50 protein-coding genes (2 of these 50 running past the window's edge) are annotated in these 57,671 nt (G+C 61.7%); 22 read left to right on the top strand and 28 right to left on the bottom strand.

The annotated features are described in order from the left end of the window. The 11 genes in view from KSS91_RS02695 to KSS91_RS02645 are tightly spaced (each overlapping or abutting the next) and all read left to right on the top strand, a layout consistent with a single transcriptional unit that may run on beyond the window. On the top strand, positions 1-20 hold the 3' portion of the coding sequence (locus KSS91_RS02695; protein ID WP_015093159.1) for an acyl-CoA thioesterase. The gene continues 406 nt to the left of window position 1, outside the view; only the last 20 of its 426 coding nucleotides appear in the window; its start codon lies off the left edge, out of view; its stop codon occupies positions 18-20. Continuing rightward, a complete protein-coding gene (locus KSS91_RS02690; RefSeq protein ID WP_217836983.1) occupies positions 17-721 on the top strand; it encodes an outer membrane lipoprotein carrier protein LolA in 705 nt (234 codons plus the stop codon). Before KSS91_RS02695 ends, KSS91_RS02690 begins: the two co-directional genes overlap by 4 nt. Then, complete coding sequence (locus KSS91_RS02685; RefSeq protein WP_217836982.1) at positions 705-3,044, top strand: MMPL family transporter; 2,340 nt, start codon at positions 705-707, stop codon at positions 3,042-3,044. Before KSS91_RS02690 ends, KSS91_RS02685 begins: the two co-directional genes overlap by 17 nt. Continuing rightward, a complete protein-coding gene (locus KSS91_RS02680) occupies positions 3,044-4,201 on the top strand; it encodes a sodium:proton antiporter (protein WP_217838354.1) in 1,158 nt (385 codons plus the stop codon). The genes KSS91_RS02685 and KSS91_RS02680 overlap by 1 nt, the downstream gene beginning before the upstream one ends. Beyond that, entirely contained in the window at positions 4,188-5,435 is a 1,248-nt protein-coding gene (locus KSS91_RS02675) for an NAD(P)/FAD-dependent oxidoreductase (protein WP_217836981.1), read from the top strand. Before KSS91_RS02680 ends, KSS91_RS02675 begins: the two co-directional genes overlap by 14 nt. Beyond that, entirely contained in the window at positions 5,432-6,157 is a 726-nt protein-coding gene (locus tag KSS91_RS02670) for a class I SAM-dependent methyltransferase (protein ID WP_217836980.1), read from the top strand. Before KSS91_RS02675 ends, KSS91_RS02670 begins: the two co-directional genes overlap by 4 nt. Further along, a complete protein-coding gene (locus tag KSS91_RS02665) occupies positions 6,157-6,774 on the top strand; it encodes a hypothetical protein (protein WP_217836979.1) in 618 nt (205 codons plus the stop codon). The genes KSS91_RS02670 and KSS91_RS02665 overlap by 1 nt, the downstream gene beginning before the upstream one ends. After that, positions 6,771-7,967, top strand: a complete 1,197-nt coding sequence (locus KSS91_RS02660; RefSeq protein WP_217836978.1) for a beta-ketoacyl-[acyl-carrier-protein] synthase family protein — start codon at positions 6,771-6,773, stop codon at positions 7,965-7,967. Before KSS91_RS02665 ends, KSS91_RS02660 begins: the two co-directional genes overlap by 4 nt. Next, entirely contained in the window at positions 7,964-8,425 is a 462-nt protein-coding gene (locus tag KSS91_RS02655) for a hotdog family protein (protein ID WP_217836977.1), read from the top strand. The genes KSS91_RS02660 and KSS91_RS02655 overlap by 4 nt, the downstream gene beginning before the upstream one ends. Beyond that, a complete protein-coding gene (gene fabG / locus KSS91_RS02650) occupies positions 8,422-9,150 on the top strand; it encodes a 3-oxoacyl-ACP reductase FabG (protein WP_217836976.1) in 729 nt (242 codons plus the stop codon). The genes KSS91_RS02655 and fabG overlap by 4 nt, the downstream gene beginning before the upstream one ends. Beyond that, positions 9,150-10,376 carry a beta-ketoacyl-ACP synthase gene (locus KSS91_RS02645; RefSeq protein WP_015093149.1) on the top strand — a complete coding sequence of 409 codons (1,227 nt, stop codon included), beginning with the start codon at positions 9,150-9,152 and terminating at the stop codon, positions 10,374-10,376. The genes fabG and KSS91_RS02645 overlap by 1 nt, the downstream gene beginning before the upstream one ends. Before the next feature lie 211 nt (positions 10,377-10,587). Here KSS91_RS02645 and KSS91_RS02640 read toward each other — a convergent pair whose 3' ends face one another. Together KSS91_RS02640 and KSS91_RS02635 are read right to left on the bottom strand one after the other, a co-directional pair. Then, on the bottom strand, positions 10,588-10,803 hold the full coding sequence (locus KSS91_RS02640; RefSeq protein WP_217836975.1) for a DUF6124 family protein: 216 nt from the start codon (positions 10,801-10,803) through the stop codon (positions 10,588-10,590). Positions 10,804-11,303: 500 nt separating this feature from the next. Continuing rightward, positions 11,304-12,206, bottom strand: coding sequence for a LysR family transcriptional regulator (locus KSS91_RS02635; RefSeq protein WP_217836974.1), 903 nt, complete (start codon positions 12,204-12,206; stop codon positions 11,304-11,306). A gap of 118 nt (positions 12,207-12,324) precedes the next feature. Here KSS91_RS02635 and KSS91_RS02630 point away from each other — a divergent pair, with 118 nt between their 5' ends. Next, entirely contained in the window at positions 12,325-13,605 is a 1,281-nt protein-coding gene (locus KSS91_RS02630) for an MFS transporter (RefSeq protein WP_217836973.1), read from the top strand. Here KSS91_RS02630 and KSS91_RS02625 read toward each other — a convergent pair. The 23 genes from KSS91_RS02625 to KSS91_RS02515 form a co-directional block, all read right to left on the bottom strand. After that, the gene (locus tag KSS91_RS02625) at positions 13,598-14,029 is read right to left on the bottom strand and encodes a type II secretion system protein M (RefSeq protein ID WP_217836972.1); all 432 of its coding nucleotides are present in this window, start codon (positions 14,027-14,029) and stop codon (positions 13,598-13,600) included. The two genes, KSS91_RS02630 and KSS91_RS02625, sit on opposite strands and share 8 nt — an antisense overlap. After that, positions 14,026-15,129 (bottom strand): type II secretion system protein GspL, encoded by a 1,104-nt coding sequence (gspL, locus tag KSS91_RS02620; protein WP_217836971.1) that lies wholly within the window; start codon positions 15,127-15,129, stop codon positions 14,026-14,028. The genes KSS91_RS02625 and gspL overlap by 4 nt, the downstream gene beginning before the upstream one ends. Continuing rightward, positions 15,126-15,977, bottom strand: coding sequence for a type II secretion system protein GspK (locus KSS91_RS02615; RefSeq protein WP_217836970.1), 852 nt, complete (start codon positions 15,975-15,977; stop codon positions 15,126-15,128). The genes gspL and KSS91_RS02615 overlap by 4 nt, the downstream gene beginning before the upstream one ends. Beyond that, complete coding sequence (locus KSS91_RS02610) at positions 15,974-16,516, bottom strand: type II secretion system protein GspJ (protein ID WP_217836969.1); 543 nt, start codon at positions 16,514-16,516, stop codon at positions 15,974-15,976. Before KSS91_RS02610 ends, KSS91_RS02615 begins: the two co-directional genes overlap by 4 nt. Next, positions 16,509-16,892, bottom strand: coding sequence for a type II secretion system minor pseudopilin GspI (gspI, locus tag KSS91_RS02605; protein ID WP_217836968.1), 384 nt, complete (start codon positions 16,890-16,892; stop codon positions 16,509-16,511). Before gspI ends, KSS91_RS02610 begins: the two co-directional genes overlap by 8 nt. Continuing rightward, on the bottom strand, positions 16,885-17,352 hold the full coding sequence (gspH, locus tag KSS91_RS02600; RefSeq protein WP_217836967.1) for a type II secretion system minor pseudopilin GspH: 468 nt from the start codon (positions 17,350-17,352) through the stop codon (positions 16,885-16,887). Before gspH ends, gspI begins: the two co-directional genes overlap by 8 nt. 3 nt (positions 17,353-17,355) lie before the next feature. Further along, positions 17,356-17,811 carry a type II secretion system major pseudopilin GspG gene (gene gspG / locus KSS91_RS02595; RefSeq protein ID WP_217836966.1) on the bottom strand — a complete coding sequence of 152 codons (456 nt, stop codon included), beginning with the start codon at positions 17,809-17,811 and terminating at the stop codon, positions 17,356-17,358. A gap of 3 nt (positions 17,812-17,814) precedes the next feature. Further along, entirely contained in the window at positions 17,815-19,023 is a 1,209-nt protein-coding gene (gspF, locus tag KSS91_RS02590) for a type II secretion system inner membrane protein GspF (protein WP_217836965.1), read from the bottom strand. Between the two features lie 2 nt (positions 19,024-19,025). Further along, a complete protein-coding gene (gene gspE, locus KSS91_RS02585) occupies positions 19,026-20,498 on the bottom strand; it encodes a type II secretion system ATPase GspE (RefSeq protein ID WP_217836964.1) in 1,473 nt (490 codons plus the stop codon). A 4-nt stretch (positions 20,499-20,502) separates the two neighbouring features. Then, positions 20,503-22,422, bottom strand: coding sequence for a type II secretion system secretin GspD (gene gspD / locus KSS91_RS02580; RefSeq protein WP_217836963.1), 1,920 nt, complete (start codon positions 22,420-22,422; stop codon positions 20,503-20,505). Between the two features lie 8 nt (positions 22,423-22,430). Further along, positions 22,431-22,967, bottom strand: coding sequence for a type II secretion system protein N (locus KSS91_RS02575; RefSeq protein WP_217836962.1), 537 nt, complete (start codon positions 22,965-22,967; stop codon positions 22,431-22,433). A 77-nt stretch (positions 22,968-23,044) separates the two neighbouring features. Next, positions 23,045-24,511: an N-acetylglucosamine-binding protein GbpA gene (gene gbpA, locus KSS91_RS02570; protein ID WP_217836961.1), complete on the bottom strand. Its 1,467-nt coding sequence runs from the start codon at positions 24,509-24,511 to the stop codon at positions 23,045-23,047. A gap of 286 nt (positions 24,512-24,797) precedes the next feature. Next, positions 24,798-25,865 (bottom strand): uroporphyrinogen decarboxylase, encoded by a 1,068-nt coding sequence (gene hemE, locus KSS91_RS02565; RefSeq protein ID WP_217836960.1) that lies wholly within the window; start codon positions 25,863-25,865, stop codon positions 24,798-24,800. A gap of 253 nt (positions 25,866-26,118) precedes the next feature. Beyond that, complete coding sequence (locus KSS91_RS02560; RefSeq protein WP_007975602.1) at positions 26,119-27,537, bottom strand: FAD-dependent oxidoreductase; 1,419 nt, start codon at positions 27,535-27,537, stop codon at positions 26,119-26,121. Between the two features lie 32 nt (positions 27,538-27,569). Continuing rightward, the gene (gene gltB, locus KSS91_RS02555; protein WP_007975601.1) at positions 27,570-32,015 is read right to left on the bottom strand and encodes a glutamate synthase large subunit; all 4,446 of its coding nucleotides are present in this window, start codon (positions 32,013-32,015) and stop codon (positions 27,570-27,572) included. Positions 32,016-32,364: 349 nt separating this feature from the next. Then, on the bottom strand, positions 32,365-33,966 hold the full coding sequence (locus tag KSS91_RS02550) for an AAA family ATPase (RefSeq protein ID WP_217836959.1): 1,602 nt from the start codon (positions 33,964-33,966) through the stop codon (positions 32,365-32,367). Positions 33,967-33,976: 10 nt separating this feature from the next. Continuing rightward, positions 33,977-35,077, bottom strand: coding sequence for a 3-dehydroquinate synthase (gene aroB, locus KSS91_RS02545; RefSeq protein WP_095964619.1), 1,101 nt, complete (start codon positions 35,075-35,077; stop codon positions 33,977-33,979). 150 nt (positions 35,078-35,227) lie between these two features. Next, positions 35,228-35,746, bottom strand: coding sequence for a shikimate kinase AroK (aroK, locus tag KSS91_RS02540; RefSeq protein WP_015093141.1), 519 nt, complete (start codon positions 35,744-35,746; stop codon positions 35,228-35,230). A gap of 4 nt (positions 35,747-35,750) precedes the next feature. Then, the gene (locus KSS91_RS02535) at positions 35,751-37,814 is read right to left on the bottom strand and encodes a type IV pilus secretin PilQ (protein ID WP_217836958.1); all 2,064 of its coding nucleotides are present in this window, start codon (positions 37,812-37,814) and stop codon (positions 35,751-35,753) included. Between the two features lie 13 nt (positions 37,815-37,827). Next, positions 37,828-38,355, bottom strand: a complete 528-nt coding sequence (locus KSS91_RS02530) for a pilus assembly protein PilP (protein ID WP_015093139.1) — start codon at positions 38,353-38,355, stop codon at positions 37,828-37,830. After that, entirely contained in the window at positions 38,352-38,975 is a 624-nt protein-coding gene (locus KSS91_RS02525) for a type IV pilus inner membrane component PilO (protein ID WP_217836957.1), read from the bottom strand. Before KSS91_RS02525 ends, KSS91_RS02530 begins: the two co-directional genes overlap by 4 nt. Then, positions 38,972-39,538: a PilN domain-containing protein gene (locus tag KSS91_RS02520; protein WP_126048784.1), complete on the bottom strand. Its 567-nt coding sequence runs from the start codon at positions 39,536-39,538 to the stop codon at positions 38,972-38,974. The genes KSS91_RS02525 and KSS91_RS02520 overlap by 4 nt, the downstream gene beginning before the upstream one ends. Beyond that, the gene (locus tag KSS91_RS02515) at positions 39,538-40,602 is read right to left on the bottom strand and encodes a pilus assembly protein PilM (RefSeq protein WP_217836956.1); all 1,065 of its coding nucleotides are present in this window, start codon (positions 40,600-40,602) and stop codon (positions 39,538-39,540) included. The genes KSS91_RS02520 and KSS91_RS02515 overlap by 1 nt, the downstream gene beginning before the upstream one ends. Positions 40,603-40,819: 217 nt before the next feature. Here KSS91_RS02515 and KSS91_RS02510 point away from each other — a divergent pair, with 217 nt between their 5' ends. Further along, the gene (locus KSS91_RS02510; RefSeq protein WP_437179746.1) at positions 40,820-43,258 is read left to right on the top strand and encodes a penicillin-binding protein 1A; all 2,439 of its coding nucleotides are present in this window, start codon (positions 40,820-40,822) and stop codon (positions 43,256-43,258) included. A 265-nt stretch (positions 43,259-43,523) separates the two neighbouring features. Here KSS91_RS02510 and KSS91_RS02505 read toward each other — a convergent pair whose 3' ends face one another. From KSS91_RS02505 to rpmE, 3 genes are all read right to left on the bottom strand, one after another. Next, a complete protein-coding gene (locus KSS91_RS02505; protein ID WP_008047852.1) occupies positions 43,524-44,792 on the bottom strand; it encodes a malic enzyme-like NAD(P)-binding protein in 1,269 nt (422 codons plus the stop codon). Positions 44,793-44,972: 180 nt separating this feature from the next. After that, positions 44,973-45,764 (bottom strand): thermonuclease family protein, encoded by a 792-nt coding sequence (locus KSS91_RS02500; RefSeq protein ID WP_217836954.1) that lies wholly within the window; start codon positions 45,762-45,764, stop codon positions 44,973-44,975. Positions 45,765-45,799: 35 nt separating this feature from the next. Next, positions 45,800-46,018 (bottom strand): 50S ribosomal protein L31, encoded by a 219-nt coding sequence (gene rpmE / locus KSS91_RS02495; RefSeq protein WP_007975586.1) that lies wholly within the window; start codon positions 46,016-46,018, stop codon positions 45,800-45,802. 290 nt (positions 46,019-46,308) lie between these two features. On the opposite strand from rpmE, the gene KSS91_RS02490 reads away from it, so the two are divergent. From KSS91_RS02490 to phaC (KSS91_RS02450), 9 genes are all read left to right on the top strand, one after another. Next, entirely contained in the window at positions 46,309-48,528 is a 2,220-nt protein-coding gene (locus KSS91_RS02490) for a primosomal protein N' (RefSeq protein ID WP_217836953.1), read from the top strand. Between the two features lie 236 nt (positions 48,529-48,764). After that, a complete protein-coding gene (argS, locus tag KSS91_RS02485; RefSeq protein ID WP_015093132.1) occupies positions 48,765-50,501 on the top strand; it encodes an arginine--tRNA ligase in 1,737 nt (578 codons plus the stop codon). Between the two features lies 1 nt (position 50,502). Next, the gene (locus KSS91_RS02480) at positions 50,503-51,210 is read left to right on the top strand and encodes an SPOR domain-containing protein (RefSeq protein ID WP_015093131.1); all 708 of its coding nucleotides are present in this window, start codon (positions 50,503-50,505) and stop codon (positions 51,208-51,210) included. Between the two features lie 247 nt (positions 51,211-51,457). Beyond that, positions 51,458-51,988: an ATP-dependent protease subunit HslV gene (gene hslV, locus KSS91_RS02475; protein WP_007975582.1), complete on the top strand. Its 531-nt coding sequence runs from the start codon at positions 51,458-51,460 to the stop codon at positions 51,986-51,988. A 54-nt stretch (positions 51,989-52,042) separates the two neighbouring features. Then, complete coding sequence (gene hslU, locus KSS91_RS02470) at positions 52,043-53,380, top strand: ATP-dependent protease ATPase subunit HslU (RefSeq protein WP_015093129.1); 1,338 nt, start codon at positions 52,043-52,045, stop codon at positions 53,378-53,380. Between the two features lie 155 nt (positions 53,381-53,535). Next, positions 53,536-53,913: a gamma-butyrobetaine hydroxylase family protein gene (locus tag KSS91_RS02465; protein ID WP_007999201.1), complete on the top strand. Its 378-nt coding sequence runs from the start codon at positions 53,536-53,538 to the stop codon at positions 53,911-53,913. Between the two features lie 258 nt (positions 53,914-54,171). Next, entirely contained in the window at positions 54,172-55,851 is a 1,680-nt protein-coding gene (phaC, locus tag KSS91_RS02460) for a class II poly(R)-hydroxyalkanoic acid synthase (RefSeq protein WP_015093128.1), read from the top strand. 155 nt (positions 55,852-56,006) lie between these two features. Continuing rightward, entirely contained in the window at positions 56,007-56,861 is an 855-nt protein-coding gene (gene phaZ, locus KSS91_RS02455) for a poly(3-hydroxyalkanoate) depolymerase (RefSeq protein WP_007975576.1), read from the top strand. Between the two features lie 115 nt (positions 56,862-56,976). After that, on the top strand, positions 56,977-57,671 hold the start of the coding sequence (gene phaC, locus KSS91_RS02450; RefSeq protein ID WP_217836952.1) for a class II poly(R)-hydroxyalkanoic acid synthase. The gene runs 988 nt beyond the window's last position; only the first 695 of its 1,683 coding nucleotides appear in the window; it begins with the start codon at positions 56,977-56,979; its stop codon lies beyond the right edge, outside the window.

Here is a 57,671-nt window from a genome sequence, read left to right as displayed (position 1 = left end):
TAGAGAGGGCCCTGCCATGATTTTCTGCCACCCATGTTCCCCTGTGGGAGCGGGCTTGCCCGCGATGGTCGTTAACGATGATGCTGGGAACCTGACACCCCGCGGTGCTCTCAGGCTTTTCGCGAGCAAGCTCGCTCCTACAGTGTTCTGCGTGCTACTGGGTATTCCTGGACTGGCCCATGCCTTCGACCTGCAACAACTCAGCGAGCAACTGGCCAAACCCGAGGTGATCCACGGCAACTTCATCCAGGAGAAACACCTGCGCGCCCTGCCCCAACCGCTGACCAGCAAGGGCTCGTTCGTGCTGGCAAAAAACCACGGCTTGTTGTGGCTGCTGAAAACACCGTTGCAACAGGACTATCGCATCACCACCAAAGGCATTGCCCGGCGAGACGGCATTGTTTGGCAAATGCTGCCGGGCAAAAGCGCCGGTGCCGAGCAGAACCGTTTGTTCCTCGCCGTGCTGCAAGGCGACAGCAGCGGACTGCAACGGGATTTCGAGCTGTCCCTGAGCGGCGATGCACAGAACTGGAAGCTCACGCTGGTGCCGCGCTCGATGCTGCTCAAGCAGGTGTTCAACCAGATCAACATTACCGGCGCAGCATTGGTGCAGAGCATCGAACTGCTCGAAACCCAGGGCGACAGTACGTTGTTGCGCATGCAGGACAGCACCAGCGCCCAACCGTTGAGCGACGCGGAGCAACATGACTTTGCCGAGTGAACGGTTACTGCCGCGGCTGTTTCTGATCCTGCTGCTGGCCGTACTGGCGCTCGCCGGTTGGCAATGGCGTGACGGCGCGCCACTGTCGGCGAACCTGATGGAACTGGTGCCCGGCACGGCGCCCGACGCCCTGGAACTGCGCGCCGAACAACGCATGCAAGAACCGCTGAACCGCGAAATGCTGGTGCTGGTGGGCCACACCGATCGCCAGCAAGCCGTCGCCATGGCGCAAACCCTCGGCGAGCAATGGCAGGCCAGCGGACTGTTCGAAAAGGTCCAGTGGACCCTGCAAGCCGACTTGCCGGCGCTGCGCACGCAATTGCTGCAAGGTCGCCTGGCGATGCTCTCGGCAGTGGACCGACAACTGCTGATCGAGCACCCCGAGACCTTTATCCAGCAACGCGTGCAAGCCTTGTTCGATCCGTTCAACGGTTACAGCCTGGTGCCGAGCCAGGATGACTGGCTGGGCCTGACCGGGCGTATCCAGAACAGCCAGCCGCAACGTGGTTCGGTGCAACTGGACATCGGCAGCGGCACCCTGGTCGCCGATGCCGATGGCAAAAGCTGGGTGCTGCTGCGTGCGCGCACCACCGGCAACGCCTTCGACATGAACCTGCCGCTGCAAGTGGCCGACCTGCTCGAGCACAGCCGCGAACAAGCTGCGCAGCACGACGTGCAACTGCTCGCCGCCAGCGGTCTGTTGTACGCAGCCAGCGGGCAACAACAGGCCGCCCGGGAGATGACCTGGGTCGGCGGCGGTGCCACCGTCGGGATATTGTTGCTGCTGCTGTTGGCCTTCCGGCGCTGGCGCGTGTTGCTGGCGTTCGTGCCGGTGCTGGTGGGCATGCTCTTCGGTGCGGTGGCCTGTGTGGCGTTGTTCGGCCATATGCATGTGATGACCCTGGTGCTGGGTTCGAGCCTGATCGGTGTGGCGGTCGACTACCCGCTGCACTACCTGTCCAAAAGCTGGAGCCTGAAACCCTGGCACAGCTGGCCTGCCCTGCGCCTGACCCTGCCAGGGTTGACCCTGAGCCTGATTACCAGCGGTATCGGCTACCTGGCCCTGGCCTGGACACCCTTCCCGGCGCTGACCCAGATTGCCGTGTTCTCTGCCGCCGGTTTGCTCGGCGCCTATTTGTCCGCCGTTTGCCTGCTACCGGCATTGCTCAAGGGCGTAGAGCTGCGTCCGGCGCAGTGGCCATTGCGTGTTTGCGAGTTTTTGCTGGGCTGTCGTGAAGCACTGCTCAAACAGCTGAAAACGCCAGTCCTGCTGGCGCTGCTGATCGCCTTTTGCGTGGGCGGGCTGTTGCAGCTGAGCAGCAAAAACGACATCCGCCAGTGGATCAGCGCACCGCAACAATTGACCGACGAAGCCCGGACCATTGCACAGATCACCGGCTATCAACCCACCAGCCAGTTTTTCCTGATACGCGCCGCCAACCAGCAGCAACTGCTTGAACGCCAGACCGCCCTGAGCGAACGACTGGATCAATTGATTGGCCTGGAAAAACTCCAGGGTTATCTGTCGCTCAATCAACTGGTCAGCCCGCCGAACCAACAGCAGCAGGTGCGCGAAGCGTTGAGCAAACTGCCGGCGTTCTGGCAACCGTTGCTCGACATCGGTGTACCGGCCGAGGCGTTGCAAGGCGAGCTGACGAAACTCCAGGCATTGCCGGCCGTGGACATCGACGCAGCGCTCAGCGGCCCGCTGGCAGAACCCTACCGGCCCCTGTGGCTGGGGCCTACCGAAGACGGCGTGGCGGCGATGGTCAGCCTGCAAGGCATCAACAACCCGGCCCTGCTACGGCTCCAGGGCGAGGACCTACCCGGCGTGACACTGGTGGATCGACTGGGTGAATTGAACACTGTCTTCGCCGCCACCCAAATCAGTGCCGCCGAACTGAAACTCGCCTCCTGCGTGCTGATCGTGCTGGTGCTGATCCTGCCGTTCGGCCTCGGCGGTGCGTTGCGCATCGTCTCCCTGCCGCTGCTGGCGGCGTTGTGCAGCCTGGCCAGCCTCGGTTGGCTGGGGCAGCCGTTGACCCTGTTCAGCCTGTTCGGCCTGCTGCTGGTGACGGCGATCAGCGTCGATTACGCGATCCTGATGCGCGAACAGGTCGGCGGTGCGGCCGTGAGCCTGCTGGGCACCCTGCTGGCGGCGTTGACCACCTGGTTGTCGTTCGGTCTGCTGGCGGTGTCGAGCACCCCGGCGGTGAGCAACTTCGGATTGTCGGTGAGCCTCGGCCTGGTCTTCAGCTTCCTGCTGGCACCCTGGGCCGGTCGACAGGTGCATGAGTCCCCGGCCGCGGAGCGTGCAGCGTGATGATCGTTGTGTTCTGGGCGATGGCCCTGGCGTTGTTCGCACTGGCGACCGGTGTCGGCCGGCATTTTGGCCTGATTCCCATCGTCAGCCAGTTGTTGCTGGCAACCCTCGGTTTGCCGCTGCTGATGTATTTCTGGATCGAGCCGCAATGGCAATTGAGCGGTGCGCAGCTGGTGTCGCCGGGCTGGCTGAAGCACCTCTACAGCCTGAGCTTTGCCCTGTTGCTGGGGTACATCCTCAGCGATGTGATCGACCTGCAACTGGATCGCCAGAGCCTGAAAATCGCCCTGCCGAGCTTTTGCATTCCGTTTGCCTGTGGCCTGGCCACGGCCGTCTGGCTGTTGCCGGCGCAACCCTGGATCAGCTCGCTGGCCGTCGGCCTGTTGTTCGCCATCACCGCGATTCCGGTGCTGTACCTGTACCTGCGGCACATCGATTACCCGCCCGCTGCCACCCGGCGTCTGGTGCAAACCGCGATCCTCATCGACCTCGCCTGCTGGACTTTGTTCGGCCTCGCCCAGGGCAGCCTGCACCTGAGCAGCCTGTTGCTGCCACTGGCCGGCGCCTGCCTGCCGGTGCTGCTGCGGCTGCTTGGTTTGCGCCAGACGTGGCTTTACAGCCTGGGTTTTTTCGCCCTGCTGGTCGTCGCCGAGCACTACAAGCTCAATGCGCTGATTTTCGGCATCGGCTATGTGCTGATCATGGCCGCGTTGAAAGCGCCCCTGGTGCTGCCGTTGCCGGCCATCTGGATGAGCCGTTTGCAGACGTACATCGCCATCCCCTTGATCCTCACGTTCGGCATCGTGCAGATCAACGTGCACAGCGCGATGGACAGCCTCGGCTGGGTGCAACTGGTGGCACTGCTGCTGTTGCCGATGCTGAGCAAACTGCTGGGCAACTGGCTCGGCCTCGGCTGGGCCGGGGCTTCGTTCAAGGGCGCCAGCCGCTGGCGGGAAAGTGTGCTGTTGAACATCCGCGGCTTGAGCGAGATCGTCTTTCTCAACCTGTTGCTGCAACAGCAACTCATCAGCCCGCCGCTGTACTTTGCGCTGATGCTGATGGGCCTGATCGCTACACTGCTGCCAGCCCTGACCGGTATGCACCGAATCCCCCTGAAAGCCGCTGTCCCGGCAAGGAGCCCTCATGCCAACCGTTGAAATGGAATGCCGCCAGGTCGTGGTCATCGGTGCCGGTCCTTCGGGTGCCATCGCCGCCGCGTTGCTCAAGCGCAAGGGACACGATGTGCTGGTGATCGAGCGTCAGCATTTTCCACGTTTTTCCATCGGTGAAAGCCTGTTGGCCCATTGCCTGGATTTCGTCGAAGAAGCGGGCATGCTCGACGCCGTCAACGCGGCCGGCTTCCAGGTGAAAACCGGCGCTGCCTTTGCGTGGGGTGAGCGTTACAGCGCGTTCGATTTCAGCGAGACGTTCAGCCACGGCAAATCAACGACATTTCAGGTCCAGCGCGCCGATTTCGACAAGCTGCTGGCCGATCAGGCCACGCTGCAAGGCGTGGAGATCCGCTATGGCGAAACCATCGTCAGCGTCGACATCGACCCGGAAAAACCGCAGCTCGGCGTGCGCCGCGAAGACGGCAGCGAGTACCGCATCGAGGCCGGCTTCCTGCTCGATGCCAGTGGCTACGGCCGTGTGCTGCCGCGCTTGCTCGACCTCGAGGCGCCATCGAACTTCCCGGTGCGCCAGGCCGTGTTCACCCACGTCGAAGACCGTATCGACCACCCGGCCTTCGACCGCAGCAAGATCCTCGTGACCACTCATCCGACCCAACGCGACGTTTGGTTCTGGACCATCCCGTTCAGCAACGGGCGCTGCTCGGTCGGCGTGGTCGCCGCCGAGGAACGTTTCGCCGGCCGCAGCGACAATCTGGACGAGTGCCTGCGCGGCTTTATCGGCGAGACGCCAAGCCTGGCCAGTGTGTTGACCAACGCGCGCTGGGATACCGCGGCCCGAACCATCGGCGGTTACTCGGCCAACGTCAAAACCCTGCACGGCCCGGGCTTCGCACTGCTGGGCAATGCCGCGGAATTCCTCGACCCGGTGTTTTCCTCCGGCGTGACCATCGCCATGCGCTCGGCGAGCATGGCGGCCGGGGTGTTGCACCGCCAGCTGCAAGGTGAAGCCGTCGACTGGCAAACCGAGTTCGCCGAGCCGCTCAAGCGCGGCGTCGACACCTTCCGTTGCTACGTCGAAGGCTGGTACGCCGGGACCTTCCAGGACGTGATCTTCCATGAGAGCAGTTCGCCGGAAATTCGCGGAATGATCAGCTCCATCCTTGCAGGCTATGCCTGGGACCCACGCAACCCGTTCGTCAGCGAAGCCCGGCGCCGGTTGAAGGTGATATCGGAGTTCTGTGCAAGGGATGCGTCATGAACTACTTGAGCGACCACTACGTCGAAGAGACCCGTTTCGGTTTGTGGTTCCTGCGCAGCCGGATCTGGCAACACTATGTGCTGCGGCTGGCGGTCAACGATTTGCGCGGCCTGTTCAGCGAAGCGCCGCCTGCCGACCCGGTACTGCTGGATGCCGGCTGTGGTCAGGGCAAGTCATTCGCGCTGCTGCGCCAGGCCTTTGCGCCCGCTCGCCTGATCGGCATCGATGCCGACCCGCAGAGCCTCACCCAGAGCGCCGAGGAAGCGTCCCGCCAGGGCATTGACGTGGAGCTGATCGGCAGCGACTGCGCGAACCTCAAGCTGGCGGACGCCAGTATCGACCTGCTGTTCTGTCACCAGACGTTCCATCACCTGGTGCAGCAGGAACAGGCCCTGGCCGAGTTCTACCGCGTGCTCAAGCCGGGCGGTTATCTGCTGTTCGCCGAGTCCACCGAGGCCTACATTGATACCTGGGTGATCCGCTGGTTGTTCCGCCACCCCATGCACGTGCAGAAAAGCGCGGAGCAGTATCTGCACATGATCCGACAACAGGGTTTCGAATTTACCGCGCAAAACGTGTCTTATCCGTACCTGTGGTGGAGTCGCGCCAAGGATTTCGGCCTGCTCGAACACTTGGGTGTGTGCAAGCCAAAACCCTTTGGCCAACGGGAAGAAACCCTGGTCAATGTGGTGGCGCGCAAACCTTTTGAAGGAACTGTGTGATGTCGATTACCCGTCGCCTGGAATACCCAACCTGTGGGAGCGAGCTTGCTCGCGATAGCGGTGGGTCAGCCAATATCAATGCTGAATGTATCGCCGCCATCGCGAGCAAGCCCGCTCCCACAGGGGTAGTCGGTGTGTTGCGATTTCTGCTACTTGCCGCGGCCCTGCTGCTAAGCGCCTGCACCAGCCGGGCGCCGCTGCCCGCGCAAAATCCGGATCTGCCGTTGCCGCTGCAATTGCATATTCAGCTATTGAAACCCGACGACCGCCTGGACTGGGTGCTGGTGATCCAGCGCGAAGAAGCAGGCATTCGCTGGTCGATGATGGACCTTCTGGGCATTCCCCAGGCCCGCCAGCTATTGAACGATAAAACCTGGCACGCCGACGGCCTGTTGCCACCCAACCCGCAAGCCCGGGAGCTGTTCGCGGCGCTGCTGTTTGCGCTGACGCCAAATGATGAACTGGCGGCCAACTATCCCGGCGCCTGGCAGCACGGCAGACAACGGTCCCTGCCCGAGCGCTGGGACGTCCGCTACGCACAACCGCAGAATTTTGAATTGATGACTGCGAACGGTGCGACCTATCAAGTCACGCCCCTGAGCGGTGAAACACCATGACGGCTTACCTCAATGCCCTCGGACTGGTCTGCGCGCTGGGCCGCGACAAGCAGGAGGTTGCCCGCCACCTGTTTGCCGGCGACTGCGGCGGCATGCGCGAACAAGCCGGGTGGGTGCCGCAACGCGCGCTGCCGGTCGGCGCGGTCCAGGGCAACCTGGCAACCCTTCCAGCCGACATGTCGCGCCATCACAGCCGCAACAATCAGCTGTTGCTGGAAGCCACGCTGCAAATCCGCCCGGACATCGACAGCGCCATCCGCACTTACGGCCGCGATCGCATCGGTGTCGTGCTCGGCACCAGTACTTCGGGCATCGACGAGGCCAGCCAGGGCCTGGCGCACTACCTGCGCGAAAAGCAGTTCCCGCCTGAATACGACTACCAGCAACAGGAGCTCGGGGCGCCGGCAAACTTCCTCGCCGAATGGCTGCAATTGAGCGGGCCGGCCTATGTCATTTCCACTGCTTGTACCTCCAGTGCCCGAGCCCTGATGAGTGCCCAGCGCCTGTTGGACCTGGGCGTCTGCGACGCGGTGCTATGTGGCGGTGTCGATACCCTGTGCAAGCTGACCCTCAACGGTTTCTCGGCGCTGGAAGCGGTCTCGGAACAGCGTTGCAATCCGTTTTCGGTGAACCGCAATGGCATCAACATTGGCGAAGCGGCGGTGCTGTTCCTGATGACCAGAGACGCAGGCGACAGCCAGCCGATTGCCTTGCTCGGCAGCGGCGCCAGCTCCGATGCTCATCACATTTCCGCCCCCGAGCCGACGGGTCGAGGCGCCCTGCAAGCCATGCGCAAAGCCTTGGGCCGCGCCAACCTGCAACCGGAGCAGATCGCTTATCTGAACCTGCACGGGACTGCCACCCAGCACAACGACGCCATGGAAAGCCTGGCCGTGGCAACGCTGTTCCCTGCCGGCGTGCCCTGTTCGTCGAGCAAACCCATGACCGGCCACACCCTCGGTGCAGCCGGGGCGCTGGAAGCAGCGTTCTGCTGGTTGAGCCTGAGCCCGGACAATCGCGAGCATGCCCTGCCGCCGCACGTCTGGGACGGACAGCCCGATCCCGAACTGCCGCCACTGCAATGGGTGACCCCGGCCACTCGCCTGACGTCCATTGCACCCCGTTACCTGATGAGCAATTCCTTTGCCTTCGGTGGCAACAACGTCAGCCTGATTATCGGAGACGCCCCATGATTGACTGGCCGCTCGCCGAACTGCTGCCCCACGCTGGCGACATGATCCTGATCGATCAGGTCCTGGCGTTCGATGAAGAGCAGATTCACACCCGCCTGACCGTCAAGCCCGATGGCCTGTTCAACCTCCCCGACGGCAGCCTGCCGGCCTGGGTCGGCATCGAACTGATGGCGCAAAGTGTTGCCGCTTTTGCCGGTTGCCATGCGCGTCAGCGCGGCGATGCGGTGGAGTTGGGCTTCCTGCTCGGTAGCCGCAAATTCGAATGCAACGTTGAAAGCTTCCCGGCGGGCACCGAGTTGATCCTCTACGGGATTCGCTCCCTGGAGGACGACAACGGCATGGGCGTGTTCGAGTGCCACATCAACGGCCACGGGATCCACGCCACTGCCCGCCTGAACGTGTTCCGCCCACCCCAGGCCGCTCAATATCTTCATGAACCCGAAGGAGTCCAGTCATGACTGAATCCGTACTGGTCACCGGTTCCAGCCGTGGCATCGGCCGCGCCATCGCCTTGCGCCTGGCCCGGGCCGGGCACGACATCGTGCTGCATTGCCATAGCGGCCTGGCCGACGCCGAAGCCGTCAAGGCCGAAGTCGAGGCCTTGGGCCGCCGTGCGCGCATCCTGCAGTTCGACGTGGCCGACCGCGCCCGCTGCAAGGAAGTTCTCGAAGCCGACGTGGAAACCCACGGCGCCTATTACGGCGTGGTGCTCAATGCCGGCCTGACCCGCGACGGTGCCTTTGCGGCCCTGAGCGAGGACGATTGGGATGTGGTGATGCGCACCAATCTCGATGGTTTCTACAACGTGCTGCACCCGGTAATGATGCCGATGATCCGGCGTCGCGCCGCCGGGCGGATTGTCTGCATCACCTCGGTGTCCGGGCTGATCGGCAACCGCGGCCAGGTCAACTACAGTGCCTCCAAGGCCGGGCTGATCGGTGCGGCCAAGGCATTGGCGATCGAGCTGGGCAAGCGCAAAATCACTGTTAACTGTGTCGCCCCCGGCCTGATCGACACAGCCATGCTCGACGAAAACGTGCCGGTGGAAGAACTGATGAAAATGATCCCCGCACAACGCATGGGCACCCCTGAAGAGGTGGCCGGCGCGGTGAATTTCCTGATGTCGGCGGAAGCCTCGTACATCACCCGGCAGGTTCTGGCCGTCAACGGAGGCCTGTGCTGATGAAGCGCGTCGTCGTCACCGGCATGGCCGGCATCACCTCACTGGGCAGCGACTGGGACACCATCGCCGGCAACTTCGCGGCCAACCGCAGCGGCATCCGCCGGATGGACGAGTGGGATCGTTTTACCGAACTCAATACACGCCTGGCAGCCCCCATCGATGACTTCAAGGTGCCAAGCCACTGGACCCGCAAGCAACTGCGCAGCATGGGCCGGGTCTCGCGGCTGGCTGTGGGCGCGGCGGAAATGGCGCTGGCCGATGCCGGCCTGTTGGGCGACGAATCGATCAAGGACGGGCGCATGGGCGTCGCCTGCGGTTCCTCGACCGGCAGCACCGACGAGATCAAGGCGTTCGGCAACATGCTGCTCAACTCAGTGGCCGAAGGCCTGAACGCCAATTCCTACGTGCGGATGATGCCGCACACCACCGCGGCGAACATCAGCATCTTCTTCGGCCTCACCGGCCGCCTGATTCCCACCTCCAGCGCCTGCACCAGCGGCAGCCAGGGCATCGGCTATGCCTACGAGGCGATCAAGTTCGGGCGCCTGCCGCTGATGCTCGCCGGCGGTGCCGAGGAACTGTGCCCGACCGAAGCCATGGTCTTCGACGCGCTCTACGCCACCAGCCTGAAAAACGACACCCCACAACGCAGCCCGCGCCCTTACGACACCGCCCGCGATGGCCTGGTGATCGGTGAAGGCGGCGGCATGCTGGTGCTCGAAGAACTGGAGCACGCCCTGGCCCGTGGCGCCCGCATCCATGCCGAGATCGTCGGGTTCGGCAGTAATGCCGACGGCCAGCACACCACCCGTCCGGAGCAAGTCACCATGCGCAGGGCCATGGAACTGGCCCTGGAAGACGCCGGGCTGACACCTTCGGACATCGGCTACGTCAACGGCCACGGCACCGCCACCGAACAGGGCGACATCGCCGAAACCCTGGCCACCAGCAGCCTGTTCGGCGAACACATGCCCATCAGCTCGCAGAAGAGCTTCCTCGGCCACACCCTCGGCGCCTGCGGTGCGCTTGAGTCCTGGTTCAGCATCGAAATGATGAACCGCGACCTCTACGCCCACACCTTCAACCTTGACGAAGTCGACCCGCATTGCGGCAAGCTCGACTACCTGCGCGGCGAGTTTCGGCAGATGAGCAATCGGTATGTGATGAACAACAACTTTGCGTTTGGCGGGGTGAATACTTCGCTGATTTTCAAGCGCTGGTCTTGAGCCCCACGCGACAAATGTGGCGAGGGGGCTTGCCCCCGTTCGGCTGCGTAGCAGTCGTAAAATCGGCTTACGGGAGCTACCTGACGGATCGGATGCACTGGTTTTGGGGCCGCTTCGCAGCCCAACGGGGGCAAGCCCCCTCGCCACAGGAGCACAGTTCAGCTTTCCTTCTGTAACTGTCCGGCTTTAGTGGTATTGGCACTTGGATTTTTTAAGGCGGATCTAGGTTATCCAGCACCCGATTGACGGCCAGTTCACCCAGCATGATCGACTGCTGGATGCCCAGCAGGGTGTGGCCCTGCGATCCCTTCAAGTCTCTGGCGAAGTCACTCGCCATGACGCTTGCCGAAGCCAGCGACACGCAGGCGTATTCCAGCAGAGTGCGGTTGTCGATGTCGGGGGCGATAAGGAAGATTGTACTGGTCATGATTCAGCGTCCTGAAAGTGGGCGGCCACGCCGAATCGTTGCTGATCATAAGGGTGGCAGCTGTACGCAGGTTAGCAGACCGGGTTACGTGAACCGGCGCACCCGAAGGCGCCCTGCGCACAGCGGCCGTCAAGAGCAGGTATGGAAATACCTGCCTTTCAGGAGCGCTAATACGCTTCATGTAACTACGGGCTGCTAAACCCGATCACTGACAATCAGTGACCCGGATCAAGCTACCGATGGCCCGCAAAGCGCACAAGCCGGCGGATTCTGGAGTAGTCGTAGGCAACGCCGCAAGGCGCTGTAGCCTGTCCGAGGGATTTCGGAAATGTCCCACGGCCGGCGGTAAAGCTTCCTGCTGGCTTGGGATATTGTTGGTGTTCTTGCGGACGCCTTCGCGGGCAAGCCCGCTCCCACAGGGTTTCCCGGCGCTACCAAGATTGTGTTCACTGCGCTGAACCCTGTGGGAGCGAGCTTGCTCGCGATTGACGGCGCAGCCGTCACGACTTCAGTGGCTCAACCTTCCGAGTCAACAGCTCAACAAACGCTTTGGCCATCGCCGACTTCTGATCCTTGCGCTGCACCAGCCAAACCGCCGACACCGCCGCCGGATCCAGCAAAGGCCGATAGACCACGCCGTCGATGCGCATCCGCTGATAAGACGCCGGCAACACCGACACACCGAGCCCCGCCGCCACCAACCCGATGATGGTCATCGCCTCGCCGGCCTCCTGGGCGAAGTGCGGGCTGAAGCCGGAATCCCGGGCCAAGCTGAGCAGTTGTGCATACAGACCACTGCCGTAGCTGCGTGGAAAGAACACGAAAGGCTCAAGCGCCAGGGCCGACAGAAACAGGCCCTCTTCGCTGCCCTCTACCAACGGGTGCTTGGAGCTGAGCACCGCGACCAGCGGCTCACGCATCAGCTCGACCACGCTGAGGCAGTCCGGCAGCCCGAGCGGGCGCATGATGCCGACCTCAATCGACTCATCCACCAGCGCATCGGCCACCTGGGTGCTGCTCATTTCCCGCAGATTCAGGTGCACCGCCGGGAAGCGCTGGCGAAAAGAGAAAATCGCCTGGGGAATGGTCGAGTTGAACGGGGCGGATGAGGTGAAGCCAATCTTCAATTCACCCAACTCCCCCAGTTGCGCCCGTCGCGCGACATCCGCCGCTTTGTCGACCTGTGCCAGCACCAGCCGCGCCTCTTCCAGGAACAGCCGACCGGCCTCGCTCAGCTCGACCCGACGATTGGTACGCTCGAACAGCCGCGCGCCGACTTCCTGTTCCAGTGCCTGGATCTGCTGGCTCAGCGGCGGCTGGGAGATGCCCAGCACCTGTGCGGCGCGGCCGAAGTGCAGTTCTTCGGCGACGGCGATGAAGTAGCGCAGATGACGCAATTCCATGGAAACCCCATTAGGTCGTAAAAGCTATCAAACAGGTCGAACAATATATTGGATTGAATCATTAGCCAGCTATATGCTTTTTTCATTGCCTGACCGGCTGCGTCCTCCGAGGTCCCCCGTGAAAACTGCTGTCGCCCCACTCGCCCATGAAGTTCCTCCCGCCGCAAAGGACGCTATCGCCGTTGAGCTGGCAGAGATCTACATCGAAAAAGGCACGCCAGCGTTCATGCGCACGGTGCTGGCACTGTTCTGCGGCGGCTTCGCGACCTTCGCCCTGCTGTATTGCGTGCAACCGATGATGCCGCTGCTGTCCGACGAATATTCCATCAACGCGGCGCAAAGTAGCCTGATCCTCTCTGTCGCCACCGGCATGCTCGCTTTCGGCTTGCTGATCACGGGGCCGATCTCCGACCGCGTGGGGCGCAAACCGGTGATGGTCGCCGCGCTGTTCGCCGCCGCCCTGTGCACCCTTGCCAGCGCGATGCTGCCGAGCTGGCACGCGGTGCTGGCGATGCGGGCGTTGGTGGGCCTGTCATTGAGCGGGCTGGCGGCGGTCGCCATGACCTACCTGAGCGAAGAGATCCATCCGCAGCACATCGGCCTGGCGATGGGCCTGTATATCGGCGGCAACGCGATTGGCGGGATGAGCGGGCGCTTGATCACCGGGGTACTGATCGACTTCGTCAGTTGGCACACGGCAATGCTGGTAATCGGCGGCCTGGCCCTGATTGCGGCAGCGGTGTTCTGGAAAATCCTCCCCGAATCGCGCAACTTCCGCTCCCGCTCGCTGCACCCGCGCAGCCTGCTCGACGGCTTCACCATGCACTTTCGCGACGCCGGCTTGCCGCTGCTGTTCCTCGAGGCCTTTGTGCTGATGGGAGCGTTCGTCACACTGTTCAACTACATCGGCTATCGCCTGCTGGCCGAGCCGTATCACATGGAACAGGCGTTCGTCGGGATGCTCTCGGTGGTGTACCTGTCGGGTATCTACAGCTCGGCGAAAATCGGTGCCCTGGCCGACAAGCTCGGTCGACGCAAGATGCTCTGGAGCACCATTGCACTGATGATCGCCGGCCTGGCCCTGACGATGTTCACACCGCTGTCGCTGGTGATCATCGGCATGCTGGTATTCACCTTCGGCTTCTTCGGTGCCCATTCGGTGGCCAGCAGCTGGATCGGCCGCCGCGCCACCAAGGCCAAGGGTCAGGCGTCGTCGCTGTACCTGTTCAGCTACTACGCAGGGTCGAGCATTGCCGGTACGGCGGGTGGCGTGTTCTGGCATCTGGGTGGCTGGAACGGGATCGGGCTGTTCATCGGCTCGCTGCTGGTGATTGCGCTACTGATCGCGCTGAAGCTGGCGAAGCTGCCGCTGTTGCCACAACACACCTCGGCTACCTGAGTACCAGCTGCGCCTCCAAAACATCGTCACGTTTTTCCAGCGTCAGCGACTGCAACGCGACACCGTTACGCTCCATAACGTCGAGCCACTGTATCAACGGTTGCGCGTTGCCATTGAGGGTCAGGCGCAGCAGGTCGCTGTCGCTGTCCATCTGACGGATTTCCAGCCCCGCTGCCGCTGCGCTTTCACTGATGCCCAGCGACAGGGGCTGACCGAAGTCGGCGGGGACATGGCCGCGCGGTGACGCCCGCTGCATTTGCGCGGCCAGCTCCGCCTGCCGTTGATACTGGCGCTCGACAGTTTCCAGGCGCTGCCGGTTCGGTTGCCAGATCAGGCTGAAAGCCACAACCGCCAACAAGAAAGCCCCCAATACCTGCAACAGCCGTTGTTCGCGCACAGAAAGGCGCCGCCATGCCTGGATCATGCTTCGTCCTCCACGCTGAGGGTGGCGTGCACCCGCTCTGCAGCTTTGTTCGCACTATCGAGCCGGATGGGTATGCCTTGTTGGCGTCCGCGCTCACGCAATTGTTCCAGTTCGGCAAAGCCGCTGGCGGTCAGCTGGATTTTCCAGCCTTCACCGGCCCTGAATTCGATGCGCCGGACCTCGACCGGGCTGGCGCCGATCACCTGCTCAGTCAATCGGACCAACCCCGCAATGCGGGTTTCTTGCGATTCGACAGGCTGGCTTTGCAGGGCCTTGAGTTGCGCTGCCATGTCGATGCGGCCTTGCTCCGGGTAAAGCGCCTTGAATCGCCGTTCATTTTGGCTGGCGAGGCGGCGGGCTTCGCTGTCGATGAAGCGAATCCGCGTCTCGCTGGCCCCCCAGGTCAACAGCGCCAGTATCAACATCACCCATCCACCGGAACGCCAGGGCAGACGTTTGCCGCGCAGGGCGAATGCGCCTTGCAGCAGGTTGATGGCCCGGATCGGGCGATGGGTCAGGCATTGGTCGATGACAGCGGGGTCCTCACGTTCGTCCAGCCATTGCATGTCTTTGGGCAACAAAGGGGTGAGCAGCGCCAGGTGGTCTTGCGACAACGCCATGCGTGCCGAAAGGCTTCCACCCAACAGCCAACGACCGAACCACCAGGCACCGCACGGTTGAGCGCCGGACAACAGATCGGCATCAACGAACACCCCACGCACCGCGATACCCGTCTCGCGCAGCAGGGCGAGCACGGCGGCCAACCGTTCCCGGCCGATGACCATGGCCGGGTAGCAGCCGTCGCGATCACGAGCGCCAACACCCAGATGCACAACGTCCAGCGCCTCGCTCAGTTGATCTTCCACGGCGAAGGCGATGGCCTGGGCCTCGGGTTGACGCCGCGCCGGCCATGGCTCGCTGCGTACCCAACTGCACATTTCCATGGGCAACAGCACATCGACCGACTTCCCCTGCAATGCCGAGGTCGCCTGACTCAGTGGCATCGGCTCGCGTTGGCCGGTGGGGGACCACAGTATGCAAGGCCAGAGTGCGGATGGCGCATCCCGGCCCTCGGCGGTCAGGTAAAGCCAAGTGTTCATCGCGGTCTCTCGTGGCTACTGGTAGGAAGAAAACGTCGTTGCAGTACCGTCAGTTGTTGAGTCTTGGGGTCGTACCCGACATCCGTGGCCAGATGCAATTGGCGCCCGTCCCGGATCACCTGCACGCCGATCCGATACCAGCGGCTATGGGTGCCAAGGCCGTGACTGCTCAAGCCCTGCCCGGAGAGCAATGGGTCCTGCGTAAACGCCTGGACACTCGCCCAGGGCGCTGTTGCGGCCTGAAGCACCAGCGCATCGGCGGTCGCGGCGTCCACCTCGCCGAGCGTTCTCAACAACAGCGCCGGTGCGGTGTTGATGTTCAAGGCGACGTCGGTGGGCAGCAGTGCCACCCAGGGCTCCAGTCGTTGCAGCAGGCGAGCGTCAATGCCGGGAAGCAAGCGCAGCTGGCTCAGTTCCCGCAGCGGCCCGACCTTGCTCAGTTGCACAGGAGGAAGCTCGAGCAGCTCAAGCAGGCGCGCCCAACGGTTGAGGGTGACCTGATCCACCTGGCCCTGGCGTAACAAAGCGTTGAGATTGAAACGCCCGGCGAGGTCATCGATATCGATGCGGATCTGCGCATCCTCAACCTCGAAACCCGGTGCCATGGCCGTCCAGCCCTGAATCCGCTCGACGGGTTTTTCCGTGTCCTGTAGCGCGTCGCGCAACAGCAGCAGCGCCCAGCTTTCCCCGCCCGATGCGAGTTGGCGCAGGTGTATCTGCTGCAACTGTTGCCCGCTGCTTTGCAGCGACAGGTGATGGCTGCGCAACAAGCCACCGGTGATCAGTAGCGCCAGGCTCAGGACCAGCAAAACACTGATCAACGCCATGCCGCGTTGATGCCCGTTCATGGCAATGCACCCGGCATCGGCAACACCCGACGAATCGATTCGAAGCGACCAACCGAGACCTGCACCTCCATCGCCAGGGGCGCCTTCGCGTCCTGCCCGGACGCCCCATGAGCGACCCAGCCGGACTGGCTGTCGAACAGGCGCCAGCTCAACTCGCGAACGTCCTCCAGCAGTTTTTGCCGCTGCACGAGTTCTGTGCCTTCGCCCTGGCTTTCGCGCCACAGCACTTCGCCATCGAGTCGATAGGTCAGTGCCTGAAGCTCACTACGCGGCTGGTCCAGGGGATTGCGCCAGTGACTGCGCTGGAACTGCAAAAGCGGCGGTGCGAGCACCATCGGCTGCGCAGTGACATGCAGCAGATCCCGCTCGATTACCGCCACCGCGCGCTGCAGGCTCCTGAGTTCTCGCTCGTGGGTCGTCACCCCCCGTTGCACCCGCACCACGCTATCGAACAAGCCCCAACTGGCCAGCCCCAACACGGCGAAGATCGCCAGGGCGATGACCAGTTCCAGCAGGGTGAACCCGCGCTGCTTATTCATGAAGCGCGAGTATCCAACCGCTGGCACGATGCAAGGCGTGCGTACTGTTTGCGGGGCTGACTTGAATGTCGACCTGGAGCAAACGTGGATCACCGGTGGCGCTGATGTGTTGATGCAACACCCAGTCGCGCTGATCCATGGAAACCACCTGTTGTTGCTGCCCGGTCGCCAAACCGGGTTGCAGGCGCAATTCGTTCAACCGGTTGTCCGCCAGCCACGCCGCAAACAGTCGCGCCTCAACGGCGCCACGCTGTTTGACCACGTATTGACTGGCCGAAAGCACGGCAGCCGCCAGTGTCGCGAAGACCGCCATGGCCACCATGATTTCCAGCAGCGTGAAACCGCCCATGGCGGATCGGGTTCGCGGGCTAGCCATCGATCTCCACCTCGCCAAGGCCATCGCCGGACAACCTCAGCCAGGTCCGGTTGGTGGACTCGAATGTCAGGGTGAAGACGCTGGTCTCATCGTTGCTGAATATCAACAACTGCGGCGGTCCTTCATCGGCGTCCAGGTCTACCGCATAGCCGTCATGCCGAAAACGCACCCGCATACTCAGGGGCCAATCAGTAAGCTCCGCCACCGGTTCCCAACCGTGAACACCCTGGCGCATCGGCCGGTGGCCATCGGTACTCAGCCGCAAGCCATAGTCCTGCCCCTCGAATACCGCTCGCTCGCGCAATTGATGGATCACCTGCACCATCGCCTCGGCTTCCTGCCTGACCTGGCGCGCGGGATTGCCCCCACCGACAAAGCTCACCATGCCCAGCAAAACGCCGACCACGACAATCACGATCATCAATTCCAGCAAGGTAAACCCTCGGCAGCGATAGCCCACGGATCAATTGCTCCAATTGCCGATTTCCGCTGCAAACCCTTCACCGCCGGCTACGCCATCGGCACCCAGGGAGTACAGGTCGTACGTGCCATCCGTCGATCTCACACCCGGATTGAGGTACTGATAAGGCGTGTTCCACGGGTCGACCGGCATGCTCTTGAGGTAACCCTGAGGGTTCCAGCCACGCGGCGCGGGCAAGCCCGAGGGACGTTTGACCAACGCTTCCAGGCCTTGCTGGGTCGAGGGGTAATGGGCGTTGTCGAGGCGATACATTTCCAGGGCAGTGGCGATGGCCTGGATATCGATCCTGGCGGCGGTGACCTTGGCCTGATCGGGGCGGCTCATGAACTGCGGCACCACAATGGCCCCCAGCACCCCGATGATGACCACCACCACCATGATTTCGATCAGGGTAAAACCGCGTTGCACGCGGGAAAGGCTTTTGCGGGCAGGTTGCATGGATCAATTCACCAATTGGTTGAGGCTGAGAATCGGGAGCAGGATGGCCATGACGATCAGCAGCACAACGCCGCCCATCAGCACCAGCATGGCCGGCTCGAACAGGCTCACCACCAGCGCAATGCGCGCGGCGAGGCTGCTTTCCTGTTGTTCGGCGGCCCGGGCCAACATGCGATCGAGTTCGCCGGCACGTTCACCGCTGGCGATCATGTGCAGCATCATCGGCGGGATGTCGCCGCTCAATTCCAGCCCGCGAGTGAGTGTTCCGCCTTCGCGCACGGAACGGGCGACATCGACCATCCGCGCGCGAATGGTCAGGTTGCCGATGACCGAGGCGGAAATTTCCAGTGCGTCCACCAAGGGCACGGCACTTTTGCCGAGGATCGCCAGGGTGCTGGCAAACCGCGCGGCTTCCATGGCCCGCAGTACTTCACCGATGACGGGCGCACTCAGCAGCCAACGATGCCAGCGCAGACGCCACTGCGGCTGCTGCCAGCTCCAGCGCCACAGGCCGAACAGCGTCGCCAGTACGCCCATCAACAACAGGAAATGGTTGCGCAAGCCGTTGCTCACGCCGATCAGCGCCTGGGTTAGCCAGGGCAACGGCTGGCCGCTGTCGACGAAGATCTTCACCACATCCGGCACCACATAGCCGAGCAGAAAACCGACGATTGCTGCGCTGGCCAGCATCAGGATCAAGGGGTACACCAAGGCCATCTGGATCTTTTGCCGCGAGGCCTGGCGAGCCTGCGTGTAAGCCGCCAGTTGCTCCAGCACATGACCCAAATGCCCCGAGCGCTCGCCGGCGGCCACGGTGGCGCGGAACAATTCGGGGAAGGCCCTGGGAAACTTTCCCAGGGCCGAGGCCAGGGCGTGGCCTTCCATCACCCGGCTCCTGACCGCCGAGAGCAGGCCTGCGACCTTGCGCTTCGAGCTCTGTTTCGCCACCGCCTCGAGCGCTTCTTCCAGAGGCAGCCCGGCCTGAACCAGCGTTGCCAGCTGCAAGGTCAACAACGCCAGATCAGCCGCGCTCAGACCCGCGCCGCGTGGTTGCTTACCTGTGCCGCTGTCGACCGGAACTTCGATCAACACACGCGGCCACACGCCACGTTCACGCAACAGCTGCCGCGCATGACGGGGTCCATCGGCCTCCAGGCGTCCCTTGCAGGATCGGCCTTGGGCATCAAGGGCGCGGTAGTCGAAGGTGGGCATCGTCAGTGCTCCTGGGTCACGCGCAGCAACTCATCGAGGCTGGTCAAGCCTTCCAGCACCCGCTGACGCCCGTCCTGGAACAGGCTGCGCGAGACCTTGCGCGTTGCGTCGACGAGGATTTGCTCACTAGCGCCCTGATGGATCAGCGCTGAGACGGCGGGCGTCACGCTGATCAGTTCGTAGATGCCGATGCGCCCGCGATAGCCGTGCTGGCACTGCGCGCAGCCCGAGGCTTTGAACAGTGCGTGCGATGTGGCCGTGTCGAGCCCCAGGCGCTCACAGGCCGCCGCGTCGGCGGTGTACGAAACCTTGCAATGGGGGCACAGGGTGCGCAGCAGGCGCTGGGCCAGAATGCCCACCAGCGAAGACGCCAACAGGTAGGCATCGACACCCATGTCGACCAGCCGCGTGACGGCGCCGACCGCACTGTTGGTGTGCAAGGTCGACAGCACCAGATGCCCGGTCAAAGACGCCTGCACGGCGATCTCGGCGGTTTCGCGGTCGCGGATTTCGCCGACCATCACCACGTCCGGGTCCTGGCGCAGAATCGCCCGCAGTCCGCGGGCGAAGGTCATGTCGACTTTCGGGTTGACCGGCATCTGGCCCACACCCGGCAGGTGATATTCGATCGGGTCTTCGACCGTGAGGATGTTGCGGGTCTGGTCATTCAGGCTGCTCAACGCGGCGTACAGGCTGGTGGTCTTGCCGGAGCCGGTCGGCCCGGTCACCAGCAGGATGCCGTGGGGTTTGCCCAACAACTGGCACAGGGCCGCGAGGGTATCGTCCGGCATGCCCAGCCGATGCAGGTCCAGGCGCCCGGCCTGCTTGTCGAGCAGGCGCAGCACCACCCGTTCACCGTGGGCCGAAGGCAGCGTCGAGACCCGCACATCGACTTCATGCCCGGCCAGACGCAAGGCCATTCGCCCATCCTGGGGCACGCGTTTTTCCGCGATGTCCAGGCGCGCCATGACCTTGATCCGCGACACCAGCAACGTCGCCAGTTCGCGCTTGGGCCTGAGCATTTCCCGCAGTTGGCCATCCACCCGCATGCGCACCGACAGGTACTGCTCGAAGGTTTCCAGGTGCACGTCCGAGGCGTGCTCGCGCACGGCCTCACCGAGCAGTGCGTTGATCAGGCGAATGATCGGCGCATCGCCCTGTTGCTCCAGCAGGTCGGCGGTTTGCGGCACCTGATCGACCAGGCTGAGCAAGTCCAGTTCTTCGTCCAGCCCTTGGGCTACCTGCTCCATCGCGCTTTGTCCCTCGCGATAGGCTGCCGCCAGGCGTGAGGCGTATTCTTCGGCGTCGACGATGACGAACGGCAGCGTCGACCCGCACACCCGGCGCGCCTCTGACAATGCGCTGAGCGGTGCATCGCTGCGCAGGGCAAGGCGCAGATCGTCGCCGTCACGCTCCAGCAACACACCAAAACGCCGGGCGAAACCGAAGGGCAATTGCTCGCTGAATTCGCCCATGGGTTTACTGCGCCTTGCCGCGCAAGTCGAACACTGGCGCGTCGCTGGCTGGTTCAAACAACCCGCGTGCCTCGGATGGCAGCAGCAACGAGTTGTTTTCCCCCGCCCCTGTCTTGCTCAGGTCACGCAGCGCGTTGTAACGCTGCTGGCTGACCTGGGACAGGTCCTCCTTGCTGCGCACGATGGTCGGGCGCAAGAACACCATCAGATTGCTTTTGGTCTGGGTGTCGCGGCTCCAGCGAAACATCGCGCCGAGATAGGGAATGTCACGCAGCAGCGGCACGCCGCTTTTCTGGGTGCGCACGCTGTCGCGGATCAGGCCGCCGATCACGATGATTTCGCCATCGTCGGCGAGGATGGTGCTTTTGAGGGCTCGCTTGTTGGTGATCAGGTCCGAGGAGTCGATGCCCGACACCGAAGGGGCGATGTCCGACACCTCCTGTTCGACCTCCAGGCGCAACGTCGAGCCTTCGTTGATGTAAGGCTTGATCTTCAGGCTGATGCCGACGTCCTTGCGCTCGACGGTGGTGAACGGATTCTCCGCGCCGTTGCTGTTGGTGGCGTAGGAGCCGGTCTTGAACGGCACGTTCTGGCCGACGATGATTTCCGCTTCCTGATTGTCCAGGGTCAACAGGCTCGGGGTGGACAGCAGGTTGCTGTGGGTGTTGCTGGCCAGGGCCGAAATCAGCACTCCGAAGCGGTCGCTACCCAGTTGCAGGATCGCCCCTTCCGGCGCCGATCGTTTCTCGTCGAACTTCAACCCGCCGACAATCGGAATGTCGGTGCCGGGAAAGTTGATGAAGCCCTTGGCGTCGCTGGTGTTGAGGTTCCACTGCACACCGACGGCCTCGGCGATGTCGCCGGAGATTTCGACGATGGCGGCATGGATCAACACCTGGGCCCGTGGCTGGTCCAGCTGGCGCACGATGCTTTCGATGGTCCGCACCTGTGCCGGCTGGGCAATCAGCACCAGCGCGTTCTGGCTTTCGTCGGCCTTGATCATGAAGGCTGCGCCGCCCGACATATCCTTGGCGCTGCCGATGGCGGACGTCTGTTTTCTGCCCTGCCCCATCGACTCCAGAATCTCGGCCAACTGCTTGGCATCGCTGTGACGCAGGCGAATCACCCGGGCGTTGTCGAGGGTCGTGGTGGCCGGTGTATCGAGCCCACGGGCCAGTTCGATCAAACGCTGGCGAACAACTGGCGGGCCAATGAAAATCAGGCGATTGGTCCGGGTGTCAGCCAGTACCTGTATGGCCGACTCGGCATTGCGCTTGCCCATGGAGGCCTCGATCACCGGCGCGACATCGCCGGCCTGGGCATGCTTGAGCTCAAGCACCGCGTGCAGGATGTTCTGCCCGGAGTCCAGTTCGCGGATCACCCGGGCGATGCGCTTCACATTGGCGGCCGTATCGGTCAGCACCAACGCGTTGGCCGACACCGAGGGGCCGACATAACCGTTGGCAGAAACCAACGGCCGCACCAGCCCGGCAATATCGGTGGCGCTACCGGTGTTCAACCCGATGACTTCGGTCACGAACTGCGACGCCGTGGTGGTTTTTACCGTGCCCTGACCGGCCCGGGTCCTGGCCTCGGCAACCGGGGCAATGAGAATCCGGTCGCCCTCATCGATCACCGTGAAATTGTGGGCGTCGAGCACCGAATAGAACAACCGGCGCACCCCTTCACGATCGAGGGCCTGCCGGGACATGACGGTGATACGACCGGAGACCTTGGGGTCCAGCACTACCGTGGTCCCGAGAATGCTGGAGATCTCTTCGACGATGTCGCGCAGCTCTGCGTTGTTCATCGCCAGTTGCCATTTTTCTTCGGCGCCTCGTAGCGTGCCCGGGAAGGCTGCAGCCGCCAAAACGGCAAGCAAGAGCATGGAACGCAACCAATGCGCGCCGACGAAGCTGTTCATGAAATTCATCACTCTGGTTGCCCGAAGAGCGGGCGTAAAAAATGGGTGGTCGTGGTGACCGATTGAGCATCGACGGATGATTCGAGTCCCTTCAGAAAACGTGCGCCAGGGGGGAGGAGCGTTAGTAGCTCTTCCCGGCCCTTGTTCCACAGCACAACCTGGTGGGTCTCGATACGACGCAGGACACTGCCGCCGGGCAAACGCTCGCCCACCTGATAGATACGAGAACCTTGAGCATTGGCCAGCAGTGCCTTGGATAGTCCGTTGCTGACAAAGCTCGCTTGCAAGGTCAGCGGTTCGGCGCTGGGCCGCGGTGTGGACTCCGTCGTCAGGCCGAACACGATGGCAATCGATGTTGTTTCGAGCGGCTCACGTACAGGCACCGTCTCCAGAGCTGCGATGTCGGGCAACGGTGAAGCCAGATGCTCGCGAAACGCCCGTTCCTGCCACGCCAGAAACACCGCAGCGCCCACTGGCAACGCGAGCCAACAAATGCTGCTCAGGCATGCCCGAAAGCGTTGTCCGGAAAAATTCGAAACCTTCATTTTCAACTCGGTACTCAGCAGAAGTGCCTGGCATCAGGCGACCTTTTTTGAGGTCGCCTGATGCCAGTTGCGAGGACTTACAACTTGTCCCACGCCATGTGCCAGTGAGCACCGACACCCGGTTCAAAACCGTTGGCGGTAGGGGCGTACTGCTTGCAATAACCCGAAGCAGGGAATGGCTTGCACTCAAAGACTTCATCAGTCTTCGGTTGCAGCACCTTGGTGCCGGCGGTGTAGTCGCTGAGGCCTTCAGGGAACACGAAGTCGTATTCGATGACCGCGCCTTCACCGGTCAGTTGGGTGGTCTTGGTGTCCTGACGGGTGGTGCGGCCATCCAGGGTGGTGCCGACCAGGGTCAGCGTGTGCGCACCCGGATTGCTGCGCACATCCAGGGACAACGAGGTGGAGCCGGTGGCCACTTGTGCCGACGTGGTTCCGACCGGTTTGTTGTTCTGATCGAACAAGGTCGCTTCGACGTCCATCGCGCGGTTCGCAGTCATGCTGAATTCGACTTTGGCCCGGCCTTTATCCAGGACGTATTCGGCTTGCTGAGAGGTCACCGCCATGTGCGCAGCGGCGTCTTCCTTCATGGCCAACTGCACTTCATAGCGGACTACACCGCTTTCTTTTTGCACGTAGAGGCGGTTGGTGCCTTTGACCGGGGCAACATTGCCGCTCTCGTCACGGATACCGGCGCGAACCAGAGTGTGGGTCTGGTTGATTTTTTCCGCCAGCTTGTACGACCAGTTTTGCGGTGTGCCTTCTTCAGCGTTATCGATGCTGATTTCCACGCTGTATTGCGCACTCTCGCCCTTGGCGGTAAACGCGCGAGCCTTGACCTTGTCACCCGCCAGCAACGGGGTCGATGACGCAATGCTGCCTACCGGCGACCAGCCGCCCGGCAAGTCGGGTTCGGCAAGGATGTTCACGTCTGCGACATTGTAAAACGCGGCGTCGGTGTCACCGACGGTCCAGATGGACAGGATGACGTGGTGGCCGGACTTGTCGGACGGGAGGGTGCAGCTGTGCCTGGCGCCCGACACCGGCAACTGGTTGCCGCCATCGATGGTGCAGAACGGCGTGCTTTCGAAGGTGGCGCGCTTGAGCGACTCGTTCGGGTTCCAGCCGTCGCTGGAGATGAAATACTCGTGCTTGGTCGCCGGGTGGGCGGCGGTGTAACGCCATTGGAAATCGATGTTGCGATCCTTGATTTCCGTCAGGTGCCAGCGGGTGGCGGACTGTGCGTCCAGTGCGGAGAACAGCGCGTGACCGCCGCTGGCTATTTTGCCATCGACCGGCCCCTGCAAGGGGGCACCGCCGACACCTGCCGGAAAGCCCTTGAAGGTTTCACCGACGCTCTGCGGCTCGTACTGCGCGCCGCCACAGTTGGTGTTCAAACCTTTCTGGCAGGCCAGTGCGCGTGACGGCGGCACATCCAGATAGCCGTGGGCGGATGCGGTTTGAGAGGCCAGCATTGCCGATAACAGGATCATCGAAGAGGTGCAGGCCGTTAATGCACTTCTTTTATCAAATGTAAGTTTCATGATGTGTTCCAGACTGCCTATCGAAAACAAGGCGCCTTGCAGGCGGCGATGTTTGCTTCGTTACCGTTCAGCGTTGTGCTGAACAGGGGTCTGGAACCTTACGGGGATGACGAAGAATTCTATGTAGGAGTAATCATCGCACCGGGCGGGAATAGTCTTCTCATCCGATTTTCCGACAAGAAAGGAAAACACTCTTACAGAAAGAGATGCTTTATCCGGGAATGTGGGACATAAAAAAACCTGTCCGGCTCAAGGCGGGACAGGCTTCTGAAAAACGGTGTTGCCGTTATTCGTGATACTGCGCCGACAATTCATGCACGGCACGCAGGAATGCACCGGCGTGTTCCGGATCGACCTCCGGCGTAATGCCATGACCGAGGTTGAACACGTGGCCGCTGCCTTTGCCGTAGCTGGCGAGAATGCGCCCGACTTCAGCGCGAATGGCTTGCGGTTTGGAGTAGAGCACGGTCGGGTCCATGTTGCCTTGCAGCGCGACTTTGTCGCCAACACGGGCACGGGCGTTGCCGATATCGCAGGTCCAGTCCAGGCCCAATGCATCAGCACCGGCATCTGCGATGCTTTCCAGCCACAGGCCGCCGTTCTTGGTGAACAGGATGACCGGCACCTTGCGGCCTTCATGCTCGCGGATCAGGCCGCTGACGATTTTGCGCATGTAGGCCAGGGAGAACTCCTGGTACGCCGCTGCCGACAGGTTGCCGCCCCAGGTATCGAAGATCTGCACCGCTTGCGCACCGGCCATGATCTGGCCGTTGAGGTAGCTGGTGACCGACTGCGCAAGCTTGTCCAGCAACAGGTGCATGGCTTGCGGGTTGTCGTAGAGCATGGCCTTGGTCTTGCGGAAGTCTTTCGACGAGCCGCCTTCGACCATGTAGGTCGCCAGGGTCCATGGGCTGCCGGAGAAACCGATCAACGGCACACGTCCGTTCAGTTCACGACGGATGGTGCTGACCGCATCCATCACGTAGCCGAGGTCTTTCTGCGGATCGGGAATCGGCAGGGCTTCGATGTCGGCCAGGGTGCTGACGACTTTCTTGAAGCGCGGGCCTTCGCCGGTTTCGAAGTACAGGCCCTGGCCCATGGCATCGGGGATGGTCAGGATGTCGGAAAAGAGGATCGCCGCGTCCAGTTGTGGATAACGGTCGAGCGGCTGCATCGTGACTTCGCAAGCGAACGCCGGGTTCATGCACAGGCTCATGAAATCGCCGGCCTTGGCGCGGCTGGCGCGGTATTCAGGCAGGTAGCGACCGGCCTGACGCATCATCCACACAGGGGTGACGTCTACGGGTTGCTTGAGCAGGGCGCGCAGGAAACGGTCGTTCTTCAGGGCAGTCATGTCGGCATCCGGAAAAAAAGTGAGGGCATTTTCTCAGAGCCGGACGCAAAAGGCACGGATGCAGGTCAGCCTTTTGTCTATCGGGTCAATTTGTCGCAATGAAATACGAAGTTTAGCAACACCGCGAAACAACTGTGGGAGCGGGCTTGCTCGCGAATGCGGTGTTTCAGGCAACAAAACTGTCGACTGATACTCCCTCTTCGCGAGCAAGCCCGCTCCCACTTTTTTACTGCATTCGGCTCAGGATCAGGGTTTAGACGCCCAGGTAATCCAGGATCCCTTCAGCCGCATTACGGCCTTCGAAGATCGCCGTCACCACCAGGTCCGAACCGCGCACCATGTCGCCACCGGCGAAGATTTTCGGGTTGCTGGTCTGGTGCTTGTACTGGCCTTGCTCCGGTGCCACGACGCGGCCCTGGCTGTCGGTCTGGATCTCGAACTGCTCGAACCACGGCGCCGGGCTAGGGCGGAAACCGAAGGCGATGACCACGGCGTCGGCCGGGATGATCTCTTCGGAGCCCGGGATCGGCTCGGGGCTGCGACGGCCACGGGCGTCCGGCTCGCCGAGACGGGTCTCGACCACCTTCACGCCTTCGACCTTGTCTTCGCCGACAATCGCGATCGGCTGGCGGTTGTAGAGGAACTTCACGCCTTCTTCCTTGGCGTTCTTCACCTCTTTGCGCGAGCCCGGCATGTTCGCTTCGTCACGACGATAGGCGCAGGTCACCGACTTGGCGCCCTGGCGGATCGACGTACGGTTGCAGTCCATCGCCGTGTCGCCACCGCCCAGTACCACGACCTTCTTGCCTTTCATGTCGACGAAATCTTCCGGCGACTTTTCAAAGCCCAGGTTGCGGTTGACGTTGGCGATCAGGAAGTCCAGCGCGTCATACACGCCTGGCAGGTCCTCACCGGCAAAACCGCCCTTCATGTAGGTGTAGGTGCCCATGCCCATGAATACCGCATCGTATTCTTCGAGCAGTTGCTCCATGGTCACGTCCTTGCCCACCTCGGTGTTGAGGCGGAACTCGATGCCCATGCCGGTGAAGACTTCGCGGCGATTGCTCAACACGGTCTTTTCCAGCTTGAACTCGGGGATGCCGAAGGTCAGCAGGCCGCCGATTTCCGGGTTCTTGTCGAACACCACCGGGGTCACGCCGCCGCGCACCAGCACGTCGGCACAGCCCAGGCCCGCAGGCCCGGCACCGATGATCGCGACACGCTTGCCGGTCGGCTTGACCTTGGACATGTCCGGGCGCCAGCCCATGGCGAACGCGGTGTCGGTGATGTACTTCTCCACCGAACCGATGGTCACCGCGCCGAAGCCGTCGTTGAGGGTGCAGGCACCCTCGCACAGACGATCCTGCGGGCACACCCGGCCGCAGACTTCCGGCAAGGTGTTGGTCTGGTGCGACAACTCGGCGGCCTGGAGGATGTTGCCCTCGGCCACCAGTTTCAGCCAGTTGGGAATGAAGTTGTGCACCGGGCACTTCCATTCGCAATACGGGTTACCGCAACCCAGACAGCGGTGGGCCTGGTCGGCCGACTGCTGGGGCTTGAAGGGTTCGTAGATTTCCACGAACTCTTTCTTGCGTTGACGCAACAGTTTCTTCTTCGGATCCTTGCGCCCGACCTCGATGAACTGGAAGTCATTATTCAGACGTTCAGCCATTTTAAAACCTCATCAAACTCTTCAGGCGCATATCACTGCGGGTTGGCACGGGTGCTGGAAAGCAACGATTTCAGGTTGGCAGCCTTGGGCTTGACCAGCCAGAAACGACGCACGTAATCATCGAGGTTCTCGGCGAGTTCACGACCCCACTCGCTGTCGGTTTCCTCGACGTACTCGTTCAGCACGCGTTGCAGGTGGCTACGGTAGGCTTCCATCGCCTCGCCGCTGATCCGCTGGATTTCCACCAGTTCGTGGTTGACCCGGTCAACGAAGGTGTTGTCCTGGTCGAGCACATAGGCGAAACCGCCGGTCATGCCAGAGCCGAAGTTGTAACCGGTCTTGCCCAATACGCAGACGAAGCCACCGGTCATGTACTCGCAGCAGTGATCGCCAGTGCCTTCCACGACAGTGTGGGCACCGGAGTTACGCACGGCGAAACGCTCGCCCGCGGTGCCGGCGGCGAACAGCTTGCCGCCAGTGGCGCCGTACAGGCAGGTGTTGCCGATGATGGCACTGTCCTGGGTGCGGTAGACGCTGCCCTTCGGCGGCACGATGACCAGCTTGCCGCCGGTCATGCCCTTGCCGACGTAGTCGTTGGCGTCGCCTTCCAGGTACATGTTCAGGCCACCGGCGTTCCACACACCAAAGCTCTGGCCCGCAGTGCCCTTGAAGCGGAAGGTGATCGGCGCGTTGGCCATGCCCTGGTTGCCGTGCTTGCGCGCGATTTCGCCGGAGATCCGTGCACCGATGGAACGGTCGCAGTTGCAGATATCCAGGGCGAATTCAGCGCCGCTCAGGTCGTTGATCGCCGAGGTGGCCATGTCGACCATTTTCTCGGCCAGCAGGCCCTTGTCGAACGGCGGGTTGCGGTCTACGCCACAGAACTGCGGTTTGTCCGCCGGCACGTGGTCGCTGCCCAGCAACGGAGTCAGGTCGAGGTGATGCTGCTTGGCAGTCTGGCCTTCGAGGACCTCCAGCAGATCGGTACGGCCGATCAGCTCCTCGAGGGAACGCACGCCCAGCTTGGCCAGCCACTCACGGGTTTCTTCGGCGACGTAGGTGAAGAAGTTCACCACCATGTCGACGGTACCGATGTAGTGGTCCTTGCGCAGCTTCTCGTTCTGAGTCGCGACGCCGGTGGCGCAGTTGTTCAGGTGGCAGATGCGCAGGTATTTGCAGCCCAGGGCGATCATCGGCGCGGTGCCGAAGCCGAAGCTTTCAGCGCCGAGGATGGCCGCCTTGATCACGTCGAGGCCGGTTTTCAGGCCGCCGTCGGTCTGCACCCGGACTTTGCCGCGCAGGTCGTTGCCGCGCAGAGTCTGGTGGGTTTCGGCCAGGCCGAGCTCCCACGGCGCACCCGCGTACTTGATCGAGGTCAGCGGCGATGCACCGGTGCCGCCGTCGTAGCCGGAGATGGTGATCAAGTCCGCGTAGGCCTTGGCCACACCGGCAGCGATGGTGCCGACGCCCGCTTCCGCTACCAGCTTCACCGAGACCAATGCCTTCGGGTTGACTTGTTTCAGGTCGAAAATCAGCTGCGACAAGTCTTCGATCGAATAGATGTCGTGGTGCGGCGGTGGCGAAATCAGGGTCACGCCCGGCACTGCGTAACGCAGCTTGGCGATCAGACCGTTCACTTTACCGCCCGGCAGTTGACCACCCTCGCCCGGCTTGGCGCCCTGGGCGACCTTGATCTGCAGCACTTCGGCGTTGACCAGGTATTCCGGGGTCACACCGAAACGGCCAGTCGCAACCTGCTTGATTTTCGAGCTCTTGATGGTGCCGTAGCGCGCCGGGTCTTCGCCGCCTTCGCCGGAGTTGGAACGCGCACCGAGGCGGTTCATGGCTTCGGCCAGGGCTTCGTGAGCTTCCGGCGACAGGGCGCCCAGGGAGATACCGGCGGAGTCGAAGCGCTTGAGCACCGATTCCAGCGGTTCGATCTCGCTCATATCCAACGGAGTGTCGAGGGTTTTGACTTTCAGCAGGTCGCGGATCATCGACACCGGGCGGTTGTCCACCAGCGAGGTGTACTCCTTGAACTTGCTGTAGTCGCCCTGCTGCACAGCGGCCTGCAGGGTGTTGACCACGTCCGGGTTGTACGCGTGATATTCGCCACCGTGGACGAACTTCAGCAGGCCGCCTTGCTGGATCGGCTTGCGCGGACTCCAGGCTTCGGTGGCCAGGGCCTTCTGCTCGGCTTCGATGTCGACGAAACGCGCACCCTTGATGCGGCTCGGCACGCCACGGAAGCTCAGGTTGCAGACTTCCTCGGACAGGCCGATGGCCTCGAACAACTGCGCACCGCGGTACGAAGTGATGGTCGAGATGCCCATCTTCGACAGGATCTTGAGCAGGCCCTTGGTGATGCCTTTACGGTAGTTCTTGAACACCTCATAGAGGTCGCCCAGCACTTCACCGGTACGGATCAGGTCACCGAGCACTTCATAGGCCAGGAACGGGTAAACGGCAGAGGCGCCGAAACCGATCAACACGGCGAAGTGATGCGGGTCACGAGCGGTCGCGGTTTCCACCAGGATGTTGGAGTCGCAGCGCAGGCCTTTTTCGGTCAGGCGGTGGTGCACCGCACCGGTGGCGAGCGAAGCGTGGATCGGCAACTTGCCCGGGGCGATGTGACGGTCACTCAGCACAACCTGGGTACGACCGGCGCGCACGGCTTCTTCAGCCTGATCGGCAACGTTGCGGATGGCCGCTTCGAGGCCGACGCTTTCGTCGTAGTTCAGATCGATGATAGCGCGCTCGAAGCCCGGACGATCGAGGTTCATCAGCGAGCGCCACTTGGCCGGGGAAATGACCGGCGAGCTGAGGATCACGCGCGAGGCATGTTCCGGCGACTCCTGGAAAATGTTGCGCTCGGCACCGAGGCAGATTTCCAGCGACATGACGATGGCTTCGCGCAGCGGGTCGATCGGCGGGTTGGTGACCTGCGCGAACTGCTGGCGGAAATAGTCGTACGGCGTGCGCACGCGCTGGGACAGCACGGCCATCGGCGTATCGTCGCCCATCGAGCCCACGGCTTCGTAGCCCTGTTCGCCCAGCGGACGCAGCACCTGGTCGCGCTCTTCGAACGTGACCTGGTACATCTTCATGTATTGCTTGAGCTGATCGACGTCGTAGAACGCCGAACCGTGGTCGTTGTCTTCCATGGTCGCCTGGATGCGCAGGGCATTCTTGCGCAGCCATTGCTTGTACGGATGACGGGACTTCAGACGGTTGTCGATCGCATCGGTGTCGAGGATCTGGCCGGTTTCGGTGTCCACGGCAAAGATCTGGCCCGGGCCTACGCGGCCCTTGGCGATCACATCTTCAGGCTGGTAGTTCCAGACACCGATTTCCGAGGCCAGGGTGATGAAACCGTTCTTGGTGGTGACCCAACGCGCCGGACGCAGACCGTTACGGTCGAGCAGGCACACCGCGTAGCGACCGTCGGTCATTACCACGCCAGCCGGGCCGTCCCACGGTTCCATGTGCATCGAGTTGTATTCGTAGAACGCACGCAGATCCGGGTCCATGGTCTCGACGTTCTGCCACGCTGGCGGAATGATCATCCGCACGCCACGGAACAGGTCGATGCCACCGGTGACCATCAGCTCCAGCATGTTGTCCATGCTCGAGGAGTCCGAACCCACGCGGTTGACCAGCGGGCCGAGCTCTTCCAGGTCCATCAGGTCGTTGGTGAACTTGGTGCGACGGGCCACGGCCCAGTTGCGGTTGCCGGTGATGGTGTTGATCTCGCCGTTGTGCGCCAGGAAGCGGAACGGTTGAGCCAGCGGCCATTTCGGCAGGGTGTTGGTGGAGAAGCGCTGGTGGAACACGCAAATCGAAGTTTGCAGGCGCTCATCGCTCAGGTCCGGATAGAAGGCGGTCAAGTCCGCCGGCATCATCAGGCCTTTGTAAATGATGGTCTTGTGCGAAAAGCTGCAGACGTAGTGGTCGGTGTCGGCGGCGTTGGCCACGGACGAGCGACGACGGGAGGTGAACAGCTTGACGGCCATGTCCTGATCGCTCAGGCCTTCACCGCCGATGAACACTTGCTCGATCTGCGGCAGGCGCTCAAGGGCCAGGCGGCCGAGGACGCTGGTGTCGATCGGCACTTTGCGCCAGCCGACCAGTTGCAGGCCGGCGGCCAGGATCTCGCGGTTCATGTTCTCGCGAGCGGCTTCGGCTTTGACCGGGTCCTGGTTGAAGAAGACCATGCCCACCGCATATTGCTTGGGCATTTCGACGCCGAAGGTTTCCTGGGCGATGGCTCGCAGGAACACGTCCGGCTTTTGAATCAGCAGACCGCAACCGTCACCGGTCTTGCCGTCGGCATTAATCCCACCGCGGTGGGTCATGCAGGTCAGGGCCTCGATGGCCGTTTGCAAAAGGGTATGACTGGGCTCGCCCTGCATATGGGCTATCAGGCCGAAACCACAGTTATCCTTGAATTCATCTGGTTGGTACAGACCTGCTTTCATAGACACTTTCTCACCAGGCTGCCTCTAATCGAGGCAAATTTCTTTTCAATTCAACCACTTGCCATCCGCGCCGAACGTACGCCAGCTTTGCGGGGACAAAAGGGAGGTCATTGTACACACCGACACTTGGCCTCACAAATTTGACGACGAAATGTCGCAAATCCATGTCGCATTTGTGAAAGGTTTAAAGCGATCTGCTGTGCTAGTCAAAACTTTTTTAATTTTGACCGCAACGACTCAAAGACTACTGTGACGCAGACACCACAAGGCACGCAGCCCGGAAGGCGGCGCGCACTTGTAGAAATTTTGAGGTGCTTGGAGAGGCGGCCTGGGTAAGGCCGCCGAATCTTCAGCGAGTTGTTGCCAGTTCCTGTTGGACGCTGGCGACAGTGCGAGGCCAAGGTTTACCAGCCTGAACCTTCGCTGGCAAGGCCTTGATGGCGGAAACGGCTGCATCGCGATTGGCGAAGTTACCGTAGGTGATCACGTAGAGCGGCTTGCCATTGAGGACTTTCTTGAAATAGCGGTACTCGCCGCCCTGCTCCTTGACGAAGCTTTGTGCGGCCGTTTCGGAGCTGGTGCCGAGGATTTGCACCACGTAATTGCCCGGTGCCTGACCGGCGTACCAGGTGCCACTAGCCGCCTTGGCCGCCGGAGCCGGTTTCTCGGCAGGCTTGGCCGCCGCCGCAACGGCTGGCTTGGCTGGCGCTGGAGCAGGCTTGGCCACTGGAGCAGGGGCTGGCTTGGCGGTGGCGACCTGAGTCGGCGCAGGTGCCGGCGCGGGTGTCGGCTTGGCCGCCGGTGTCGGCGCAGGGCCGGCAGGAATGCCCACAGGCGGCGCCGTGGTGGTCACCGTCGGCGGTGTGGCGCTGGAGCCTTCAACCGGAACGCCGTCATCGCCTTCGGTGATGCCGCCTGCGGCTTCAGCCAGCGGGGCGCGCATGACCGGTTGCGAGTTGCCGACCAACGGCAATGGCATCGGCTGCGTGTTGCCGGCGAATTCGACGGCCGGAGCACCGCCATTCGCGGTCGGCTGGCCCTGGCCAAGCGGCAGTTGCGCCTGTTCATTGGCCGGCGCACCCGTGGTCGGTGCCTTGTTGCGACCCGGCATCATCCAGGCGGCAGCAACCGCAACCACGACAACGGCGGAAATCGCCAATACGTGTTTCTTCGGCATATTGAACCCCATTTTTGGACGCTTGACCGCAGAGCGGCTGGCGATCATGGCTTCGATCATTGCATCGCGGGCAACCTGATTGATGCTGCCAGGCCAACCTTCGGAGCTTTCGTGAATATCAGAGATCTGATCCGCGGTGAAAAGTTCTATGCCGCGGCCAGCGCCCTCGAGCCGCTGCTCCAGATACTCGCGGGTTTCGTCCTCGGTATAGGGCTGCAGTTCGATGACGTGGAAACGCTCTTCCTCGAGATGCAAAGCCTCAAGCTGAGCGATCAGCGAGGTCTCGCCGAACAGGAACACATGCGGGCGACCTTCAGGCGCGCCGGCCGCCAGGACCATCAGAACCTCAAGGGCGGACTCATCGAGCTGTTCGGCGTCATCGACCAGCAAATAGACTTCCTGCCCGGTGAGTGCAAGCTGCACCACCTGGGCCAGAATAGCGTCGGCATCCGCCTGGGCGACATTCAGCGCCTGGGCCACCTGACGCAGCACACCGGCCGCATCGCCGGCGCCACGGGCGGACACCACCACGCTTTGTACCGACTGCTTGTTGGTGCTGGCCACCAGGGCCTGACGCAGCAGGGTCTTGCCACTGCCCTCGGGACCGGTGACCACCAGCAGCAGTTGACTGTAGCGGGCCAGGTGATGCAACTGCCCCAGCACGGGTTTGCGCTGGGCCGGGAAAAATTTGAAGCCAGGCACCCGTGGAGCAAAAGGGTCATGACTCAACTGGTAATGGCCGAGGAAAGCCTCGTCGGCATGCAAACTAGTCATCGTGTTCTTATTAACCTTTAAGCTGAGCCAGGGCGCGGTAGTCTGCCCCCAGCGTGGCCTGTAGAACCTCTTTCGGATAATCGTCGGTCACCACCGCTTCACCCATGCGGCGCAGCAGCACCAGGCGCAAACGACCGTCGATCACTTTTTTATCAATGGACATATGTTCGAGGAAGTCGGCTTCTGTCATCTCTTCTGGCGGGATGACAGGCAGCCCTGCACGCTGGAACAGACGAATGCCGCGATCACGCTCCTGCTCGCTGATCCAGCCCAGTCGCGCGGACATTTCCAGCGCCATCACGGTACCGGCAGCCACCGCTTCTCCATGTAGCCAGACACCATAGCCCATGTGGGTTTCGATGGCGTGGCCAAAAGTGTGGCCCAGGTTCAACGTGGCACGAACGCCTGTCTCTTTCTCATCGGCACCGACCACCGCGGCCTTTGCCGCGCAAGAGCGCTCGATGGCATAGGTCAGGGCTTGCTGGTCCAGATTGCGCAGGCGGTCGACGTTGTCTTCGAGCCAGGTCAGGAACGGCTCATCACAGATCAGCCCGTACTTGATGACTTCGGCCAGACCGGCGGACAGTTCGCGCGCCGGCAGGGTATTGAGGCTGGCGGTATCGATCAGCACCACGTTCGGCTGATAGAAGGCGCCGACCATGTTCTTGCCCAGCGGATGGTTGATCCCGGTCTTGCCGCCCACCGAGGAGTCGACCTGCGACAGCAGCGTAGTCGGAACCTGAATGAAATCGACGCCGCGCTGGTAGCAGGCGGCGGCAAAGCCGGCCATGTCACCGATCACACCGCCACCGAGAGCGATCACCGTGGTGCGGCGGTCATGCCGCGCGGTCAGCAGACCGTCGAAAATCAGCTGCAGGGTTTCCCAGGTCTTGAAGGCTTCACCGTCGGGCAGCACCACGGAAATCACCGAGTACTGCGCCAGGCTGCGGGTCAGACGCTCAAGATAGAGCGGTGCAACAGTCTCGTTGGAGACGATCGCCACTTGCCGTCCGCGAATGTGCGGGGCCAGCAGCTCAGGCTGATCCAACAAACCTTCGCCAATATGAATCGGGTAGCTGCGCTCGCCTAGATCGACCTTGAGTGTCTGCATGTGTCCCCACAGTGAAGATGAATCAGGCGTCCTGCCTTGAGTTAACGAATATCCACGGCATCTGCTGGTATGACGCCGTTCGGTAGCCATCTGCCACAACCTTGAGCGGTCATGGCCAAACGCCGAGGATAGCGCATTTCGCGCGGCGCTTTAACGGGGTGGCAACTGCTGCAGGCGCTCTAGAATGTCGAGTACGACCATTCGCGGCGGTCGCTCATCGGTTTCGACCACCAGGTCGGCAATTTCCCGGTAAAGCGGATCGCGGATCGCCAACAGATCCCGAAGGGTCTTGGCCGGATCGGCAGTACGCAACAATGGCCGATTGCGGTCACGGGCCGTGCGGCCGACCTGCTGCTCGACCGACGCATGCAGATAAACCACCCGCCCACCGGCATGCAGTGCCCGACGATTGGCTTCGCGCATGACCGCGCCACCACCTGTCGCCAGCACCACTCCGTCGTAATCGCACAGCTCGGCAATCATTGCCTGCTCGCGATCACGAAAGCCCGGTTCGCCTTCTTTATCGAAGATCCAAGGGATATTGGCGCCCGTGCGCAATTCAATTTCCTTATCGGAATCTTTGAATGGCAGGCGCAGCTCTTTGGCCAGCAACCGGCCGATGGTGCTTTTTCCAGCACCCATCGGTCCTACAAGAATCAAATTTCGCACAGAATCAATGACTCACAGCAATCGCCTGATTATTCATGATACGCGGAGTGAGGAATACCAACAGCTCGGATTTTTTCTCCGAAACCACATCACGCCGGAAAAGGCGGCCAAGATACGGCACATCGCCAAGAAATGGCACCTTATCTACGACCTTGCTCTGAGTATTTGAGAAAACGCCGCCAATGACGATGGTCTCGCCATCGTTGACCAGGACCTTGGCGTTGACCTCGTTTTTCTTGATCGGCGGTACATCCTGGACCTTGTTCAGGTAGTCCGGCTCGTCCTTGGTCACCTTGACCTCCATGATGATCCGGTTGTCGGGCGTGATCTGCGGCGTCACCTCCAAGGACAGCGAGGCCTCCTTGAACGACACCGAAGTCGCGCCACTGGAACTGGCCTCCTGATAGGGAATCTCGGTGCCCTTGAGGATCTTGGCGGTTTCCTTGTCGGACGTGACCACCTTGGGTTGCGAGACGATTTCCCCGTTGCCGGTTTTCTCCATGGCCGTCAGTTCCAGGTCCAGCAAGACGTTATCGGTGATGAACGCGATGCCGATTCCCGAGGTGTTGTTGGCTACGCCCATGTCGACGAACGGTGAGTTGGTGCTGGTACTGCCGGGCGTGCCGATGGTCGATGACCCGTTGAGTCCATTGCTGACACCGGAGGTGTTCCAGTTGCCCCGGTTCTGTATCGATCCGCCCCAGCGCACCCCGAGGCTTTTGTCATAGTCGACGTTGGCTTCGACAATGCGCGCCTCGATCATGACCTGACGCACAGGGATATCCAGCTGCGTGACGATCCTGCGCAGCTCATCTAGCCGGTCCTGGGTCTGGTAGGCAATGATGTTGTTGGTGCGCTCGTCGACGGTGATCGACCCCCGCTCATCGGGTTTCGCTTCGGCACTGGTCACCGACTGGAAGAGTTTGGCGATGTCCGCCGCCTTGGCGTAATTCACCTGCAACAGTTCCCGACGCAACGGCGCCAGATCGGCAATCTGCTTTTGTGATTCCAGTTCCTGTCGCTCACGGGCAGCAATTTCATCGGCCGGCGCAACAAGCAGGACATTACCGACCTTGCGCTTGTCCAGCCCCTTGGTTTTCAGAACCAGATCCAGCGCCTGATCCCACGGCACGTTCTGCAGGCGCAACGTGATGCCCCCCTGCACCGTGTCGCTGGCCACCAGATTGAGGTTGGTGAAATCGGCGATCAATTGCAGCACCGACCGCACATCGATGTCCTGGAAGTTCAGCGAAAGCTTCTCGCCGCTGTAAGCCTGTGACCCGGCATTGCGCTTTTGCAGGTCGTCGACCGTCGCCGGGCGAACGCTGACCGTGAGCTTGCTGTCGGTCTGATAGGTCGAGTAATCGAACGTACCACCGGGCTCGATGCTGATGATGGCTCGATCGCCGCTCGCGCTGGCCTTGACGTACTGCACGGGCGTGGCGAAATCCTTCACATCCAGACGCACGCGCAACGGCTCGGGCAATCGGGTTTTGGCGAACCCGACAATAATCTTGCCCTCGCGCTGTTGTATGTCGGGCGCAATCGATGGGTCCGACAAGTCGATCACCACGTTGCCCTCGCCCTGCGTCCCTCGCTGAAAATCCACACCCCGAATGGCCTTGCCTGGCGTCGCAGCGGCGCGTGCCGGCATTGCCGGGGCCGTCGGCCCGGGTGCAGAGGGTTTGACACCCTGCCCGACAACCACCAACAAATTGTTGCCTTCAATTCGCGAGTCGTACGGGGCCGACTGAGCCAGGTTGATGATCAATCGCGTACGTCCCCCGGCCTCCACCACCGTTGCACTACGGGCATTTCCACTACCGAGATCGCGAGTCTTGCTGGCCAACTGACTGACGACACCCGGCAAATCCAGCGCAATCCGGGCCGGCGACTCCGTCATGTAACCCTGAGGCAACGGGGGCGGTGCATCGAACGACAACTTCAACTCGACCCGGTCTCCCGGCAGTGCGGCGACATCCAGCGCCTTGAGATTGGCCGCTTGTACCATCGGCGACAACATCGCTATCCATAGCGAAAGGCCGAAGGTGGAGAAAATCCTGTTCATTATTCGGGTTCCACTATGAGTGCTCTTTCAAAGGGATGGTCCGGGGACGCTCCAGCCACGCACCCTGACCATCAGGGACAATTTCAACCACATCGACTTGCGAACCACTGATCGCAACGATTCGTCCGTCGTTACGCCCCAGGTAATCACCGACTTTCAGGCGGTGCACGCCACCCGCCCCGCGCAACAGGGCAAAGGAGCCCGTCGCATTGGAAAGGGTGCCGACCATTTCAAACTGCTCGATGTTGAAACCTTCGAGGTATTGCCTGACCCGGTCAGGGTCGGGTTTGACGTTGCGCGAACCCCGCCGATGGGCCGCCAGATCAGTACTGATCTGTGGTGAAAACGGACTGCGCAGGTTCGCTGCGTCGTAGGTGAATGTCGGGTAAGACCGGAATACCGGCGTTGGTTCAATACTGCCCGGCCCGCGCAGGCGTATTTCGCTCAGGTAGGCGTCCAGATCGCTGTAGTCATCGCCTGCGCCACAACCGGACAGAACAGACAGCAACAGCACCATAGGAAAACAACGCGCCGGATTCATTGATGCCGCCCCATTTCGTTGTAGCGGTAGGTCTTGGCGAGGATGCTCAAGCGCAGTTTCGGAGCCCCCTGGGGACTGACGGGGACAAGGTCGAAATCGTGCAAGGTGACGATTCGCGGCAACCCGGCCACGCCACTGACGAAGGTGGCCAGGTCGTGGTACCCCCCGGTGACCGTGATCTGGATCGGCAACTCGATGTAGAACGGCTGGGCGACCTCCGGCAGCAGCTTGATCTCTTCGAACTCCAGGCCGCTGCCCAAACCTGTACGCGTGATGTCTTCCAGCAAGCCGGGCACTTCGGTGTCGCCGGGCAGTTGCCGCAACAGCACGCTGAAAGCGCTCTCCATCGCCTTCAACTGTCGGGTGTAGAGATCGAGATTCGCCGCCAAGCGCGCTTTACCGGCGAACTGCTCCTTGAGCGTCGACTCTTCCTCGCGCTTCAGATCGAGCTGGCTCTCGAGGTCGCGAGTGGAAAAGTTGTAGCCCAAGGCCAGCACCACAAGCATGAGCAAACCGGCCACCAGACACTTGATCGCCGGCGGCCAGGCCCCCATGTTGCTGGTGTCCAGCTCATTGATGTCGATCTTGCGCAGCCCTTCGAACCATTCGGACAGGCTCATTTGCCTCCCTCCGGTGCTGCCGGTTGAGTCTGGCGAACGGTCAACTGGAAGACGTTGGCCTGCTCCACCTGACCGGCAGCTGCGGCCTTGACTTCGGTCAGGCTCGGCGCATCGAACCAGTCTGATGCCTCGAGGTTGCGCATCAAGTCTGAAACACGGTTGTTGGATTGCGCGGCACCGGTGATGGACAAGGTCTTTCCGGTCATTCTCACTTCGGTGAAATACACGCCGTCAGGCAGTGCCCGCGCCAACTGGTCAAACATTCGCCCACTGGTTTGGCGATTGTCTTGCAGGTCCTGGATGATGTGCATGCGTTCGACCAGTTGCTGGCGGCGCTCCTTGAGATCATTGATCTGCGTGATCCGCTCATCGACCACGGCGATTTGCCTGCCGATGTAATCGTTACGGGCGATTTGCCGGTCGATGGCACGGCTGATGGCCTGGTTGGCAACCAGCACCGCACCCATCGTACCTGCCATAGCGGCCACCAGGACCAGCAGGAAGCGTTTGCGGCGAACTTCACGCCGCTCCTCGCGCCAGGGTAAAAGGTTGATCCGCGCCATCAGTCGAAGCTCCTGAGGGCAAGACCACAGGCAATCATCAACGCCGGGGCATCACTCGCCAGGGCGGCACCATTGACCTTGCTGCCCAGCATCATTTCGGAAAAAGGGTTCGCGATCAGGGTCGGCGTGCCCAATTGCTGCTCGATCAAAAGGGGCAGCCCCGGGACCGACGCGGTACCGCCGGCCAGCAGGATATGGTCGACGGCGCTGTACTGGCCGGCAGCAAAGAAGAACTGCAACGAGCGCGACACCTGCTGCACCAGTGCCTGTTGAAATGGCTGCAAGACCTCACCGGCATAGTCTTCCGGCAGGCCGCCCTTCCTTTGCGCCAGACTCGCCTGCTCCAGCGTCAGGCCATAGCGACGCTGGATTTCCCCGGTCAACTGCCGACCGCCGAACAGTTGTTCACGGGTGTAGATAATCCGCCCGTTGTGCAGCACGCTCAGGGTGGTCATGGTGGCGCCGATATCCACCACTGCGACCGTCAAAGGCTCCTTGGAAACCGCAAGCCGACTGGCCAGCAACCCGAATGAACGCTCCAGTGCATAGGCCTCGACATCGACTACGCGGGCGGTCAGCCCAGCCAGAGCCAGGGCGGCCTCGCGGACCTCGACGTTTTCCTTGCGGCAAGCCGCGAGCAGCACGTTGACCCGCTCTGGGTTGCGCGCGCAGGTGCCCTGGACTTCAAAGTCGATCGCGACTTCATCCAGGGGATAGGGAATATATTGATCCGCCTCGATCTTCAGCTGACTTTCCATTTCGTCTTCGGAAAGAGCGGCGTCCATCTCGATGATCTTGGTGATCACCGCCGAGCCTGCCACAGCCACGGCCACACCCTTGAGGCCGGTTCTGGCCCTGGTCAGCGCGCGCGCGAGGGCCAGCCCCACGCCCTCGAGGTCAGCGATGTTCTTTTCGATCACCGCGCCGACGGGCAAAGGCTCGACCGCATAAGCCTCGACCCGGAAGCGTTCGCCCTGACGGCTCAATTCCAGAAGCTTTACCGAGGTAGAGCTGATATCGATTCCGAGGAGCGTACTGGATTTTTTGTTGAAGAGTCCTGGCACTACCAATTCCCTATGACTTTCCGTGAGTTACGGACTGTGCAATGTCCATTGCGTTCAATCCGCCCGTCTTGACAGCAGCGCCAACCGCGCTCCCGATCAGAAAAATGCTTATAATGCCCAGCGTTTTTTTCCGCATTTGCTCAAGCGCGGGTCGTTCTCATTTAGCCTGAACCCTGTTGCCCAATTCATTTTTTGCCCTGGATATCCAAAAGCCTTGATTCGTCTGCTGAAATTTTTCGGTTGGTCCATCGTCGCGGTTTTCTGCGGACTCCTTCTGGGTCTGAGCGGGGCGTACCTCTACCTTAGTCCCGGGCTGCCGTCCGTGGAGGCGCTGAGAAGCATCCAGTTGCAGATTCCTCTGCGGGTCTACAGCAGCGATAACAAGTTGATTGCAGAGTTCGGCGAAATGCGCCGCACACCGATCCGTTTCGCCGACATTCCCCCCAATTTCATTAATGCGTTACTAAGTGCTGAAGACGACAATTTCGCCAACCACTATGGCGTCGATCCCGGCAGCCTGATGCGTGCCGCGACCCAACTGGTCAAAAGCGGACACATCCAGTCCGGTGGCAGCACGATCACCATGCAGGTGGCGAAGAACTTCTTCCTGACCAGCGAACGCAGCTTTTCGCGCAAGACCACCGAGATCCTGCTGGCCCTGCAGATCGAACGACAGCTGACCAAGGACGAGATCCTCGAGCTGTACGTCAACAAGATCTACCTGGGTAACCGTGCGTACGGCATCGAGGCGGCGGCGCAGGTCTATTACGGCAAATCGATCCGCGATGTCAGCCTGGCGCAGATGGCCATGATTGCCGGCCTGCCGAAGGCACCATCGCGCTTCAACCCGCTGGCCAACCCGGCGCGCAGCAAGGAGCGTCGTGACTGGATCCTGGGGCGTATGTACAAACTCGGCAAAATCAGCGAGGCCGACTACACCGCCGCGATCAACGAGCCGCTGAACGCCAGCTATCACGTACCGACTCCGGAAGTGAACGCGCCGTACATCGCCGAAATGGCCCGTGCCGAAATGGTCGGGCGTTATGGCAGCGACGCGTATACCGAAGGCTTCCGCGTCACCACCACGGTGCCGAGCGACCTCCAGGAACTGGCCAACACCGCAGTCCACGAAGGCCTGATGACCTACGATCAGCGCCACGGCTATCGCGGCCCCGAGTCGCGGCTCCCGGGCAAGACGCGTGAAGCCTGGGTAACCGAGTTGACCAAGCAACGCACCATCAGCGGCCTGGAACCGGCCATCGTGACCCAGGTCGACAAGAGCGGCCTGCAGGTGCTGACCCGCACCGGGCAGGAACATGTCAGCTGGGACACCATGAAGTGGGCCCGTCCGTTCCTGAACACCAACAGCATGGGCGCCAACCCGAAGCAGCCTTCAGACGTGGCCCAGGTCGGCGACCTGATTCGCGTGCAGCGTCAGCCGGACAACTCGCTGAAGTTCAGCCAGATCCCGCAGGCCCAGGGCGCACTGGTGTCCCTGGACCCACAAAACGGTGCCATTCGTGCCCTGGTCGGCGGCTTCGCCTTCGAGCAGAGCAACTACAACCGCGCACTGCAGGCCAAGCGCCAGCCGGGTTCGAGCTTCAAACCGTTCGTCTACGCCGCCGCACTGGATAACGGCTACACGGCCTCCAGCCTGGTGAACGATGCCCCGATCGTGTTCGTCGACGAGTATCTGGACAAGGTCTGGCGGCCGAAAAACGACACCAACACCTTCCTCGGCCCGATCCGCCTGCGTGAAGCGCTGTACAAGTCGCGCAACCTGGTGTCGATCCGCTTGCTGCAAGCGATGGGCGTTGGCAAGACCATCGACTACATTGCTCGCTTCGGCTTCAACAAACAGGACCTGCCACCCAACCTGTCCCTGGCGCTGGGCACCGCGACTCTGACGCCCATGGAGATCGCTACCGGCTGGAGCACCTTCGCCAACGGCGGCTACAAGATCACCCCGTACATCATCGACAGGATTGAAAGCCGCAACGGCGACACGCTATTCGTCGCCAATCCCCCGAGCGTGCCTAAGGGCGTTGCTGCCAGCGATGGCATTGCCGCACCGGCGCCTCAAGCTTTCACGGTCAATGCAACGCCGGGCGAGACCCCGGGTGCTGCGCCTACGCCACAAGCACCCGCCGTGGCCGAACGCATCGTTGACGGGCGCACCACGTACATCCTCAACAGCATGCTTGAGGACGTGATCAAGCTCGGCACCGGTCGCCGCGCACTCGCCCTGGGACGCCCGGACATTGCCGGCAAGACCGGTACGACCAACGAATCCAAGGACGCCTGGTTCTCCGGTTACAACGCCGATTACGTAACCACCGTATGGACCGGTTTCGACCAGCCGGAAAGCCTGGGCCGCAAGGAATTCGGCGGCACCGTCGCGCTGCCGATCTGGATGAACTACATGGGCGCAGCACTCAAAGACAAGCCGCCGCATACGCAAGCGGAGCCGGAAGGCCTTCTGAGCCTGCGGGTCGACCCGATCAGCGGCCGCGCGGCCAGCCCGGGCACGCCAGGCGCCTACTTCGAGCTGTTCAAGGCCGAAGATACGCCGCCGTCGGGCAACGAGCTCGGTAACGGCAATGCGCCGGGCAGTCCATTGCCAGCGGATGAAGCAGCGCCGATCGATTTGTTCTGATTGCAGCAATGATGAAAAGCCCCGCCTTCGAAAGAAGAGCGGGGCTTTTTTTGCCTGCCGGTTTTGATGTTGTCTGGTACGGCCTCTTCGCGGGCAAGCCCGCTCCCACAGTGGGCGATGGTGAACACAGGTTTTATGTACGCCTCCGACCCTGTGGGAGCGGGCTTGCCCGCGAAGAGGCCTGTACAGACAACACATAAGCAGCAGGCAATAAAAAGCCCCGACTCAAATGAGCCGGGGCTATCGGTTGAAGCACTACAACGGCTTAGCCGTTGAACACGTCATCCACGCTTTTGAGCGGGTAGTTCTTCGGATACGGCAGGGTTGCCACGCCGGTCTCGATGGCGGCTTTAGCCACGGCATCGGAGATCAGGGTGATCAGACGGGCATCCATTGGCTTCGGAATGATGTACTCACGACCGAATTCCAGCTTGATGCCGCCATAGGCGTCGCACACTTCCTGAGGCACTGGCAGCTTGGCCAGTTCACGCAGGGCGTTGGCCGCAGCCACTTTCATTTCTTCGTTGATGCGCTTGGCGCGAACGTCCAGGGCACCACGGAAGATGAACGGGAAGCCCAGTACGTTGTTGACCTGGTTCGGGTAGTCGGAACGACCGGTCGCCATGATCACGTCGCTACGGGTGGCGTGCGCCAGCTCCGGGGAGATTTCCGGATCAGGGTTGGAGCACGCGAACACGATCGGGTTCGGCGCCATCGACAGCAGGCCTTCAGCACTCAGCAGGTTCGGGCCGGACAGACCAACGAACACGTCAGCGCCTTGCAGGGCGTCAGCCAGGGTGCGCTTGTCGGTCGCGTGAGCGAACACAGCCTTGTACTGGTTCAGGTCGTCACGGCCGGAGTGGATCACACCGGTACGGTCGACCATGTAGATGTTTTCGATGTTCGCGCCCATGCTCACCAGCAACTTCATGCAGGAGATGGCGGCGGCGCCGGCACCCAGGCAGACGATCTTGGCTTCCGGCAGGGTTTTGCCAGCGATTTCCAGGGCGTTGATCATGCCGGCCGCGGTCACGATAGCGGTGCCGTGCTGGTCATCGTGGAATACTGGAATATCGCACTGCTCGATCAGAGCGCGTTCGATTTCAAAGCACTCGGGTGCCTTGATGTCTTCCAGGTTGATGCCACCGAAGGTGATGGAGATGCGCTTGACGGTGTCGATGAAGGCCTGCGGGCTTTCGGAGTCGACTTCGATGTCAAAAACGTCGATGCCGGCGAAGCGCTTGAACAGTACGCCTTTACCTTCCATCACTGGCTTGGAAGCCAATGGGCCGAGGTTACCCAGGCCGAGAATCGCGGTGCCATCGGAAATGACTGCAACCAGGTTGCCTTTGCCGGTGTACTTGTAGGCCAGCTCGGGATCGCGAGCGATCTCGCGTACTGGCTCGGCTACGCCCGGGCTGTAGGCCAGCGACAGGTCGCGAGCGGTAGCAGTGGCCTTGGTGAGCTCGACACTCAGCTTCCCTGGACGAGGATTGGCGTGATATTCGAGAGCGGCAGTTTTCAGATCAGACATTTTGGCATTCCGCTTTTTACTGTTGGACAGACTGGTCAGCGAGGATACGCGCCTCGCAAAGTCCCCACAAGACTGACTGGTCACCCCTGTCAAGCGCCCGCCCTTACGACTTTGGGCCAAGAGCCACGGCTCACAAGGGCTAGACTGTTCACAATCGACTGAAAAAATGTCTACAATTTTTTATCGCTGCACCACTTGAAGCATCGCCGGGTCGGTCAAGGGCAACATCCAGCGCGCCTGACCTTCTTTCAGGCCGCCACGTCGCGAACGATCCAGCACCCAGCCGCGCGCCTCGATCTGCTTGCCCTTGAGGCTTTCCAGCGAATTCACATCGAAACGCGTCAGCAGATTGGGTGCAACGCGCAATACAACCGAGTCCTGCAACTCGATCCAAACCCCACCCCGATTGCGCTGCACCTTGCTCACACGACCGCTGAGCACAGCAAAGCCGGAAGCGCTGATCTGCTCCGCTTTCAATACAGGCGACTGGCGCCACACACCGAGCCCGGCCTGTCGAGCGTTGCGCTCTGCGGCTTGCTGACAGGCGACCAGATCGACATTCGGCGCCACGGCCACCTGAAAACCCAGGCCTTCGGCAAGCATTTGCGCTTCCAGGTTGGCGCCATCTGCACCGTAGACATGTGCCAGCGTGCGGCCGTAATGGTCCTTGCTTTCTTTGCCAGGCACCAACCCGACCCGCCCGTCACTGGCCGCCACCAATGCCTCAAGGCGTTTGCGCGCGGCCACGGCGAAGGGCTCGTCGGAACGGCCCTGCTTGCCCAGCTCCGGCGTGTTCAAGCCAATCATGCGCACATTGCGGCCATCGCCCAGGCGCAGGGTGTCGCCATCCACCACCCGCTGCACCGCGACGGGTGTCAGGCCGCCTGGCGTCGGACAAAAGGCCTGCGCGCCAGAAAGCCAAATCGCGGACACAAAAAAGGCGCCCGCGAGGGACGCCTTTTTCATCAGCATGGAAAAACCGCAGCGGCTTCCCAAGTTGATCGGCCTTAGGCCTTTTTCGCGCCGAAAGCACCGAAACGGTCGGCGAACTTCTGTACGCGACCACCGGTGTCCAGAGTCTTCTGCTTACCGGTGTAGAACGGGTGGCATTCGTTGCAAACGTCGATCGCCAGGGCTTTGCCGAAGGTCGAACGGGTTTCGAACTTGTTGCCGCAGCTGCAGGTAACAGCAACTGCCGGGTATTCTGGATGGATATCAGCTTTCATGGTGTTTTCCTCAGGCTAGCGTGCCGCCACCCAACACTATTGTTGAATACCGCACGTAATTAGGCCGCGGATTCTACCAGACAATCCTGCTCACGCAAGCTGTCGCTTCTACCGACCGTCTGCTAGGCTCCCGGCCCAAAGCACATTCCCCTGTGGGAGCGAGCTTGCTCGCGATAGCGTCGTGTCACGCAACATAAATGCTGACTGACAGGGCCTCATCGCGAGCAAGCTCGCTCCCACAGGTTATGGGTCCAGCCTTTCATTTATTGCCCGCAAAGAGAATCCCCCGCGTGCCCGACGCCATTCTGCGCCTCGCCCTGCCTTCGCCGCTGCGCCGCCTGTTCGACTACCGCGCTCCGGCCGGCGTCCTGCGTGCCCAACTGCACCCCGGCATGCGCCTGCGGGTACCGTTCGGCCGGCGCGAGATGATCGGGATTCTGGTGGAAGTCACCGATACCAGCGAAGTACCGGCCGAGAAACTCAGGCCGGCCCTGGCCCTGCTCGACGCTACGCCACCGCTGCCGCCCGCGCTGTTCAAGCTGTGCCTGTGGACCTCTCAGTACTATCAGCACAGCCTCGGCGACACCTTGAGCTGGGCATTGCCGGTGCTGCTGCGCCAGGGTGAACTGGCGGAAGCGCGACAGGAACGCTTCTGGTCTGTCGCGCCAGGCGCCAGCCTCGATGATCCGCGCATCGCCCGCGCCCCGCGCCAGCGCGAAGCCCTGGCCACGCTGGCCCAGCATCCCCACGGCGTCGCCCATCAGTTGCTGAGCAAACTGATGCTGAGCAAGGACAGCCTGGACTTGCTGCTGGCCAAGGAGCTGGTGCAGGTCGAGATCCGTCGCCACGCCCCCGGTGCACGCCATGAACACTGGCTGGCGCAACCGGAACTGCCGCTGAACCCGGAGCAGCGCGCCGCCTATGAGGCCATTCGCGCCGGCTTCGACAGTTACCACGCGTTCCTGCTGGCCGGCGTCACCGGCAGCGGCAAGACCGAAGTCTATCTGCAGTTGATCCGCGAAACCCTCGAGGCCGGCAAGCAGGCACTGGTGCTGATCCCGGAAATCAACCTCGGCCCGCAGACCCTGGCGCGCTTCGAACAGCGCTTCAATGCCCGCATCGCGCTGATCCATTCGGCGGTCAATGACCGCGAACGCCTCGATGCCTGGCTGGCCGCCCGGGACGGTGAGGCCGACATCATTATCGGCACCCGTTCTGCCCTGTTCACGCCGATGAAGAACCCCGGCCTGATCATCATCGACGAAGAGCACGACGGTTCCTATAAACAGCAGGAAGGCTTGCGCTACCACGCCCGCGATCTGGCGCTGGTGCGGGCGCGACAGGAAAACATCCCGATCGTCCTCGGCTCCGCCACCCCCTCGCTGGAAAGCCTGCACAACGCCTACACCGGCCGCTACGGACTGCTGCGCCTGAATGAGCGCGCCGGCGGGGCCAAACAGCCCCGTTTCCTGCGCCTGGATGTCAAAAGCCGCCCGCTGGACAGCGGCATTTCCGGGCCGATGCAACAAGCCATCGGCCAGACCCTGGCTGCCGGGCAGCAGGTACTGGTGTTCCTCAACCGCCGCGGCTTCGCCCCGACCCTGCTGTGTCACGATTGCGGCTGGATGTCCGAGTGTCAGCGCTGCGATGCGCGAATGACCGTGCATCAGCGTTACGGCGAGCTGCGTTGCCACCATTGCGGCTACGTCGAACGCGTGCCGCGCCAGTGCCCGAAGTGCAACAAGGTCGATCTGCGCCCCGTCGGCGCCGGCACCGAACGGGCCGAGGAGCGCCTGGCGATTCTCTTCCCGGACTATCCAGTGCTGCGGGTCGACCGCGACAGCACATCGCGCAAGGACGCAATGAACCAGCTGTTCGCGACCATTCAGAAAGGCCAGCCATGCATCCTGATCGGCACGCAAATGCTTGCCAAAGGCCACCACTTCCCACGGGTGACGCTGGTGTCGATCCTCGACGCCGACGGCGGTCTGTTCTCCGGCGACTTCCGCGCCAGCGAACGCATGGCGCAGTTGATCGTCCAGGTCGCCGGCCGCGCAGGCCGCGCCGAAGAGCCGGGCAAGGTGATTATCCAGACGCACCTGGCCGACCACCCGCTGCTGGTGCAACTGACCGAGCAAGGCTATTTCGCTTTCGCCGAACAGGCCCTGAGCGAACGCCGCGCGGCTGGCTTGCCGCCGTTTGCGCATTTGGCGTTGTTGCGGGCCGAAGCGCATAAACCGGGCCAGGCCGAAGGTTTTCTCGATGAGGCGTGCAGCGAGGCCGAGCGCTTGCTGGCTGAACAGGGATTGACCGGGATCGAACTGTTGGGGCCGGTACCGGCGCCGATGGAACGACGGGCCGGACGTTATCGTGCCCAGTTGTTGTTGCAGGCTACGGCGCGGGCGCCGCTGCATCGGTTGCTGGCCAGTTGGTTGTTGGTGCTGGAGCAGATGCCGAGCGGGCGGGCGGTGCGCTGGTCGCTGGATGTTGATCCTGTGGATTTGTATTGATTTCAAACCCGTAATCGCGAGCAAGCTCGCTCCCACAATGGTATTTCAGTGGGCATACAATATGTGTCCACCACAAAACCTGTGGGAGCGAGCTTGCTCGCGATTGCGGTCGAATTGTCACCACACATCCACAACCTGCCTGCTAAGGTTGGCAAGCCCGTCTTCGCAACGGATAATGCCCAGTTTTTCCACCAGCGCATGATGCGCCGCCGCGCCTGCGGTCGAAAGAGAAGACCATGAAAGACACCATTCGCCAGCTGATCCAACAAGCCATCACCCAACTCGTCAACGAAGGTGTGTTGCCTGAAGGCCTGTCGCCGGCGATCCAGGTGGAAAACTCCCGCGACAAGAAGAACGGCGACTTCGCCAGCAACATCGCCATGATGCTGGCCAAACCGGCCGGCATGAAGCCCCGCGATCTGGCGGAAAAAATCATCGCCGCCCTGCCGGCTGACGAAAACGTCAGCAAGGCCGAAATCGCCGGCCCTGGCTTCCTGAACTTCTTCCAGAACACCGACGCCCTGGCAACCCGCCTGGACGCCGCCCTGGCCGATGACCACATCGGCGTACGCAAGGCTGGCCCGCTTCAGCGCACCGTGGTCGACCTGTCGGCGCCGAACCTGGCCAAGGAGATGCACGTCGGCCACCTGCGCTCGACAATCATCGGCGACGGTGTAGCCCGCGTTCTCGAATTCCTCGGCGACACCGTGATCCGTCAGAACCACGTCGGCGACTGGGGCACCCAGTTCGGCATGCTGATGGCTTACCTGCAGGAAAACCCGATCACCAGCGACGAGCTGTCGGACCTGGAGAACTTCTACCGCGCCGCCAAGCAGCGCTTCGACGAATCCGAAGAGTTTGCCGACCGCGCTCGTGGCCTGGTGGTCAAGCTGCAGGCCGGCGATGCCGACTGCCTGGCACTGTGGACCAAGTTCAAGGACATCTCGCTGTCGCACTGCCAGAAGATCTACGAACTGCTCAACGTCAAACTGACCATGGCCGACGTGATGGGCGAAAGTGCCTACAACGACGACCTGATCAACGTGGTCAACGATTTGAAGGCCGCTGGCATGCTGGTCGAGAGCAACGGCGCCCAGTGCGTGTTCCTCGACGAGTTCAAGAACGCCGATGGCGACCCGCTGCCGGTGATCATCGTCAAGGCTGACGGCGGCTACCTCTACGCCACCACCGACCTGGCGGCCGTGCGCTACCGCAGTGGCAAGCTCAAGGCCGATCGCGCGCTGTACTTCGTCGACCAGCGTCAGGCCCTGCATTTCCAGCAAGTGTTCGCCGTGGCGCGCAAGGCCGGTTTCGTGACCCATCCGATGGAAATGGAACACATGGGCTTCGGCACCATGAACGGCGCTGACGGCCGTCCGTTCAAGACACGTGACGGCGGCACCGTGAAGCTGATCGACCTGCTGACCGAAGCCCAGGAGCGTGCCTACACCCTGGTCAAGGACAAGAACCCGGAACTGGCCGAGGCCGAGTTGCGCAACATCGCCAAGGTGGTGGGCATCGGCGCAGTGAAATATGCCGACCTGTCCAAGCACCGCACCAGCGACTACAGCTTCAACTTCGACCTGATGCTCAACTTCGAAGGCAACACCGCGCCCTACCTGCTGTACGCCTACACCCGCGTGGCCGGCGTGTTCCGCAAACTCGGCAAGGACTTCAGCGAAGTCGACGGCCAGATCGTGCTCGAAGCGACGCACGAACACGAACTGGCAGCGAAGCTCGCGCAGTTCGGTGAAATCCTGAACAACGTGTCCGAAAAAGGCACCCCGCACATCCTCTGCACTTACCTGTACGACGTCGCCGGCCTGTTCTCCAGTTTCTACGAGAACTGCCCGATCCTCGCCGCCGATACCCCGGCACAAATGCAGAGCCGCCTGCGCCTCGCTGCGCTGACCGGACGCACCCTCAAGCAAGGCCTGGAACTCTTGGGCCTGGAAACTCTGGAGCGTATGTAAGTTGGCTGCCAAGAAAAAACCTGCACCCAAGCGTGGCGCCAGCCGTTACCAAGCTCCTGCAAAGCAACCGATCCCGGGCTGGCTGTGGATGGCCATCGGCCTGACGGTCGGCGCGTTCATTGTGTTCCTGATGAAGCTGGAACCGGGCAAGGGCAGCGACACGGTCAAGCGTGAAAAGGTCGAGCAACAGCAGAAAGCCAGCAAGATCGCCGAGGCCAACAAGACCCCGCCGAGCCCGACGCAACCGGTGAAGCCGAAGTACGACTTCTACACCTTGCTGCCGGAATCGGAAGTCATCGTGCCGCCGGATGCCGTGCCGGAAAAAACCCTGCCGACGCCGCAAGTGCCGGCCATCCCAACTACGCCTGTCACCCCGGCCGAAGCGGCGAAGATCGACACAGCTCGCGCCCAGGCTGCATTGGCCGGGATCACGCCTCCGCCAGCACCACCGGTCAAGGCTGCGCCTGTAACGAAGTTTTTCCTGCAGGCTGGCTCGTTCCGCAAAGAGACCGATGCGGACAAGGTTCGGGCGCAGATCATCCTGCTGGGCCAGGCCGTTTCGGTTGAGTCCGGCACGGTGAAGGACGAAACCTGGTATCGGGTGCTGGTCGGACCGTTCAGCAACCGCGAACAACTCACGACCGCCCAGAAACAACTGGCCGGCGCCGGCTTCAGCAATCTGTTGTTACAACAACGCCAGAGCCGCTGATCGACTGCCACAGGCACCGTGTCATCGTTCTTCGTCGGAACGCCGCCCGGAGCAAGCCCGCTCCCACATTCGACCGCGATCCAATGTGGGAGCGGGCTTGCTCGCGAAGGGGCCTTGGCAAACACCACCGCTCCCATCTGGCTCGCACCACTCGTCCCCTCTCTCGCCTTACAGTTGAAAAACCCTCCACCACCCCCATATGAATGGGCATAAGGCATTTTCGCCCCGCTGCGTGGAGACTCTCCCCTTGACCACCATCGTTTCAGTTCGCCGCCACGGCAAAGTCGTCATGGGCGGCGACGGCCAGGTTTCCCTTGGTAATACCGTGATGAAAGGCAACGCGAAAAAAGTTCGCCGCCTGTACCACGGCCAGGTCATTGCCGGTTTTGCCGGTGCCACCGCCGACGCCTTTACCCTCTTCGAACGTTTCGAAGGCCAGCTTGAAAAACACCAGGGCCACCTGGTGCGCGCCGCCGTCGAACTCGCCAAAGAATGGCGCACCGACCGCTCCCTGAGCCGCCTTGAAGCCATGCTCGCGGTCGCCAACAAGGACGCCTCCCTGATCATTACCGGCAACGGTGACGTGGTCGAACCCGAAGACGGCCTGATCGCCATGGGTTCCGGTGGCGCCTACGCCCAGGCCGCGGCTAGCGCGCTGCTGAAAAAGACCGACCTGTCAGCCCGGGAAATTGTCGAAACCGCCCTCGGCATCGCCGGCGACATCTGCGTATTCACCAACCACACCCAGACCATTGAGGAGCAGGACTGCGCCGAGTAAGTCCGTGCAGCCACCGCACCACGGCTCATTCTTGCTTGAGGTCCACTGAATATTATGTCCATGACTCCCCGTGAAATCGTCCACGAACTCAACCGTCACATCATCGGCCAGGACGATGCCAAGCGCGCCGTCGCCATTGCCCTGCGCAACCGCTGGCGCCGCATGCAGCTGCCTGAAGAGCTGCGCGTTGAAGTCACGCCAAAGAACATCCTGATGATCGGCCCGACCGGCGTCGGCAAAACCGAGATCGCCCGTCGCCTGGCGAAACTGGCCAATGCGCCGTTCATCAAGGTCGAAGCGACCAAATTCACCGAAGTCGGCTATGTCGGCCGCGACGTCGAATCGATCATTCGTGACCTGGCCGATGCCGCGATCAAGCTGCTGCGCGAGCAGGAAATCGTCAAGGTTCGCCACCGCGCCGAAGATGCCGCCGAAGAGCGCATCCTCGATGCCCTGCTGCCACCGGCGCGCATGGGCTTCAGCAACGACGACGCCCCGACTGCCGATTCCAACACCCGCCAGCTGTTCCGCAAGCGCCTGCGCGAAGGTCAGCTGGATGACAAGGAGATCGAAATCGAAGTCGCCGAAATGGCCGGCGTCGACATCTCCGCGCCACCGGGCATGGAAGAAATGACCAACCAGCTGCAAAGCCTGTTTGCCAACATGGGCAAGGGCAAGAAAAAAGCCCGTAAGCTCAAGGTCAAAGAAGCGCTGAAGATGGTGCGCGACGAAGAAGCCAGCCGTCTGGTCAACGATGAAGAGTTGAAGGCCAAGGCCCTGGAAGCCGTCGAGCAGCACGGCATCGTGTTCATCGACGAAATCGACAAGGTCGCCAAGCGTGGTAATTCCGGCGGCGTCGATGTATCCCGCGAAGGCGTGCAGCGCGATTTGCTGCCGCTGATCGAAGGCTGCACCGTCAACACCAAGCTGGGCATGGTAAAGACCGACCACATCCTGTTCATTGCTTCCGGTGCGTTCCACCTGAGCAAGCCGAGCGATCTGGTGCCCGAGCTGCAAGGCCGTCTGCCGATCCGTGTCGAACTCAAGGCCCTGAGCCCGGAAGATTTCGAACGCATCCTCAGCGAGCCTCACGCCTCGCTCACCGAGCAATACTGCGCACTGCTGAAAACCGAAGGCCTGGGCATCGAGTTCCAGCCGAGCGGCATCAAGCGCATCGCGGAGATCGCCTGGCAGGTCAACGAGAAGACCGAAAACATCGGTGCCCGTCGCCTGCACACCCTGCTCGAGCGCCTGCTCGAAGAGGTGTCGTTCAGCGCCGGCGACCTGGCCAGCTCCCATGACGGCAAGGTGATCCAGATCGACGCCGACTACGTCAACAGCCACTTGGGCGAATTGGCGCAGAACGAAGACCTGTCCCGTTATATCCTGTAAGCCATACTTACAGCGATGACGGACCCTGTGGGAGCGGGCTTGCTCGCGAAAGCGGTCTGACAATCAACATCACTGTTGAATGTTAAGGCCCCTTCGCGAGCAAGCCCGCTCCCACATTTGAATCGGGGGTCCCACACACAAACGGACATCCACTCATGACCCAACTCCCCACCGACATCAAGCTGCACAAAGCCTCGAAAACCCTGTCGCTGAAATACGCGTCCGGCGAGGAATACACCCTGCCCGCCGAGTTCCTGCGCGTGCACTCTCCTTCCGCCGAGGTCCAGGGCCACGGCAAACCCATCCTGCAATTTGGCAAGATCAACGTCGGCCTGACCAAGGTAGAACCGGCCGGTCAGTACGCACTGAAACTGACCTTCGATGACGGTCACGACAGCGGTCTGTTCACCTGGGAATACCTCTACGAACTGGCGCGACGTTATGACGCACTTTGGGAAGATTATCTGGCCGAACTCAAGGCCGCCGGAAAAACCCGCGACCCGAACGAATCCGTCGTCAAGCTGATGCTCTAATCCGAGCCTCTTGCTCTTTAGAGGGCATTTTCTAATTTCATCTGTTTGAATGCTCCGCTTCAGGGCCGTCGCTTGGCCTGCTTGCGAAAAAAATTAAACTCGGGTAACCAATGGAACTGGCAAGTTCCCTGCAGTGCTCACTGCGAACAAAAGCAGCGATGCAGTATTAACGGTCACCCGAGCAGCAGTACCTGGCATTGGTTGTGTGACTGCACAGCAGGCCCCGGGTACTCGTCTCAGGACATTGGAGCGTCGTAGATGAGTAACAAGAATAACGATGACTTGAAGCAACAAGCCTCCGAAAACACCTTGGGGCTGAATCCTGTCGTTGGATTGCGTGGAAAGGATCTACTGGCTTCTGCTCGCATGGTGCTCAGGCAGGCCATCAAACAACCGATTCACAGCGCCAGGCATGTCGCCCATTTCGGTCTTGAACTCAAGAACGTACTGCTAGGCAAATCCGAGCTTCTTCCGAATAGCGACGACCGTCGCTTCGCCGATCCGGCCTGGAGCCAGAACCCGCTCTACAAACGTTATTTGCAAACCTACCTGGCGTGGCGCAAGGAACTCCACGACTGGATCGATGACAGCAACCTGCCGGCCAAGGACGTCAGTCGCGGGCACTTCGTGATCAACCTCATGACCGAGGCCTTCGCCCCGACCAACACGGCGGCCAACCCGGCGGCGGTCAAGCGTTTCTTCGAAACCGGCGGTAAAAGCCTGCTCGACGGCCTCTCGCATCTGGCCAAGGACCTGGTACACAACGGCGGCATGCCGAGCCAGGTCAACATGGGGGCATTCGAAGTTGGCAAGACCCTGGCCGTGACCGAAGGTGCAGTGGTGTTTCGCAACGACGTGCTGGAGCTGATCCAGTACAGGCCCACTACCGAGCAGGTGCACGAGCGCCCTTTGCTGGTGGTGCCACCGCAAATCAACAAGTTCTACGTTTTCGACCTCAGCCCGGAGAAAAGCCTCGCGCGGTTCTGCCTGCGCAGCAACGTGCAAACCTTCATCGTCAGCTGGCGCAATCCAACCAAGGAGCAGCGTGAGTGGGGCCTGTCGACTTACATCGAGGCGCTCAAGGAAGCGGTCGACGTGGTCACCGCGATCACCGGCAGCAAGGACGTGAACATGCTCGGCGCCTGCTCCGGCGGCATCACCTGCACCGCGCTGCTGGGCCATTACGCAGCGATTGGCGAGAACAAGGTCAACGCCCTCACCCTCCTGGTCAGCGTGCTCGATACCACCCTGGACAGCGATGTGGCGCTGTTCGTCGATGAACAAACCCTCGAAAGCGCCAAGCGCCACTCCTATCAGGCGGGCGTGCTGGAAGGCCGCGACATGGCAAAAGTCTTTGCCTGGATGCGCCCCAACGACCTGATCTGGAACTATTGGGTCAACAACTACCTGCTGGGTAACGAGCCACCAGTGTTCGACATCCTGTTCTGGAACAACGACACCACCCGCTTACCGGCCGCGTTCCACGGCGACCTGATCGAAATGTTCAAAAGCAATCCATTGATTCGTCCGAATGCACTGGAAGTGTGCGGCACACCGATCGACCTGAAGCAGGTCACCGCCGATATCTTTTCCCTGGCCGGGACCAGCGACCACATCACCCCGTGGCGCTCCTGCTACAAGTCGGCGCAACTGTTCGGCGGCAATGTTGAATTCGTGCTGTCCAGCAGCGGGCATATCCAGAGCATCCTGAACCCGCCGGGCAATCCGAAATCGCGCTATATGACCAGCACTGAAATGCCCGCCAATGCCGATGAATGGCAGGAAGAGTCGACCAAGCACGCCGATTCGTGGTGGCTGCACTGGCAGGCCTGGCAGGCACAGCGCTCGGGCAACCTGAAAAAAGCTCCGCTGAAACTGGGCAACAAGGCGTACCCGGCGGGCGAAGCTGCACCGGGCACTTATGTGCATGAGCGGTAACTGACACACCTCGACTTCCCTGTGGGAGCGAGCTTGCTCGCGATGACGGTGGCAGGTTTGGCATATGCGCTGACTGACACTCCGCTATCGCGAGCAAGCTCGCTCCCACAGGGGGCGGGGATGAACTGGAAAAAGCGACCCACAGGGCCTGAAGCATGCCGCAACCCTTCATATTCCGTACCGTCGACCTGGATGGCCAGACGCTCCGCACGGCGGTACGCCCCGGCAAGCCTCACTTGACGCCCCTGCTGATTTTCAACGGCATCGGCGCCAACCTGGAGCTGGTGTTCCCGTTCATTGCGGCGCTGGACCCGGACCTGGAAGTCATTGCCTTCGACGTACCCGGTGTCGGCGGTTCGTCGACGCCAAACCGGCCGTATCGTTTTCCGGGGCTGGCCAAGCTCACGGCGCGGATGCTCGACTATCTCGACTACGGGCAGGTCAATGTCATCGGCGTGTCCTGGGGTGGCGCCCTGGCCCAGCAGTTCGCTTATGACTATCCGGAGCGTTGCAAGAAACTCGTGCTGGCCGCCACGGCGGCGGGTGCAGTGATGGTGCCGGGCAAGCCGAAAGTGTTGTGGATGATGGCCAGTCCACGACGCTACATCCAGCCGTCCCACGTAATCCGCATTGCACCGATGATTTACGGTGGTGCGTTCCGTCGCGATCCGACGCTGGCCGCCAGCCATGCGGCCAAGGTGCGTTCGGCGGGCAAGCTCGGTTACTACTGGCAGCTGTTCGCCGGCCTCGGCTGGACCAGCATCCACTGGCTGCACAAGATCCGCCAGCCGACCCTGGTACTGGCCGGCGACGATGACCCGTTGATCCCGTTGGTCAACATGCGCTTGCTGGCCTGGCGGATTCCCAACGCCCAGTTGCACATCATCGATGACGGTCATCTGTTCCTGATTACCCGGGCCGAAGCGGTGGCCCCGATCATCATGAAATTCCTGGAGGAGGAGCGCCAGCGCGCGGTAATGCATCCGCGTCCGGCGCCATTGGGCAGTTAATGCGCTGCATCAGCGGTCGGCAGGACGCCACGCCGCGCAACAACCCGTTACAGCGTCTATGGTGTTCTGGTTCAGTGTGTTTGTTTTTGGCCTGAAGACGAAGGAGTGTTGAATCATGCGCGAGAAACCAGCGAGGGAATCCTTAGCGACTCCCGCCGCGTTCATCAATGCACAGAGTGCGATTACCGGCCTGCGCGGTCGGGATCTGCTGTCGACCCTGCGCAGTGTGGCCGCCCATGGCTTGCGCAACCCACTGCACAGCGCCCGGCATGCCCTCAAACTCAGCGGTCAGCTTGGTCGCGTGCTGCTGGGCGAAACCCTGCACCCGACCAACCCGCACGACGCTCGCTTCGCCGACCCGGCGTGGAGCCTCAACCCGTTTTATCGCCGTAGCCTGCAGGCCTATCTGAGTTGGCAGAAGCAGGTCAAAAGCTGGATCGACGAGAGCAACATGAGCCCGGACGACCGCGCCCGCGCCCACTTCGCCTTCACCTTGCTCAACGACGCCGTATCGCCCTCCAACACCCTGCTCAACCCACTGGCGGTCAAGGAGCTGTTCAATTCCGGCGGTAACAGCCTGGTACGGGGCATCGGCCATTTGGTGGACGATCTGCTGCATAACGACGGCCTGCCCCGGCAAGTCACCAAGCAAGCCTTCGAGGTCGGCAAGACAGTCGCCACTACCACCGGAGCCGTGGTGTTCCGCAACGAGCTGCTGGAGTTGATCCAGTACAAGCCGATGAGCGAAAAGCAGTATTCCAAGCCCCTGCTGGTAGTGCCGCCGCAAATCAACAAGTACTACATTTTTGA

Source organism: Pseudomonas azerbaijanorientalis, assembly GCF_019139795.1.
Classification (GTDB): Bacteria; Pseudomonadota; Gammaproteobacteria; order Pseudomonadales; family Pseudomonadaceae; genus Aquipseudomonas; species Aquipseudomonas laurylsulfatiphila.
Note: the sequence above shows the minus strand (reverse complement) of the source record. Positions and strands in the feature narration are given on the sequence as shown.

Bases quoted from the DNA above. Each gene is read 5' to 3' on its own strand.
- KSS91_RS02690 (WP_217836983.1), top strand. From the start codon at position 17: ATGATTTTCTGCCACCCATGTTCCCCTGTGGGAGCGGGCTTGCCCGCG.
- KSS91_RS02685 (WP_217836982.1), top strand. From the start codon at position 705: ATGACTTTGCCGAGTGAACGGTTACTGCCGCGGCTGTTTCTGATCCTG.
- KSS91_RS02680 (WP_217838354.1), top strand. From the start codon at position 3,044: ATGATCGTTGTGTTCTGGGCGATGGCCCTGGCGTTGTTCGCACTGGCG.
- KSS91_RS02675 (WP_217836981.1), top strand. From the start codon at position 4,188: ATGCCAACCGTTGAAATGGAATGCCGCCAGGTCGTGGTCATCGGTGCC.
- KSS91_RS02670 (WP_217836980.1), top strand. From the start codon at position 5,432: ATGAACTACTTGAGCGACCACTACGTCGAAGAGACCCGTTTCGGTTTG.
- KSS91_RS02665 (WP_217836979.1), top strand. From the start codon at position 6,157: ATGTCGATTACCCGTCGCCTGGAATACCCAACCTGTGGGAGCGAGCTT.
- KSS91_RS02660 (WP_217836978.1), top strand. From the start codon at position 6,771: ATGACGGCTTACCTCAATGCCCTCGGACTGGTCTGCGCGCTGGGCCGC.
- KSS91_RS02655 (WP_217836977.1), top strand. From the start codon at position 7,964: ATGATTGACTGGCCGCTCGCCGAACTGCTGCCCCACGCTGGCGACATG.
- fabG (WP_217836976.1), top strand. From the start codon at position 8,422: ATGACTGAATCCGTACTGGTCACCGGTTCCAGCCGTGGCATCGGCCGC.
- KSS91_RS02645 (WP_015093149.1), top strand. From the start codon at position 9,150: ATGAAGCGCGTCGTCGTCACCGGCATGGCCGGCATCACCTCACTGGGC.
- KSS91_RS02640 (WP_217836975.1), bottom strand. From the start codon at position 10,803: ATGACCAGTACAATCTTCCTTATCGCCCCCGACATCGACAACCGCACT.
- KSS91_RS02635 (WP_217836974.1), bottom strand. From the start codon at position 12,206: ATGGAATTGCGTCATCTGCGCTACTTCATCGCCGTCGCCGAAGAACTG.
- KSS91_RS02625 (WP_217836972.1), bottom strand. From the start codon at position 14,029: ATGATCCAGGCATGGCGGCGCCTTTCTGTGCGCGAACAACGGCTGTTG.
- gspL (WP_217836971.1), bottom strand. From the start codon at position 15,129: ATGAACACTTGGCTTTACCTGACCGCCGAGGGCCGGGATGCGCCATCC.
- KSS91_RS02615 (WP_217836970.1), bottom strand. From the start codon at position 15,977: ATGAACGGGCATCAACGCGGCATGGCGTTGATCAGTGTTTTGCTGGTC.
- KSS91_RS02610 (WP_217836969.1), bottom strand. From the start codon at position 16,516: ATGAATAAGCAGCGCGGGTTCACCCTGCTGGAACTGGTCATCGCCCTG.
- gspI (WP_217836968.1), bottom strand. From the start codon at position 16,892: ATGGCTAGCCCGCGAACCCGATCCGCCATGGGCGGTTTCACGCTGCTG.
- gspG (WP_217836966.1), bottom strand. From the start codon at position 17,811: ATGCAACCTGCCCGCAAAAGCCTTTCCCGCGTGCAACGCGGTTTTACC.
- gspF (WP_217836965.1), bottom strand. From the start codon at position 19,023: ATGCCCACCTTCGACTACCGCGCCCTTGATGCCCAAGGCCGATCCTGC.
- gspE (WP_217836964.1), bottom strand. From the start codon at position 20,498: ATGGGCGAATTCAGCGAGCAATTGCCCTTCGGTTTCGCCCGGCGTTTT.
- gspD (WP_217836963.1), bottom strand. From the start codon at position 22,422: ATGAACAGCTTCGTCGGCGCGCATTGGTTGCGTTCCATGCTCTTGCTT.
- KSS91_RS02575 (WP_217836962.1), bottom strand. From the start codon at position 22,967: ATGAAGGTTTCGAATTTTTCCGGACAACGCTTTCGGGCATGCCTGAGC.
- gbpA (WP_217836961.1), bottom strand. From the start codon at position 24,511: ATGAAACTTACATTTGATAAAAGAAGTGCATTAACGGCCTGCACCTCT.
- hemE (WP_217836960.1), bottom strand. From the start codon at position 25,865: ATGACTGCCCTGAAGAACGACCGTTTCCTGCGCGCCCTGCTCAAGCAA.
- KSS91_RS02560 (WP_007975602.1), bottom strand. From the start codon at position 27,537: ATGGCTGAACGTCTGAATAATGACTTCCAGTTCATCGAGGTCGGGCGC.
- gltB (WP_007975601.1), bottom strand. From the start codon at position 32,015: ATGAAAGCAGGTCTGTACCAACCAGATGAATTCAAGGATAACTGTGGT.
- KSS91_RS02550 (WP_217836959.1), bottom strand. From the start codon at position 33,966: ATGACTAGTTTGCATGCCGACGAGGCTTTCCTCGGCCATTACCAGTTG.
- aroB (WP_095964619.1), bottom strand. From the start codon at position 35,077: ATGCAGACACTCAAGGTCGATCTAGGCGAGCGCAGCTACCCGATTCAT.
- KSS91_RS02535 (WP_217836958.1), bottom strand. From the start codon at position 37,814: ATGAACAGGATTTTCTCCACCTTCGGCCTTTCGCTATGGATAGCGATG.
- KSS91_RS02530 (WP_015093139.1), bottom strand. From the start codon at position 38,355: ATGAATCCGGCGCGTTGTTTTCCTATGGTGCTGTTGCTGTCTGTTCTG.
- KSS91_RS02525 (WP_217836957.1), bottom strand. From the start codon at position 38,975: ATGAGCCTGTCCGAATGGTTCGAAGGGCTGCGCAAGATCGACATCAAT.
- KSS91_RS02520 (WP_126048784.1), bottom strand. From the start codon at position 39,538: ATGGCGCGGATCAACCTTTTACCCTGGCGCGAGGAGCGGCGTGAAGTT.
- KSS91_RS02505 (WP_008047852.1), bottom strand. From the start codon at position 44,792: ATGTCTGATCTGAAAACTGCCGCTCTCGAATATCACGCCAATCCTCGT.
- KSS91_RS02500 (WP_217836954.1), bottom strand. From the start codon at position 45,764: ATGCTGATGAAAAAGGCGTCCCTCGCGGGCGCCTTTTTTGTGTCCGCG.
- rpmE (WP_007975586.1), bottom strand. From the start codon at position 46,018: ATGAAAGCTGATATCCATCCAGAATACCCGGCAGTTGCTGTTACCTGC.
- argS (WP_015093132.1), top strand. From the start codon at position 48,765: ATGAAAGACACCATTCGCCAGCTGATCCAACAAGCCATCACCCAACTC.
- hslU (WP_015093129.1), top strand. From the start codon at position 52,043: ATGTCCATGACTCCCCGTGAAATCGTCCACGAACTCAACCGTCACATC.
- KSS91_RS02465 (WP_007999201.1), top strand. From the start codon at position 53,536: ATGACCCAACTCCCCACCGACATCAAGCTGCACAAAGCCTCGAAAACC.
- phaC (WP_015093128.1), top strand. From the start codon at position 54,172: ATGAGTAACAAGAATAACGATGACTTGAAGCAACAAGCCTCCGAAAAC.
- phaZ (WP_007975576.1), top strand. From the start codon at position 56,007: ATGCCGCAACCCTTCATATTCCGTACCGTCGACCTGGATGGCCAGACG.